This is a genomic window from Paraburkholderia sp. RL17-337-BIB-A (assembly GCF_046025895.1).
Taxonomy (GTDB): Bacteria; Pseudomonadota; Gammaproteobacteria; order Burkholderiales; family Burkholderiaceae; genus Paraburkholderia; species Paraburkholderia fungorum_C.
The window spans coordinates 1,612,748-1,669,965 of record NZ_JARESY010000002.1; the positions used below are offsets into that span (position 1 = coordinate 1,612,748).

At 61.5% G+C, this 57,218-nt stretch carries 50 protein-coding genes and 2 pseudogenes (1 of these 52 cut by a window edge); 31 read left to right on the forward strand and 21 right to left on the reverse strand.

The annotated features are described in order from the left end of the window. The first annotated feature begins 299 nt into the window (after positions 1-299). Together P0D84_RS28130 and P0D84_RS28135 are read left to right on the forward strand one after the other, a co-directional pair. Positions 300-2,579 (forward strand): amylo-alpha-1,6-glucosidase, encoded by a 2,280-nt coding sequence (locus P0D84_RS28130; protein WP_408341993.1) that lies wholly within the window; start codon positions 300-302, stop codon positions 2,577-2,579. Between the two features lie 19 nt (positions 2,580-2,598). Beyond that, a complete protein-coding gene (locus tag P0D84_RS28135; RefSeq protein ID WP_408341995.1) occupies positions 2,599-2,730 on the forward strand; it encodes a hypothetical protein in 132 nt (43 codons plus the stop codon). 63 nt (positions 2,731-2,793) lie between these two features. Here P0D84_RS28135 and P0D84_RS28140 read toward each other — a convergent pair whose 3' ends face one another. From P0D84_RS28140 to P0D84_RS28150, 3 genes are all read right to left on the reverse strand, one after another. Next, the gene (locus P0D84_RS28140; RefSeq protein ID WP_408341997.1) at positions 2,794-4,788 is read right to left on the reverse strand and encodes an acyl CoA:acetate/3-ketoacid CoA transferase; all 1,995 of its coding nucleotides are present in this window, start codon (positions 4,786-4,788) and stop codon (positions 2,794-2,796) included. A 1,307-nt stretch (positions 4,789-6,095) separates the two neighbouring features. Beyond that, on the reverse strand, positions 6,096-6,380 hold the full coding sequence (locus tag P0D84_RS28145; RefSeq protein WP_408341999.1) for a hypothetical protein: 285 nt from the start codon (positions 6,378-6,380) through the stop codon (positions 6,096-6,098). Positions 6,381-6,599: 219 nt separating this feature from the next. Further along, positions 6,600-7,157, reverse strand: a complete 558-nt coding sequence (locus P0D84_RS28150) for a fasciclin domain-containing protein (RefSeq protein WP_408342001.1) — start codon at positions 7,155-7,157, stop codon at positions 6,600-6,602. A gap of 609 nt (positions 7,158-7,766) precedes the next feature. Between P0D84_RS28150 and P0D84_RS28155 the strand changes: the two genes are divergently transcribed. Beyond that, the gene (locus P0D84_RS28155; RefSeq protein ID WP_408342003.1) at positions 7,767-7,928 is read left to right on the forward strand and encodes a hypothetical protein; all 162 of its coding nucleotides are present in this window, start codon (positions 7,767-7,769) and stop codon (positions 7,926-7,928) included. Positions 7,929-8,280: 352 nt separating this feature from the next. Here the strand turns inward: P0D84_RS28155 and P0D84_RS28160 are convergent, their stop codons facing one another. Together P0D84_RS28160 and P0D84_RS28165 are read right to left on the reverse strand one after the other, a co-directional pair. Continuing rightward, a complete protein-coding gene (locus P0D84_RS28160; protein ID WP_408342005.1) occupies positions 8,281-9,174 on the reverse strand; it encodes a DUF72 domain-containing protein in 894 nt (297 codons plus the stop codon). A gap of 221 nt (positions 9,175-9,395) precedes the next feature. Continuing rightward, positions 9,396-10,559: a S8 family serine peptidase gene (locus tag P0D84_RS28165; protein WP_408342007.1), complete on the reverse strand. Its 1,164-nt coding sequence runs from the start codon at positions 10,557-10,559 to the stop codon at positions 9,396-9,398. Between the two features lie 611 nt (positions 10,560-11,170). Between P0D84_RS28165 and P0D84_RS28170 the strand changes: the two genes are divergently transcribed. Next, a protein-coding gene (locus P0D84_RS28170) for an IS5 family transposase (RefSeq protein ID WP_408342009.1) occupies positions 11,171-11,922 on the forward strand; the annotation gives its coding sequence in 2 pieces (ribosomal slippage) (positions 11,171-11,492 and positions 11,492-11,922; 753 coding nt in all). 98 nt (positions 11,923-12,020) lie between these two features. On the opposite strand, the gene P0D84_RS28175 is transcribed toward P0D84_RS28170, so the two are convergent. Beyond that, on the reverse strand, positions 12,021-12,905 hold the full coding sequence (locus tag P0D84_RS28175) for an SDR family oxidoreductase (RefSeq protein ID WP_408342011.1): 885 nt from the start codon (positions 12,903-12,905) through the stop codon (positions 12,021-12,023). 260 nt (positions 12,906-13,165) lie between these two features. Between P0D84_RS28175 and P0D84_RS28180 the strand changes: the two genes are divergently transcribed. The 3 genes and pseudogenes from P0D84_RS28180 to P0D84_RS28190 form a co-directional block, all read left to right on the forward strand. Next, entirely contained in the window at positions 13,166-13,444 is a 279-nt protein-coding gene (locus tag P0D84_RS28180) for a hypothetical protein (protein WP_408346068.1), read from the forward strand. An 8-nt stretch (positions 13,445-13,452) separates the two neighbouring features. Continuing rightward, on the forward strand, positions 13,453-13,890 hold the full coding sequence (locus P0D84_RS28185) for a superinfection immunity protein (protein WP_408342013.1): 438 nt from the start codon (positions 13,453-13,455) through the stop codon (positions 13,888-13,890). 85 nt (positions 13,891-13,975) lie between these two features. Then, positions 13,976-14,080 (forward strand): annotated as a pseudogene (locus P0D84_RS28190) (DUF2934 domain-containing protein); the annotation flags it as partial. A 305-nt stretch (positions 14,081-14,385) separates the two neighbouring features. Here the strand turns inward: P0D84_RS28190 and P0D84_RS28195 are convergent. Together P0D84_RS28195 and P0D84_RS28200 are read right to left on the reverse strand one after the other, a co-directional pair. Beyond that, positions 14,386-15,348, reverse strand: coding sequence for a dienelactone hydrolase family protein (locus P0D84_RS28195; protein ID WP_408342015.1), 963 nt, complete (start codon positions 15,346-15,348; stop codon positions 14,386-14,388). Between the two features lie 1,408 nt (positions 15,349-16,756). Continuing rightward, the gene (locus P0D84_RS28200; protein WP_408342017.1) at positions 16,757-17,578 is read right to left on the reverse strand and encodes an aldo/keto reductase; all 822 of its coding nucleotides are present in this window, start codon (positions 17,576-17,578) and stop codon (positions 16,757-16,759) included. A 151-nt stretch (positions 17,579-17,729) separates the two neighbouring features. Between P0D84_RS28200 and P0D84_RS28205 the strand changes: the two genes are divergently transcribed. Further along, positions 17,730-18,692 (forward strand): LysR family transcriptional regulator, encoded by a 963-nt coding sequence (locus P0D84_RS28205; protein ID WP_408342019.1) that lies wholly within the window; start codon positions 17,730-17,732, stop codon positions 18,690-18,692. A 247-nt stretch (positions 18,693-18,939) separates the two neighbouring features. Here the strand turns inward: P0D84_RS28205 and P0D84_RS28210 are convergent, their stop codons facing one another. Beyond that, positions 18,940-19,995 carry a DnaJ C-terminal domain-containing protein gene (locus P0D84_RS28210; RefSeq protein WP_408342021.1) on the reverse strand — a complete coding sequence of 352 codons (1,056 nt, stop codon included), beginning with the start codon at positions 19,993-19,995 and terminating at the stop codon, positions 18,940-18,942. Between the two features lie 299 nt (positions 19,996-20,294). Between P0D84_RS28210 and P0D84_RS28215 the strand changes: the two genes are divergently transcribed. From P0D84_RS28215 to P0D84_RS28245, 7 genes and pseudogenes are all read left to right on the forward strand, one after another. Then, entirely contained in the window at positions 20,295-21,149 is an 855-nt protein-coding gene (locus P0D84_RS28215) for a MurR/RpiR family transcriptional regulator (protein ID WP_408342023.1), read from the forward strand. Positions 21,150-21,359: 210 nt separating this feature from the next. Then, positions 21,360-21,769 (forward strand): annotated as a pseudogene (locus P0D84_RS28220) (aminotransferase class III-fold pyridoxal phosphate-dependent enzyme); the annotation flags it as partial. A gap of 28 nt (positions 21,770-21,797) precedes the next feature. Then, positions 21,798-22,352 (forward strand): carboxymuconolactone decarboxylase family protein, encoded by a 555-nt coding sequence (locus P0D84_RS28225; RefSeq protein ID WP_408342025.1) that lies wholly within the window; start codon positions 21,798-21,800, stop codon positions 22,350-22,352. A gap of 270 nt (positions 22,353-22,622) precedes the next feature. After that, on the forward strand, positions 22,623-23,048 hold the full coding sequence (locus P0D84_RS28230) for an OsmC family protein (protein WP_323046594.1): 426 nt from the start codon (positions 22,623-22,625) through the stop codon (positions 23,046-23,048). Positions 23,049-23,319: 271 nt separating this feature from the next. Next, entirely contained in the window at positions 23,320-23,958 is a 639-nt protein-coding gene (locus P0D84_RS28235; protein WP_408342028.1) for a TetR/AcrR family transcriptional regulator, read from the forward strand. Between the two features lie 32 nt (positions 23,959-23,990). Next, positions 23,991-25,562 (forward strand): MFS transporter, encoded by a 1,572-nt coding sequence (locus P0D84_RS28240; protein ID WP_408342030.1) that lies wholly within the window; start codon positions 23,991-23,993, stop codon positions 25,560-25,562. Positions 25,563-26,061: 499 nt separating this feature from the next. Continuing rightward, on the forward strand, positions 26,062-26,334 hold the full coding sequence (locus tag P0D84_RS28245) for a YodC family protein (protein WP_408342032.1): 273 nt from the start codon (positions 26,062-26,064) through the stop codon (positions 26,332-26,334). 12 nt (positions 26,335-26,346) lie between these two features. On the opposite strand, the gene P0D84_RS28250 is transcribed toward P0D84_RS28245, so the two are convergent. Beyond that, complete coding sequence (locus P0D84_RS28250; RefSeq protein ID WP_408342034.1) at positions 26,347-26,658, reverse strand: superinfection immunity protein; 312 nt, start codon at positions 26,656-26,658, stop codon at positions 26,347-26,349. A 186-nt stretch (positions 26,659-26,844) separates the two neighbouring features. On the opposite strand from P0D84_RS28250, the gene P0D84_RS28255 reads away from it, so the two are divergent. The 3 genes from P0D84_RS28255 (at position 26,845) to P0D84_RS28265 (ending at position 30,782) form a co-directional block, all read left to right on the forward strand. Next, positions 26,845-28,308, forward strand: coding sequence for a M20 family metallopeptidase (locus tag P0D84_RS28255; protein ID WP_408342036.1), 1,464 nt, complete (start codon positions 26,845-26,847; stop codon positions 28,306-28,308). A gap of 59 nt (positions 28,309-28,367) precedes the next feature. After that, complete coding sequence (locus P0D84_RS28260; RefSeq protein ID WP_408342038.1) at positions 28,368-29,471, forward strand: malate/lactate/ureidoglycolate dehydrogenase; 1,104 nt, start codon at positions 28,368-28,370, stop codon at positions 29,469-29,471. Positions 29,472-29,894: 423 nt separating this feature from the next. Further along, positions 29,895-30,782 carry a crotonase/enoyl-CoA hydratase family protein gene (locus tag P0D84_RS28265; protein ID WP_408342040.1) on the forward strand — a complete coding sequence of 296 codons (888 nt, stop codon included), beginning with the start codon at positions 29,895-29,897 and terminating at the stop codon, positions 30,780-30,782. Positions 30,783-30,913: 131 nt separating this feature from the next. Here the strand turns inward: P0D84_RS28265 and pdeR are convergent, their stop codons facing one another. The 3 genes from pdeR to P0D84_RS28280 form a co-directional block, all read right to left on the reverse strand. Next, a complete protein-coding gene (pdeR, locus tag P0D84_RS28270) occupies positions 30,914-32,917 on the reverse strand; it encodes a cyclic di-GMP phosphodiesterase (RefSeq protein ID WP_408342042.1) in 2,004 nt (667 codons plus the stop codon). Positions 32,918-33,326: 409 nt separating this feature from the next. Continuing rightward, entirely contained in the window at positions 33,327-34,700 is a 1,374-nt protein-coding gene (locus tag P0D84_RS28275) for a hypothetical protein (RefSeq protein WP_408342044.1), read from the reverse strand. Between the two features lie 223 nt (positions 34,701-34,923). Beyond that, entirely contained in the window at positions 34,924-39,504 is a 4,581-nt protein-coding gene (locus tag P0D84_RS28280; protein WP_408342046.1) for a DEAD/DEAH box helicase, read from the reverse strand. Between the two features lie 499 nt (positions 39,505-40,003). Between P0D84_RS28280 and P0D84_RS28285 the strand changes: the two genes are divergently transcribed. Continuing rightward, complete coding sequence (locus P0D84_RS28285) at positions 40,004-41,059, forward strand: aldo/keto reductase (RefSeq protein WP_408342048.1); 1,056 nt, start codon at positions 40,004-40,006, stop codon at positions 41,057-41,059. Between the two features lie 69 nt (positions 41,060-41,128). Here P0D84_RS28285 and P0D84_RS28290 read toward each other — a convergent pair whose 3' ends face one another. Next, positions 41,129-41,485, reverse strand: a complete 357-nt coding sequence (locus P0D84_RS28290; protein WP_408342050.1) for a carboxymuconolactone decarboxylase family protein — start codon at positions 41,483-41,485, stop codon at positions 41,129-41,131. Positions 41,486-41,602: 117 nt separating this feature from the next. On the opposite strand from P0D84_RS28290, the gene P0D84_RS28295 reads away from it, so the two are divergent. Beyond that, positions 41,603-42,547: an AraC family transcriptional regulator gene (locus tag P0D84_RS28295; protein ID WP_408342052.1), complete on the forward strand. Its 945-nt coding sequence runs from the start codon at positions 41,603-41,605 to the stop codon at positions 42,545-42,547. Here P0D84_RS28295 and P0D84_RS28300 read toward each other — a convergent pair. From P0D84_RS28300 to P0D84_RS28315, 4 genes are all read right to left on the reverse strand, one after another. Then, the gene (locus P0D84_RS28300; RefSeq protein ID WP_408342054.1) at positions 42,544-43,113 is read right to left on the reverse strand and encodes an FUSC family protein; all 570 of its coding nucleotides are present in this window, start codon (positions 43,111-43,113) and stop codon (positions 42,544-42,546) included. The two genes, P0D84_RS28295 and P0D84_RS28300, sit on opposite strands and share 4 nt — an antisense overlap. A 102-nt stretch (positions 43,114-43,215) precedes the next feature. Further along, entirely contained in the window at positions 43,216-44,535 is a 1,320-nt protein-coding gene (locus P0D84_RS28305; RefSeq protein ID WP_408342056.1) for a cation:proton antiporter, read from the reverse strand. 107 nt (positions 44,536-44,642) lie between these two features. Next, positions 44,643-45,053, reverse strand: a complete 411-nt coding sequence (locus tag P0D84_RS28310; RefSeq protein WP_408342058.1) for a DUF3175 domain-containing protein — start codon at positions 45,051-45,053, stop codon at positions 44,643-44,645. Positions 45,054-45,266: 213 nt separating this feature from the next. Further along, positions 45,267-45,794, reverse strand: a complete 528-nt coding sequence (locus tag P0D84_RS28315) for a PRC-barrel domain-containing protein (RefSeq protein ID WP_408342060.1) — start codon at positions 45,792-45,794, stop codon at positions 45,267-45,269. A 406-nt stretch (positions 45,795-46,200) separates the two neighbouring features. On the opposite strand from P0D84_RS28315, the gene P0D84_RS28320 reads away from it, so the two are divergent. Both P0D84_RS28320 and P0D84_RS28325 read left to right on the forward strand, forming a co-directional pair. Continuing rightward, positions 46,201-46,494 carry a hypothetical protein gene (locus P0D84_RS28320; protein WP_408342062.1) on the forward strand — a complete coding sequence of 98 codons (294 nt, stop codon included), beginning with the start codon at positions 46,201-46,203 and terminating at the stop codon, positions 46,492-46,494. Positions 46,495-46,579: 85 nt separating this feature from the next. Then, the gene (locus P0D84_RS28325; RefSeq protein ID WP_408342064.1) at positions 46,580-46,834 is read left to right on the forward strand and encodes a hypothetical protein; all 255 of its coding nucleotides are present in this window, start codon (positions 46,580-46,582) and stop codon (positions 46,832-46,834) included. Between the two features lie 68 nt (positions 46,835-46,902). On the opposite strand, the gene P0D84_RS28330 is transcribed toward P0D84_RS28325, so the two are convergent. After that, positions 46,903-48,198, reverse strand: coding sequence for a DNA topoisomerase IB (locus tag P0D84_RS28330; protein WP_408346071.1), 1,296 nt, complete (start codon positions 48,196-48,198; stop codon positions 46,903-46,905). Positions 48,199-48,497: 299 nt separating this feature from the next. Here P0D84_RS28330 and P0D84_RS28335 point away from each other — a divergent pair, with 299 nt between their 5' ends. The 5 genes from P0D84_RS28335 (at position 48,498) to P0D84_RS28355 (ending at position 51,200) form a co-directional block, all read left to right on the forward strand. After that, positions 48,498-48,839 (forward strand): chemotaxis protein, encoded by a 342-nt coding sequence (locus P0D84_RS28335; RefSeq protein ID WP_408342066.1) that lies wholly within the window; start codon positions 48,498-48,500, stop codon positions 48,837-48,839. Positions 48,840-48,954: 115 nt separating this feature from the next. Next, positions 48,955-49,506: a type 1 glutamine amidotransferase domain-containing protein gene (locus P0D84_RS28340; RefSeq protein ID WP_408342068.1), complete on the forward strand. Its 552-nt coding sequence runs from the start codon at positions 48,955-48,957 to the stop codon at positions 49,504-49,506. 99 nt (positions 49,507-49,605) lie between these two features. Beyond that, complete coding sequence (locus tag P0D84_RS28345; protein ID WP_408342070.1) at positions 49,606-50,169, forward strand: DUF4142 domain-containing protein; 564 nt, start codon at positions 49,606-49,608, stop codon at positions 50,167-50,169. After that, positions 50,166-50,510, forward strand: coding sequence for a DUF1488 family protein (locus tag P0D84_RS28350; RefSeq protein WP_408342072.1), 345 nt, complete (start codon positions 50,166-50,168; stop codon positions 50,508-50,510). Before P0D84_RS28345 ends, P0D84_RS28350 begins: the two co-directional genes overlap by 4 nt. Positions 50,511-50,618: 108 nt before the next feature. Continuing rightward, the gene (locus tag P0D84_RS28355; RefSeq protein ID WP_408342074.1) at positions 50,619-51,200 is read left to right on the forward strand and encodes a hypothetical protein; all 582 of its coding nucleotides are present in this window, start codon (positions 50,619-50,621) and stop codon (positions 51,198-51,200) included. 162 nt (positions 51,201-51,362) lie between these two features. Here P0D84_RS28355 and P0D84_RS28360 read toward each other — a convergent pair whose 3' ends face one another. Next, positions 51,363-51,611: a hypothetical protein gene (locus P0D84_RS28360; protein WP_408342075.1), complete on the reverse strand. Its 249-nt coding sequence runs from the start codon at positions 51,609-51,611 to the stop codon at positions 51,363-51,365. Between the two features lie 358 nt (positions 51,612-51,969). Here P0D84_RS28360 and P0D84_RS28365 point away from each other — a divergent pair, with 358 nt between their 5' ends. Then, on the forward strand, positions 51,970-52,422 hold the full coding sequence (locus P0D84_RS28365) for a PA2169 family four-helix-bundle protein (protein ID WP_408342077.1): 453 nt from the start codon (positions 51,970-51,972) through the stop codon (positions 52,420-52,422). Between the two features lie 401 nt (positions 52,423-52,823). Here P0D84_RS28365 and P0D84_RS28370 read toward each other — a convergent pair whose 3' ends face one another. Next, complete coding sequence (locus tag P0D84_RS28370) at positions 52,824-53,156, reverse strand: BON domain-containing protein (RefSeq protein WP_408342079.1); 333 nt, start codon at positions 53,154-53,156, stop codon at positions 52,824-52,826. A gap of 531 nt (positions 53,157-53,687) precedes the next feature. Here P0D84_RS28370 and P0D84_RS28375 point away from each other — a divergent pair. The 3 genes from P0D84_RS28375 to P0D84_RS28385 all read left to right on the forward strand — a co-directional run. Further along, a complete protein-coding gene (locus P0D84_RS28375; protein WP_408342081.1) occupies positions 53,688-55,169 on the forward strand; it encodes an RNA polymerase factor sigma-54 in 1,482 nt (493 codons plus the stop codon). Between the two features lie 145 nt (positions 55,170-55,314). Further along, positions 55,315-56,490: a pyridoxal phosphate-dependent aminotransferase gene (locus tag P0D84_RS28380; RefSeq protein WP_408342083.1), complete on the forward strand. Its 1,176-nt coding sequence runs from the start codon at positions 55,315-55,317 to the stop codon at positions 56,488-56,490. 200 nt (positions 56,491-56,690) lie between these two features. Next, positions 56,691-57,218, forward strand: the start of a protein-coding gene (locus P0D84_RS28385; RefSeq protein ID WP_408342084.1) for a S10 family serine carboxypeptidase-like protein. The gene runs 1,317 nt beyond the window's last position; the window shows 528 of its 1,845 coding nt (coding positions 1-528); its start codon is at positions 56,691-56,693; its stop codon lies off the right edge, out of view.

Genomic DNA, 57,218 nt, shown 5'->3' on the forward strand with positions numbered 1-57,218 from the left:
GCACAGGCAACCAAATCAAGAAAAACCCCCGCCGCAGGCACCCAGCCAAACCCGCGCCGCGAGCAACAAAATCAAGAAAACCGCAACACCCCAGACACCCCCCCAAAAACCCCGCACAGAACAACAAACCCCCTCTGCACGTCCCGTGCCACCAAAAAACCCGAAACTCTCCGATGATAAGTTCGTCTGACGCGGACAGACCCTCTACAATCGGAAGCGACCAGGCATCACCATCAGCAACCGAAAGTGAACCGAAACTGAAAGCCAACGCGCAAGCGAACCCCATAGGAGCGACCCTGATGCAGCAGCCAGAAGCCCTCGGCGGCCTGTCCCACTCGGGCGGAATCGACCACCGCGAACCCGAGCCGGACGGCGCATTCATCCCGACGGAAAACCTCAACGTCGCGAGCGCTACCCAGCACGTGCTGAAGTCTGGCGACACCTTCATCGTCAACGATCCCCTCGGCGATATCACCGGCCACGACGACGGCCTGTTCGTCAACGACACCCGCGTCCTGTCGAGCCTGCGTCTCACCTTCGGCGGACGCGCGCCCTCGTTGCTGTCAGGCAGCGTCAGCAGCGACAACACCTCCTTCACCGCGCATCTGACCAATCGCCCTCTGCCGCCGCTCGGCGGCGACAGCACGCCGGAAGGCGTGATCCACGTCGAACGCGTGCGCGTGCTCTCGGGTACCGTCCTCAACGAAGCCATCGAACTCACCAACTACGGCACGAGCGACGCCGTCGTGCCGCTGTCCATCTCCTTCGCCAGCGACTTCCGCGACATGTTCGAAGTGCGCGGCCTCAAACGCAACAAACAGGGCCGCGTCGAACCGGCGCGCGTCGAGAATCGCGAGGTGCTGCTCGGCTATATCGGTCTCGACGACGTGGCGCGCAATGTGCAGATCGCCTTCTCGCCGGAACCCGACAAGCTCTTCGCCGATCGCGCCGACTACACCGTCAAACTGCCCGCGCAAGCCTGCGTGTCGATCTATCTGTCAGTCGCCGTGCAAGTAGTCGCGCAAGCCAACAAGCCAATTGCAGGCGTCGCGCAGCCCACTCACGCGGTGAGCGAAGCCCATCTGTCGCAAATCGATGCGGAGCGTCCCCGCGTGGGCCGCGCCGCCGTGCGCGCCGCACTGGTCGACGCCCACCTGGTGATGCGTGAACGGCGCCGTGTCACGGCCCGGGTGCGTTCGAGCAATCCGCTCTTCAACGCGTGGATCGATCGTTCGCTTGCCGACCTGGGTCTCCTGACTACCGATCTCGCCACCGGCCCTTATCCCTATGCCGGCATCCCGTGGTTCTCGACGCCGTTCGGGCGCGATGCGGTCATCACGTCGTTGCAGACACTGTGGTTGCAGCCGCAGTTGGCCGCAGGCGTGCTGTGCTTTCTAGCCGAACATCAGGCGCGCGAAAATTCGCCGTTTCGTGACGCCGCGCCTGGCAAGATCATGCACGAGATGCGCAAGGGCGAAATGGCCGCCACCGGCGAAGTGCCGTTCGCGCTGTACTACGGCGGCGTCGACACCACGCCGCTGTTTATCGTGCTGGCCGGCGCCTACGCGGCACGCACGGGCGACCTCGCGCTGATTGACGAATTGTGGCCCGCGTTGGAACGCGCGGCGCAGTGGGTTGCGGGTGTCTGCGACAAGAACCGTTACGGTCTGCTGGACTATCAGCGCGAGTCCGATGGCGGTCTTGCGAATCAAGGCTGGAAGGACAGCCACGATTCGGTCTTCCACGCCGACGGCCGTTTCCCTGACGGCCCGATCGCGCTCGTCGAAGTGCAGGCGTATGCGAGCGCCGCCTTCGACACAATGGCTCACTTCGCCAAGCTGCGCGGCCTGCATGATCAGACGAAGCAATACAGCGAGCGCGCGAAGAAAATCCGTCAGTGCGTCGAAGAAAAGTACTGGATGGACGAGTCCGGCTTCTACGGCATCGCGCTCGACGGCCACGGCGAATTGTGCCGCGTGATGGCGTCGAATGCAGGCCACCTGCTGGCCTTCGGTTTGCCTTCGCGCGAGCGTGGCGAAGCGGTGGTGCGCGCGCTCGACTCCACGTTGTTCCACACCGGCTGGGGCGTGCGCACGCTGGCCGCGAGCCAGGCGCGCTTCAACCCGATGGCGTATCACAACGGCTCCGTCTGGCCGCATGACAACGCGCTCTGCGCGCGCGGCCTGTCGCGTTACGGCGGCAAGGCGGCGGCCGTGCGGCTGTTGCAGGCGCTGTTCCAGGCGGCAGTCAATTTCGACATGCGTCTGCCGGAACTGTTCTGTGGGTTCCCGCGTCGGCGCGGCGAGCCGCCCACTGCCTATCCGGTCGCGTGTCTGCCGCAGGCCTGGGCAGCGGGTTCGCCGTTCATGATGCTCGAAGCGTGTCTGGGCATCACGATCGATGCGACCCGGCGCGAAGTGGTCATCGAGCAGCCCATGCTGCCGGAGGGCATCGACTGGCTCGAAGTCGGCGATCTGAAGGTGGGCGATTCGTCGGTGTCGATCATGTTTCGGCGGATCGGCGAGAAGGTGGTCGCGTCGGCCGAGCAGGGCGACGTGCGGGTGGTCGCGCTTCTCTAGCTACGCGCTTTCAGCAGGCATGAAAGCGCCGCAAGTGAAGGCGCAAGCGCAGGCTGCGGTCGAGCCTGCGCTCGATAACTCCGGTGAAATTACGCCGTCGCGAGGTGACGCCCCGGTGCAGATAGCGGTGTGGGCGGCAGACAAGAAGTAGGCAGCGGCGGCGCATCTTTCAGGCGCGTCTCATGGTTTCAACGTCGTAAGCGCATCCGTCGGGCTAACGTGCGTCGTGAGACGAGGCCTCCTCGGGGCTCTCATAAATGTACGTAGCGACACTGCGCCGCTGCAGCGCGTCCCCCAGTTTCATTCGAAGGAAGCTGCTTGTCGTGTAACGCGTCACGTCCGAGTAATATCGGGCGACCAGGCCAGTCACCATTTCGGAATAGGCATCGATGAGTTCGGGCGCTATCGAGAAATTGTCGTAGTTGACGATTGCGTGGGGCCGGACCTTGAGGCCGGACAGGGCGCGGTTAACCTCGGCTCTGACTGCTTCAATGTCGTCAACAGTCGTGACCTCGTGTCCTTCGAAGTTGATAAACAACATGTTTTTGTCGGCGTCGTAGCTAAACCGCTCACTGAGCGTCAGCCTCAACAGCACTGCTCGCAAACCCATCGGCTTATTGTCGAAAATGCGGGCGTCCATCAGACGCGGCGGCGATTTGATTATGGGAGCGAAACCCATCTGGGAAACGATGTCTCGCTGGAGGTCGACCCCCGGTGCAATCTCGACGAGTTCGAGTCCGTCAGGCGTCAGGGTAAAGACGCATCGCTCCGTAATGTAGAGCACGGGCTGCTGCCGCTCGTTGGCGTAACGACCGCCGAAGGTTCGATGTTCCACCGCGTCCACGAACTTTTGACAGACGCCATCCTGAAGAATTTGCAGGCGCCCATCCTTGATATTGACTTCCAGTTTGCCGGCGTTGAACGTTCCGACAAACACAACCTTCTTCGCCGCCTGCGAGATGTTGATAAAACCACCTGCGCCTGCAAGCTTTGGCCCGAACTTGCTCACGTTGAGGTTGCCTTCCCGGTCGACTTGCGCGAGCCCGAGAAATGCAATGTCCAGGCCACCGCCGTCGTAGAAGTCGAACTGGTAGGGCTGGTCGATGATGGCGTCGGTATTGGTCGCCGCACCAAAATTCAAGCCTCCGGCTGGGATACCCCCGATGACGCCCGGCTCGGTTGTCATCGTGAAGAGGTCGCACACCTTCTCTTCGTTCGCGACGCTAGCAATCCCTTCCGGCATCCCAATCCCAAGATTGACGACGCTATTGACCATCAGCTCAAACGAAGCACGCCGCGCGATGACTTTTCGCTCAGTCAGTGCCATGGTTGGAATTGAACTTGTCGCAATGCGAAGCTCGCTCGAAAAACCGGGGCTGTACGACTCGGCGAAGGTTTGCCAGTGGTTTTCCTGTTTTGCGACCACAACGCAATCGACCAGAATCCCTGGTATTTTGACCTGTCGCGGATTCAAGGTGCCTGACTCGGCAATGCGCTCGACCTGAACGATCACGATGCCACCCGAGTTGCGTGCGGCCATTGCAATGGCAAGGGACTCAAGCGTCAGCGCTTCCTTTTCCATCGTCACATTACCGTTTGCATCGGCAGTGGTACCGCGCACGATGGCGACGTCGATCGGAAATGTCTTGTACAGGAGGCAGTCAGCACCGTTGACTGATATCAGGCTAACCAGGTCCTCTGTTGTGCGGGCGTTGAGCTTGCCGCCACCGTTGCGCGGGTCGACGAACGTATCGAGCCCGACCGTGGACAAATGACCAGGCCGATGAGCCGCGATATCGCGAAACAGCTGGGAGATGACGCCTTGGGGGAGGTTATACGCCTCGATGTGGCCTTCTACGGCCAGGCGTTGAAGCCCCGGAACGAGTCCCCAGTGACCGCCGATGACCCGTCGAACCAGACCTTGGTGGGCAAAGTGATTCAGGCCTTTGCGGGCGCCGTCGCCCTGACCGCCCGCGTAGACTAGCGTCAGATTTCGAGGTGCTTCGCTATCGCCCGCGGCTGAGTCGAGGAACAGCTGTTCCAGTGCGACTGCGATTTCTTCTGCAAAGCCAATGCCGACGAAGCCGCCCGTTGCCACCGTGTTGCCCGGACGAATCAGTCTGACGGCCTGCTGGGCACTGACGATTTTGCCTTTCCCGACGACGCTGTTTGCAGTGGCGAGAAACGGGTGTTGAAAGCCTGCGCTCATGATGTCTCCAAACCGCACCGTGGAGCCGGGCCCCGGCGCTATGTAGTTGTTCGGACCTGCTGCAACTCGACCACGGTTTCTATGCGTTTGGCTAGTGTGTAGGCCGTTCATTGCCGGCGGAGCCGGCTTCAGGAACGAATTTGCCGACCCAATCGTAAGAGTACACGCCTCGCGCCGCCTGTTTCGAACATTGACGGCGTGGCTGCGGGAGGACGCAGAGCGCAATTGACGAGAGCGCTTCCGGTTCAGCCGAAGATTCGGTTGAATGAGAAGACGATTGCAATTCAGCGGTATCGGCTGTTATTGCGCGGCTTCGATAACGCTCCAAACACGTTCATCGGAGTCGCCCATGAATCGTCGGGAGATAACAGCCCGGCATTTGTCGCAACGATAGTGCTCGAGCGCAAGCAATCCGTTGCACTGCGCAACGCCAATCAATGTAAGTCCTTCCCGCCTTAGGACATCCACGGGCAGGCCGTCAATGTCAGAGCATCCGTTGCAGACTTCCATGGCGCCTCCTGAATCACATAACAGGCACAGGCGCGTTCGTGCGCATCCTTCAAAAGAAGCCCGCGCGCAGCGGGCGAAGAGTGATGCACCCGCAGAGGAGACAACGCCGGCCAATTCAGTATCCGACTCCGTGGAGCGCTGGCGCAAGCGTAAAAAAATAAACTAATGAGGGTTGATTGGTGGCCGACGCAGCACGGAACGGGTGCCTTGTTCCTCAACCCGGGGCGTCGCCGAGGGTAACTGCTCCAGCAATGGGCCTACATTCGACGCAGAAAATGGTCAAAAGACCGGTTGGCGGTCGTTTGTTCGATCCGGCATGTAACTTGCGTCCTTGAACTTAGGGACTATCCCTCGGCTTCCTGTTCATCCGCGATGTGAGGGCGTATTGCAAACACCGGGGTCCGTGGTCGTTTCTTTTGGGAGAGCTATCAGACGAGCGTCCGCTTTTAGCCGCAGAAACCGCAGGAGGACACTATGTTTCGGTCCACGCCAGTCATTGCCAGCAAGATCGTAGGTGGCGAAAACATTCGGGCTGAATTTCTGAGTGACACGGGACGACTGCGAATTCTCGGTGGCGTAACAGTGCGAGCAGAATGGTTTCCACCGCACTCCTGGTTTGCTATTGCATCGGTTGCGGGATACAGCCGATGGGGCACCCGCCCGGACGAGGCAGACTTGCTGCGGCTCATCGAGGACTTTCTACAGTTACCGGGAGAGTCGAGCCTATGAGCAGAACCATGAGATGTTGCCGGACGCGCAGAGCATGAGCCTTCTGGCGCCGGCAAACTTTAAAGCATTTACTGCCAGGTTTTCTTAGGCATCGTGCTGTCGTCGGGCGTCATGCCGGGCATATCCCTATGCGCGGTGTCCGTGCTCTTGCTCATGTCGCCAGGAACCCGGTTCCAGGGGCTCGAGACGGGCTCGCTGTGGTACGTCATCCCTGCGGTTGCGGCACCGTGAGCGCCGCCGCTGCCATTTCCACCATTGCCATTCCCGCCAGCCTGCGCAAGCGTCGCGGCGCACGCGCAAAGTGACGCGACAGCGACACGCGCGAACAGAACTTTCATCGTCAACTTTTCCATGATATTTCCCATTTGATGCAGGCTCGTGCGTTGTCCGCGCCGAAGTCTCGTGTACCGCTACAGGCTGACTGGTTGCGCTGCGGCGACTCGCAAGCAGCTGCCTCTGAGCAGAACGGACATTTGCTGTGTCCAGATGCGAGGCATGTGGGTTGGTGGTGGGGCAGCATCGAAAATGACGGCATTACGCTGAATTCGAGCGCCTGATGCTGAGTGCCTGTTCTATTGCTTCGGCATCAGAACCTTGTCTACGACCATGATGACGCCGTTGCTCTGGGTGACGTCATAGGTGGAAATATCGGCGGTGCGGCCACTGGCATCCCTTACTACGATGTTGTGCGGACCGTTCTCGGTAAACGTCAGTTCCTCTCCATTAACTGTTTTCAATTCTGCCTTGCCGCCACCTTCCTTGATGGCCCGGTCGAGCTTGCGAAAGTCATAGCGTCCCGGAATGACGTGGTATGTCAGGATGCTGGTCAGCATTGCCTTGTTCTCTGGCTTGACCAGCGTATCGACCGTGCCAGCCGGTAACGCAGCAAACGCCTCGTTCGTCGGCGCAAACACCGTGAACGGACCGGGGCTCTTTAACGTATCGACGAGACCTGCGGCTTTGACCGCAGCAACGAGCGTGGTGTGGTCGGCCGAGTTGATGGCGTTATCCACGATGTCCTTGCTCGGGTACATGGCCTGACCGCCGACCGTAACCGTGTCACTGGCAGCAAAGGCACCTGAAAAAGCTGCCGACAATGCGGCAGCAACGAACACAGTCCTGTATTTCATTGCGTACTCCTCCTGAGTGGCCATGCGTAATTGCGTGGCTCTGACCGCATATACGGGGAATACTCGCGGCTGGATTCGGCAGGAGATGCACTTTAAGCAGACCGACTGTGCCACCGCTGTCGACCAACACGCTGATGTCGGCTACCAGCCGTGAGCAAGCCAGCGAGCACCTTCTGCGTTCTATAGGCCCACGACGGCTACAGCGTGTGAACCATCGTCAAAATCCCCGGCAGCGGCTCGGCTGGCCGACGCCTGGGGACAACGCGAAGAGTCGAAGTGGAGATGCCAACTTCCGGCATCGGCGCCAGCTCGCCGGTCAGCCAATCGCCCACCGTTCCGGGTTCTTGGTCTGACCGCTTTGCCGGCCTCGAGAGGCTGCAACCAACGACGCTTCCCCTGGCCGACATGCGGCACGGGAATTGCGCATGCAGAATGAGAATGCGGGTCACACCTTCCGGTGCCAACGACCCCTTCACACTTGAGGAGGCTGCCATGCGAAATGCGACGAGAGAAATTTTGATTTCAGCATTATTTGTCGGTATATCAGGGACTGTCTACGCACAAGGCGCGGGTGGCGGTGGGGCGGGCGGGGGGCAAGGCGGCACGGGCATGAGTAAGCCGAACGCAGGTGGCTCGACGGACACGGTGTCGGGCGCGTCGGGGGCGAATAGCATGGCACCCGCCGGCACTAGCTCACACAAGAAGATGCACAAGAAATCCGGCGCCGCCACGCCAGCTTCGGCCACCAATCCAGGCTCGGGTGGCAGTTGAAGGTTACGGATTGGCTTCCGGCGTTGGAGAGCTTCCCGGCGACGGGAACAGTTTGAGGCGGCCGGCCCCGCAACGGACCCCGGCGCCTCTATGCAGGCTTCTCCGATGATTTGCCTTGGCGTGTTGCCGAGGAATACGAGACTGCCTCGGGCAGTTGGGCGATCCTGGGAGGCGCGGCCGAGCAGAGCCAGCACGTAATGACGAGCTGAAGAGACGCACCGAAGATGACAAGCGTTTTTGTCAGCGGAAAGAGGCGCTTCTTCCGAGAAGATTGTTCATAGATTTCAACGGCACTCAAAGCAATTTGCGGTGAGCGCAGGCCGGTGATTTTTAGCTTTAACAGAAGCTGACATCAGCTGCCAAGTATCTCCATAAGGGTGCGTGCGTTGCGCTGCCCCTGGTCTTCAAAGCAGTTATTGAAAATGACGTGCGTCTTTGCTGCCCGGCTGGAGATGTCGCGGATTGGCCCGGACAGTTGCCCGAGTTCGTCGTTGCTGTAATCGTAGTCGAAGCGGCCCGAAGCAGTTGCGGCACCGGTCGCATTCCACGTATCTGCATTGCGACCATGCAGCCGTACAAACGCGAGGTCAGGATTGGTCACCTCCCACACGGTGTGCGCACGGTTGGTCACCGCCTCTGGAGCATCCATGATGACGTGTACGAGTTTGTATCGCCTGAGCAAGTCCAATGTGCCGGGCGCGTGTTTGTCATTCAGCCACGAATTGTTGCGAAACTCCACCGCGACGGTGTATCCATGCATTCGCTCTGCACACTCTTCGACATGGGCGCTTCCTTCGGGGCCGCAGTTCAGCCAGGGAGCAAACTGAAAAAGAACAGCGCCGAGTTTGCCGGCGTGCCGTAGTGGTTCCAGAGCCTCGCGATAGCGCCGCCAGAGTTCGTCAAGGACCTCTGCCGTAATGTCGAGATAGTAAAGGTTCTTTTTGCCCGTCTCCGGAATCGCCATCGCGATGTCCTTCGGCAGAGCCTCCCGCGCGGTCTGATGCCCCGTCAATAGTCGGAACGCCTTGATATCGAAAGTAAAGTCGGTGGATGTGCGCTCCGCCCACAACGCTGAGTTCGACGCCGAAGGCATTCCGTAGTAACTGGAATCGACCTCAACCAATGGGAACTGCGACGCGTAGAACCGTAAGCGTGCCTCGGCGCTTCTACAGTCGGGCGGATAGAACCGCTTGCATGCGATAAGCGTTTTGTCAGTCCAGCCAGCTGACCCACAGAGTATTTTCACGAAGCCTCCCGATTCGAGCACGGACTAGCGGCTTATTCGTGACTATGTAGCCGCGCTAGTCCGACCTGTTGCGCTTCTTTCCATATGTCGAAATAGCTGAGCATGTCGGATGCCGCAACCGGTCGGCGGTTTGGGTGTGGCGCTCGCCGTATAGTCCACCGGTTGCAAAATATATTCCGCTTCGCCGCCTGCGCATGTGCGGCGAGTAGCTGTGCCGGCCCTTACGTGTGGGCCCCCAGGAAGGTCCTCAGGGACCTGGACATATTCTGTTCCTGAAGAAATAGCGCCTTCAGATTTGTGCGTTGTTCCTTGCTGGGCCTTCGCCCATTTGCATAGGCCTCCATTGCCTGAAACAGGAATTTGTTACGGCTGCCGTACACTATTTGCATTGCCTCCACTTCATACATCTCCTTGATACCGTCGCCCGGCGGCGGTAGTCCAAAGAGAAGGCGAAAGAATGGAAAAGAGACATCATCAGGCGGGATATGCTGTAACTTGCCCTGTTCAGCCAGAGTCTTAACTTTTATCGCGAGTTTTTTATCCAGCATTGCTGCGATATCCAGGCGTCCGAGCCCAATTTCACTAAAGTTCTTTTCCTTATCAGCCGCTGATAGCGCGAGAGCCTTCCTGCAGGCGGCAACGCGGCGCCAATTGCGAGCGTAATCCTTCCCATACGCTGCAAGCCAGAGGGCGCACGCCGCAGCGATTTGCGGCGCGCTTGCCGACGTACCACCCCCGTTCATGTCCCAACCGTGTTCCGTTCTGTAAACCATCCACGGGACGTTCGGCGTGTAGGCTCCTGTGGCTTTCTTCATGACCGCGTCCGGCCCCCAGCAACCCTGCATAACGCCCAGCTCGTTGCGCTTGTAGGCGCCCCCATCATAGGTCACGCCAGTCGCCGTTACGACGCGATAGAAAGCAGAAGGATAGACAGTAAAGTGGGTAGCGATGTCCGTAACCTCCGCCCAAAAACTGTCACCAGCCGCTGCAACGACAACAATCCCGGCTTCGAACAGCGAGTTGACAGCGCGAGCCCAGGACTTCATCGGCAAACCGCCGTGGCTTAAACTTACTACGTCGCAAGGCTTACCGTCGCCCGGATTGAGAGCATGGGTCAGCCCGCGCGCCATTGTTTCGCCGTATAGGTAGATGACCGAGCCGGCAACGCCCGCGATTCGGACTGGGACGATTTCTGCCTCTGGTGCTCCTCCAATGAATCCCTCGTACACCTTGCCTCGATTCTCAGCTGAGGTTCCACACAGAGTGACTTTATTCCCGGCGAGAAGGGCGAGAGTGGCTGTTCCGTGTCCTGCATTGATGCCTTCTCCCGGGTCGACGGTATCTTTTCCCCCTTCGACAAAGTTCCACCCCAGGTCGCGTCGCATATGGAGAGGAGCCGAATAGTGGCCGGGCCACCACCCTATGTCCAAATGCGCTATGCGTATATCGTCTCCCATCGTCACCTTCCACGCTTGAGGAAGCCGTCCGTGGTCCCGGCCCAGATGCCACGCGGGACAGAACGGCGTCCCGCTGCTGGGAGGGTAGTAGCTATTGAGACCCACTTGGGGAAGGTAAGGAGGTTTCTGCCGTTTTGTTTCGGTTGAAGCCTGGTCGGACAGTTGTGCGGCCCGGTCCGGCGTTGCGTTGACAAATTTGCGTTGGTGAACAATGTTAGGCTCGACATACACCGCGGTTTTGTCCCGGCCACTCAATGTATTCGCGAAGGACGTTGCATACTTGTGAGCACGGTCCCACGGAAGACTGTCGTCTGTAACCGGAGGTTCGAATACCGCCCAGTCGGTTTTGAGACCTGAGAGCCGCATGGTCGAGACTGGAAAAAGCGCTGTGAACCTTCCTGCGCCGAGCATGGGAATGCTACCGGGGGGCTGGGCTTTCGCCGTACGTAAAGCAGCCACATGTCGCTTTGGTAAGCGCACTAGGGTCTGTTAACAATCAATGAATTGTGTTTACATCCTGATTTTTATGGGAGATCAGGATGGTTCGCTGGCTGATGAGTGACGCGCAATGGACGAAGATCGAGCATCTGTTATCAGGCAAGGCAAGCGATCCGGGACGCACAGCGGCAGACAATCGGCTGTTTGTCGAAGCGGTGCTATGGATCGCTCGTACTGGCGCACCGTGGCGCGACCTGCCCAGCGAATTTGGTCGGTGGGAGCGCACGTACATGCGCTTTTCCCGATGGAGCAGAAAGGGCGTATGGGAACGTGTGGCCCATGCCTTGGCAGGCGAAGCGGACTTGCAGCAATTGCTCATCGATTCGACCATCGTGCGGGCGCACCAGCATTCAGCCGGCGCCCAAAAAAAGCGGGGCCGCAGGCACTTGGGCGGTCGCGGGGAGGATTGAGCACGAAACTGCATGTCGCGGTCGACGCGCGGGGCAATCCGCTGCGGATCATATTGAGCGCCGGCCAAGTCGCCGACATCGACTGCGCCCCGGAACTGATTGCCGATCTCGCGTCTCAAGCCGTCATCGCTGACAAGGGCTACGACAGCAACGCGTTCGTCCAGCAGATCGAAGCTTCTGGTGCCCAGGCCGTGATCCCGCCGCGCGCCAATCGACGCGATCCGCGCGCTTTCGAGCCCGAGCCGTATCGTTGTCGCAACCTTATCGAACGCTTCTTCAGTCGCATCAAACATTTTCGACGCCTCGCTACTCGCTATGACAAACTCGCCCGTAACTTCATGGCCTTTGCGCAACTCGCGTGCGCATTTGCACCAAAGCTTTGATTGTTAACACGACCTAGTAGTTTTTCGGCGTTTTTGTCCGGCATTCCGACCTCATCGAACGCAGTCAGTTACGCTGCACTGGCGCGCACCCTGACTTTTTAACGTAGTGAGTTGCGGGATGGTCGCTTTGTCATGTTGTCCGCCGGTAGCATGCCCGGTAATGCATCTACAAAGAAATCTGACTGTAATGCAGCCCCAGCCTGCACGTCATACTGTGCGAAGTCACGCACACCGGCCGCCAGCAGAATTTCGTCGTCGAGGAAGAAGTTTCCCGAACACTCGTTGGCTGGGCGCGTCAGAATATAGTGGGCCGCGTCGGCGACTATCTCAGGCTTGCGACATGCTGCAATCATTTCCTTACCGCCAATCTCGTTTCGCACAGCAGCGGTCGCGATAGCTGTTCGAGGCCATAACGAATTGACTGCGACACCTCGGTCTTTGAACTCTTCCGCAAGAGCCAGCGTGAATAGGCTCATCGTGTATTTAGCGATGGCGTATGCCGGAAAATCCTTAAACCACTTCGCGTCGCTGACTAGTGGCGGCGACAGCGTGAGGATGTGCGGGTTCGACGAATTGAGGAGGTGAGGTAGACACGCTTGCGCGCACACGAACGTTCCTCTGCCATTGACCCCATGCATCAGGTCGTACCGTTTGACGGGTGTGTCAAGCGTGCCGGTTAATCGAATGGCGCTGGCATTGTTGACGAGGATATCGATGCCGCCGAACAACACAACGGTCTCGGCAACCGCGGCTTTCACGCGTTCTTCGTCGCGAATATCCACAACCAGCGGGAGCGCCTTGCCGCCAGCAGCTTCAATAGCTGCAGCCGCCGTATGAATCGTCCCCTCGAGACGCGGGTCTGGGTCGGCAGTCTTTGCGCAAATCACGACATTCGCGCCGTCGCGTGCGGCTCTGAGTGCAATCGCGAGTCCGATGCCGCGACTGCCACCAGACATGAATAATGTCTTGCCTGCAAGGGTCATTGTCGTCTCCTGATGTTTTACAGGAGTATGCGCTTCTGCGGTCGTTGGCGCGCAGGGGACAGTGCGCAGACCTCCAGCACCATAGAAATACTCCCGAACCCGCAATGGGGGTAGGGGGCGCCATTGGTTTGCCTTTTTGCAATTGTGATTTCACGCTATCGGCATAGAAAAAAGATAGGTCGTGTCTAAAATGAATCTTGTTAGCGGCGCGCGTCCCACTGGACTCGCGGCGTTCCTGGAATCCTGCTGGAGATTGCATGATGAACACCAAACTTGTTGCGGCGTTGCTCATTGCCGCTACCACTGTCGTCGCTGCACCTGCATTTGCCAGCGGTTATGGCCCGACACCTTCTTACCGGCCTTCGGTGGGAGCTCCCGCGTCACAGCGAGGGCAAAGTGCTCAAACCGTTGCGGCTGAACGCAATGATGCGGTTGGCTCTGTCAATGACTCGTATGGTGGCGTGGTGGCTTCAACCTATGAGGCTGGCAGTCGTCGTCAGCCGGTCGAGATTGTTGGTCATGTGTACAACGGTCACTAATCGAAGGGGTGTTTGCTGACCGTGGCTGCAAAGAGGTAATCAAAATGTTGAAGATTTTCGAAGGTGCTGTGGAAGTGGGAGCGCTGATGCTGTATCTGGCTCCTGCAATGATTGCGGACGCGAGAGAGCGCTCAGACGCCTTCGCTGTGACCATGGTGAATATCCTGCTCGGCTGGACGGTTATCGGTTGGTTCGCAGCGTTGTTGTGGGCTCGGCATCCGGTGAGCAACCGCAGTCTGAAGCACCTCGCGATGCGGGCGAAACGCAAGGTCGCAAAGGTGACCATTGATGCGCTTGTTGCCCGAGTGGAAGGTCGCGCTGGCGCAGTCCCCGTGTTGAACCGTCGCCTGGTGCCAATCGTCGCACGCATTGATGTAAGCACCCGTCTCGGAGCAAAGGCTAATTGTCTTCGCGGACGTGAGTCGAATGTGAGTCGTGACTTCTGATGAGCCTTTCTGCGAAGCCTTGATTCGAACAGTTGATGACGCAGAGATGTTCAGACCATCCGATGCGTTTTTCTGGAGATTGAAAATGGATGTGCCAGTTACCGAAGAGCAAATTCAAACGCTCGCGTTCTATCTTTGGGAGAAAGATGGAAGTCCCGACGGGCGCTCCCAGGAATATTGGGGAAAAGCACGGCAGCAGCTAGGCGCAGGTGGCTCGCTGGCAGAGTTGGATTCAGATACCGAAGGCAACGCTTTCGTATGCGGCTTTGCCAACTAGATAGTGGATGAACGAGACCCGTTGACATACGGTTTCCTCGTTCGATAGGGGGTAAGCGTATTTTCCGCAGAACGTTTCACCTATGCGCTGCAATTGAAGCGACACGTATTGATATACGCCGTTAGGCGCGTAGCACGCTCCTGCTTCTCCTTCGCATTGAGTCCGGTCGGCGGCTCATGAAACGTTGACTGCGACGCGAGCGCACGCTCGACAACGATCTACGGCGATTGCGTTGGTTTAAGGATGGCTTTCACCAGGTCCGCGACCGCTTGCCTCGCCTGCGTCGCCGCATTTTCGTCATATCCGATGGTCGTGCCGCGCTCCACGCAAGGGTCGCTGTAGGAGAATGGCTGCTTCGTTTTCGCATCTAGAATTTGTCCGTTTCCCGCTTCCTCCAGCTCGCAGTGACGTACAGTCTGGGCTTGCGGGAGCGTCGTGCCCGGTTTGAACGCACGCCCATCGAAAATATGCGTTGCTCCGGGATACTCGGTGAGGCTGACGTCTCTGCCCTTGGCCTTCAACCGTTCGACGTATGCCGTGCATGGCGCCACCGGGTCGTAGTTGTCGGCGCTTCCGTGAAAGATGCGCACGGGCTTCGCTGCGAGGTCTTCGTCCTCACGATAGCGCGTGCTGCAATCGGGGTAAAACGCGACGTAAGCCGCGAAGCCGGGCGCAGACGCGGATGCGTGCATCTTCTGGAACCGGGTCATGCTCGCATAGAGCGCATTCTGACCGCCCCGGGAGAAGCCGATTAGCATCACCCGGCTCGCATCGATCCTGGGATGCTTTGCCAGCAGTGCGAGTGCGCGGTAGGCATCTTCTGTTTGGGCCAGCCGACCCAGCTGACTCTGGTCATTGATGGTGCTGACAATACCCCGACTGGTGAAACTGTCGATAACAAACGTGGCTACACCCATCGACAGAAAATACTGTTCCCAGTCCGTCACCGCGCCGCCGATTCCCCCGGATGCGTGAAGCAGAATAACGAGCGGGAATCGCTCGGTGCCCGCGCGTGGCAACCGGAGTTCTCCGGCCACCGTGACAGGTTTGCCGTCTTCGCGGCCGCTCAGGAATTCCTGGTCCGTCAAGGTCAGGGATTCGAAGGGGATGACCTCCATCCGCGCAATTTGCGCGTAGCTCGTATCCGGCGGTGCTAGAAGCAGCACGAAAACCGCCAGCAATAGCAGAAGACGGCGAGATGCCCGATGGTCCTGGAAAGCGCCCATAGCCGGTCCTTTTTTAGCAGCGAGTCCTTACCAAATGATTTATAGGTGGCGTGGCCAGATTTACCAATGCATTTTGCCCGCCTCAACTGCTAAACGGCGTTGGATACGAGGCCTGCCGTGCCTCGTATCCCGCAAGGTCTAATGCTTGAATTTGCCCTCAGGTTTGAACTGCCAGCGAATTGACGCAACCTTTGGGGGAAGTCAAGGCAATTGATACCATCTTGCACATCGATATGTGCGTCTGCGGGAAACGGGCGTCGAACTGGAAGGTCGAGCAAGGTGGTGGCGCGGGAAGAAGCGCCTCCCGCTGCCGCAGCCAAAGAGCAAAGCTCCAGTCCCTCAAGTGCTTGCGACGAATGCGAGCGGGTTGTCCACAACCTTGCGAACAAAATCTGTGGATAAGTTGACTGCCGAGGGCGAGAGAGCTTCCGGGCAATCAAGGTCCTGCTCAACGCTGTCACCTTTTGGGTTGCACTACGGGCTGCCCCCCGACTCAGGTCGCCGGGACCGGCCGTACTATGAGCACAGACTTGCGGCATAGCGATTGGCGAGGCGAACATCGGTGGTGGTGGGGACGGTGCGCGCATCGGTGGTCGTGGCATTGGCGGAAGCGGCGTCGAGATTGTCGCGTACTGACTTGCTGACTTACTGACGCACCCCGACGGACCAAGGCGCCTGCTCTCTCTCAGGCACTTTGCATTTCATCGCCAGGTCGCGGAACGCCTCACTTGCGCTAGACTGGCTTGAGCACTCGCTTTGAAACCTATGCTTTCTACGAGCACCGACTGGCCGCATGACGCTCGAAATTGCCGACAACTGACGAATGGACCTTTGGATTCAACCCTGCGCGCGGTGCGCTGACCTGTACGGCAAGTTGGCGGCTGAACCTCCGCATCAGGACCTCACGCTCAACGGCACCGGCGCGTTGAAAGATGCGCGAGCAGAAGAGCACTACACCTGCGTTCGGTGCCGCGCTGTGTTTGCGCGAATTCTCGCCGGGCCGCCGACGCGACAGATCTGGATGCTACTGAACGCCGGCCAGCATTGACGCAATATCGGCGCACGCTCGGATGGTCTGGCTGGCGGATGCCCTGCGTGAGCGGGAGAAAGGACGACTGGATGTCGGGTTCGGACAAACGTTTCGGCTTATATGTTGCCTGCGGAGCCGACACTAGCAACTCGCGCGTTGTGAAAAACCGCAGGTTATGGAAAATCGGGACGATTCTCACGTTGCCGTAATCGACGGCCGCTCACGAGAGGGTCTGAAGTTCTGTTGAGCGGATGTCGATGAATCATCGTCGATTGCGCGCTGGCGCTGCGACGATGACTAACAGATGGACTGCCTGCTACGCAAAGACAATGGTTACGCGTCCCATTCCGGCGCGAACGGCGGAGTGACGAAGCGGTGGTTCTTCGGCAAGACCGCAATAGCGTGCCGGTCATCATCGTCGAGTTTCACCGCCAGTGCGTCGAGATTGGACTTCTGACTTTCGTGGCGTTGAGCCTTGGGAATGACGGCCACCCCGTCCTGTTCCAGCAGCCACGCAAGCGCAACCTGGGCAGCGGTCACGCCATGCTTGACACCGATTCCATGAAGTACGGGGTCGCTTGCTGCACGGCCTTGTGCAAGCGGCGCATAGGCGACGAGCGGAATGCCTTTCTCGCGCAAGTAGCTCAGCATTTTCGACTGGTCCAGAAACGCGTGGTATTCAATCTGATGGCAGGCGATGGGTGCGCCGATTTCCTCGATGGCTGTTCGCAGCATCGTCACGTTGAAATTGCACACACCGATTGAGCGAACCGTGCCGTTCTGCAGAAAGCCTTGCATTGTCTCCATGACGGCGCCGAGGTCCATGTCACGCGACGGCCAATGCACCATGTACAGGTCGACATAGTCGACACCGAGCTTCCCAAGGCTGGCGTCCAGTGCGCGACGGAGGGACTCCGGCTTGAGGTTCTCGTGCCATACCTTGGTCGTCAGATGCAGTTGCTTCCGCGCAAGACCCGAGGCAGCAATTGCAGCGCCTACAGCTTCCTCGTTCTGATACATCTCGGCAGTGTCGATGTGCCGATATCCGAGTTCCAGTGCGCTCTCGACTACCGGTTGGCAATCTCCACCGGGCATACGGTACGTACCGAATCCGAGGCGCGGCAGTTCAATGCCCTGTGTCTTCAAAGCTTCCATTGATGCTCTCCCAAGCTGGTTCAGGTCTGCAGCGCAAGCCGCCGCAGCGTTCAGGAGGACAATTTCTCATTTTTTGATTGTTGAATAAAGTACGTGCTGTTCAAATCACTCGTGACTAAACTATCTGAATGACACGCGCCTCGGAGAGGGAATGACATTTGATGGTCGGCTGTTTTCTGGCATCACCGTACTCGCCGCAGTCGCGGAGAGTGGCAGTTTCGTGCGCGCAGCAGACGCCCTCGGATTGTCGCCATCGGGCGTTAGCCGCGCTGTTTCACGCCTCGAGAAGCGGGTAGGCGTGCGGCTGCTTGACCGTACGACACGCTCGCAGACGCTGACCGACGAAGGGAGGCGTCTATATGACGCAGTTGGCCCGCATCTGACAGGCATTGAAGAGGCGGCTTCAGCAGCGTCGGGTTCAGCGAACGTCGTGCAGGGAAAGCTTCGTGTTAACGTCGACCCATTCTTTTCAAGGACGGTGCTGGCGTCGGGATTGCCAGCGTTTTTGGCACACCATCCTGACCTTTCGCTCGAACTCATCATGCGCGACGACGTTGGCGACCTCGTGGCAGATGGATTTGACCTCGCCGTGCGCTTTGGACCTCCGCCAATGGGAACACTGATTGCACGCAAGCTCCTCGAGACGCGCATCATTACGGTCGCGTCTCCGCGGTATGTGGCTGAGCACGGGAAGCCAGCAAATCCGGAGGAGGTGAGCAAACATCAGCGAATCATGTTTTATAACCCGGTGACGGCCAAGCCCTTTGAGTGGGAATTCCATCGGGGTAAGAAGGTCGCGGAGATACCCGCAGAGGGGCGACTCCTCGTGTCGGACGTGGAAACCATGCTCGGTGCGTGTATCGCCGGCGCCGGCATCGCCCAGGTGATGGAGATTGGCGTCGAGCAGGTGATGCGCGATGGCTTGCTCGTGGACCTCTTCCCGGACTGGTCGGACGAAAGATTTCCGCTGTACGCACTCTTTCCGTCACGGCGCCATCGAGCTGCGAAAGTTGAGGCATTCATCAATTTTTGCATCGAGTCATTATCGGCAGCGGCACCCGTTAGGCACCGTCAGATAGGCCCCCGGGGGGACCACCGGCAGCGCAGGAGCTAAGGCGAGCACCTCGTGGCGACCATGACAATTGATATCAGCGTAGCGCACGGAGACTGTCTGGCGCGACACTGACCCCTTCGACCAGACGCAGTTGCACGTGTGCCGCGTGTCTCTGCGTGGCCTGTTCATCGGCGTGTTTTCCGCTATGCGCCTGCCGACGGAACCGACGACGGGGTGATGTCGCCGCGTGCGATTCGCAATGTGGTGTTGAGCCCATTCTCAACTGCAGCCTGACGGTCGCCCGATATCAAGTATCCGATGCAGTACGGCGCGCTGCATCCGCAAACATTTCTTGAAAAAGTTGACGTTGCTCGTTTGTTAAACGCATTGCCGCCGGATGCATTGCAAGGACTATGTGAAGCTTGAGGTCGCCCTGTTTTCCCGCCCCGTCGGATAGTCCGAGAGCCGGTAGACGAACGTTACTGCCGTGTTGAGAGTTCGGTGGAATCGTCATGCGCAGTTCACGCCCGAGTATCCTTGCTTCGAAAGTGCCCCCGAGAGTTGCCGTGACAAAGTCGACGTGGATCTCTCCGGTCAGGTTTAGCCCTTCGCGATGGAAATCAGAGCCGCACACCACGACTACAGAGAATATCGCGTCTCCGGCAGGTCCCCCGTTCGGACCCGGATGTCCTCCGCCTGCGACTACCAGTCGCTGACCATCCCAGGCGCCTGGTGACACCTTTACGGTATCCGACTTCCAGAAGTTTTCAATACCTTTGCTTTGACACGTTGGGCACCACTCGCTACTGCCTGTACGGCCCGTACCGGCGCAGCCACCGCAACGTTTGCCGTCGGCAAGTTGACCGACCCCGCCGCAGTCTGAACATTGCTTGACGATGTATTTAGCACTTGCGCCATGACATTGACTGCAGATTTCGGTCGACTCGTACCTGGTCGGGACATCTCCGCCATTCAAAGCCACTTCAAGCGGTACATGCAGTTGGTGGTGTCGGTTCGCTCCGCGCATTGGCGGCCTATCTTTTGAACCATATGCGTCCCATCGCCTGGACGCAGACCACGCCGAATGGTCAGCTTGCCGGGACGAGGATTCTTGTTGCGGGGGCTTTGCATTGCGACCGCTATCATTCGCGGGGGCTCGCGTATCGAGCGGAGATTCGCGTTCGCCAGTTAGAATTTCAAATGCCTCCTGGACTCGCTTGAATACAGGCTCAACCTTTGATTCGCGGCCCTTGTTACGGTCAGGGTGGTACGTTGCTCTTAGGCGTCGATACGCACGTTTTACTTCTGCTGACGAGGCAGTGCTCGGCAAGCCAAGTCGTTTGTAATATTCATCGAGGCGCACGCGCTTTCCCCGCGGTCTATGCAAAACCTCCAGTTTATCAAGTCATCTTTTATAGAGAATGACGACGCGTCTGTAGCCGTCGTTGTTGTCGGATAGCGCAATATGTGTGAGCCACCATGCCTGGGAAGTCGCGCGGATGGCTCGAACATGTCGGCACCGATGGGTCACAAGGGTGCCGTCCGCGAGGGTCGTCACCACAGGCTTCAGAAGCCGACACAGACTTGTCTTCGACAAGCTCAGTCGGGACCGGGTGGTAACATTTGTTGTCATCCTTATCGACCGTTCGCCCGGTATATCGCATGCCAGACAGTTTCGATCAGCTCGCCGCCCTGATCCGGGTGCGCTTCTCAGAACTGAGTCCGCAGTTCCAGATGGGAGCAGGGTTCCTGCTCGATCATCCGGACGAAGTCGCGGTCTCGTCCATGCGCAAAGTGGCCGAGCGGGCGCAGGTGCAACCGGCCTCGCTGGTGCGTCTGTCGCAGCAATTGGGCTTCCCCGGCTGGAACGAATTGCGCAATCTGTTCGTTGCGCGCGTGCGTACGCGGCCCGAGCCGCTCACCAGCCGCGCCCGTTCGCTCGTCAAATCAAAAGATGCGCTGGCCAACGACCTGCTGGTCGCGCAACAACACAATCTCGAAGTCACCGCCTCACATAACGGTCGCGTGATCGTGGAAGCGGCGCGCCTGTTGCGGCGCTCGCCGCATGTACATGTCGCAGGCTTTCGCTCCTGTTATGCGGTGGCGTTCGGTCTTGTCTACGGCTACCGGCTGTTCCGCTCGTCGGTGTCGTTGCTCAACGGCGAGGCTGGCACGCTGGAGATGCAACTGCGCACGGTCGAGCGTGACAGCGCGACCATCGTCATCAGTTTCGCGCCGTATTCGGTCGAAGCGGCGCGCGTGGCCGAAGCCGCTCTGGAAAAGGGCAGCAAGCTGATCGCGATCACGGACAGCGCGGTCTCGCCGATCGCGCTGAATGCCGACAAGGTGCTGATCTTTTCGCACGAAAGCCCGTCGTTTTTTCCTTCGCTGGTGGCGGCCACGGCGATTTCCGAAGCGCTGGTTGCGCATCTGCTCGCGCTGGAAGGGGCGGGTGCCGTCGAACAACTCGGCATCGCCGAACAATCGCTGCATGACAAGGGCGCGTACGTGCCTTGATGTTTGTCGTCTGAGCCGGTTTTTGCTGCGGCGTACGGATGCGCCGTTTGCTTCGTCGTCCATCGTTTTACAACAAATGTTGTTTTTCCATATAAATGCGTACCGATTGTTGATTCGGTGAGCGGCTGTCATCGCCTGCATGCCGGCTGTGCAGACCGGCGCCTGAGCGGCTGTCGCCACCAGAAAGGAACGTAAAGCCAGGTCCAGCGCCACGCCACCGCCGGCGCCGCGGCGCTCGAAGTGCAACGCGTGATTGCCGACGAGCACCGGCTGCCGAACGTGCAGGCGCGCGGCGAGCAACTCCGTGGCCGGCTGCGCGAGCACTATGCGCACATCCGCATATCGGCGACGTCCGCGGGCGAGGCCTCTTTGTCGGCGTTGAACTGGGGCGGGACCGCGCCACCAAGGCGCCATTCGACGCGAAGCTGAAACTGCACGCGGCGATCCGGCGCGAAGCGTTCGCGCGCGGCTTGATGGGGTATCCGATGGGCGGCACGGTCGACGGCAAGATCGGCGATCATGTGCTGCTGGCGCCGCCGTTCATCTGCACCGCGCGCGACATCGACGAGATCGTCAGTCGCCTTGCCGATGCGATCGAAGGCGCGTTGGCCGCCGTCTGAGACCCTTTCCATTCCTGCGAGATTTGCGATGTCCCAGCGTTTGCCTCACTTCGAACTGTCCGATGCCACGCCCGAACAGAAGACCGTGCTCGACGAGATCCTGGCCGGCCCGCGCGGCAATCTGAACGGGCCGTTTCTCGGCTGGATTCATAGCCCGGAGTTGGCGCAGCAGGCGCAGCGCCTCGGCGCGTTTTGCCGCTATCGCACGGGCTTGCCGCTGCGCCTGTCGGAACTCGCGATTCTGCTAACCGCAGCGCGTTGGCGGGCACAGGCCGAGTGGCACATCCATTACCCGATCGCGTTGCAAGCCGGGGTGGCCGAAGCTGACGCCGAGGCGATCCGCCAGGGTTGTCGCCCAGTCTTCGCGGACGCCGATGATGCGTTGATCCATGACTTCGCGAGCGAACTGTATGACACGAAGCGCGTGTCGGATGTGACCTATACAAAGGCGGTTGAGCGCTTCGGTCATCAGGTGGTGATCAATCTGGTGGGCCTGCTCGGCTACTACGCGCTGGTCGCGATGACGCTGAACGCGTTTGACATGCGGGCGGTGGGACAGGAGAGCCTGCCGTTCGCCGAGTAGCAGGCCGCGCTGGTGGTCTCCGGTCGTGCCGGGGGTCTTTGCAAAGACGCCCGGCATCGTCACGACACTGGCACACGGAAGCGCCTATGATGAGGTTCGGTCCAACCCGCGCCTGCAGCGCCGCGCGATACGTCCTGAAGGAAGTCCCCTGAGGGGATTCACAACCGATGCCGATACCGCGAATACCCGGGCTGGACCATTGCGGGCGGCGTCACCAGGTTGTGCGGCGGTTGTGCAGCGGCGCGAAGCAGGGCAAACAAGGAGAGAGCGATGAAGCGCAAGGGATCAGCAGTCTGGCAAGGCGGCCTGCAAGACGGCAAGGGCTCGATTTCCACCGACAGCGGCGTCCTCAAGGACACGCAGTATTCGTTTGCGACACGCTTCGCGGACGGCATCGGCACGAATCCGGAAGAGCTGATTGCCGCAGCGCACGCGGGTTGTTTCTCGATGGCGCTGTCGGCCGAACTGGGTAAGGCGGGCATCACGCCGGAACGCATCGCGACCACGGCAGCTGTCACGCTCGATAAGGACGGCGGCGGTTTCGCGATCACCGCGGTGCATCTCGATGTGGCCGTAAAAATCCCCGGTGGCGACAAGGCCGCGTTCGAAAAGGCCACCGCGGACGCCAAGGCGAACTGTCCGGTTTCCAAGGTGCTGAATGCCACCATCACGATGGACGCGAAGCTCGAAAGCTGAGCGAGCCGTTCATCCACTGCAGACTCATGCAGGGCCGGCTGGCCGGGGTAGCCAGGCCGCCGGCTGTCAGGTCCCATTCAGGCCGCCGATTTGCCGCCTATTTCCCATTTATTGACTACGACGACGAAAAGAAATCGCCAGCGGCAATGGATCAACGCGCGCTTCAAGTGCGCCGCGCCCACGCGACAGAAGCCGCGCCGAGACGGCTCCGGCGCGTAGCCGACGAAATCTCGCCTTGCTTTGTTGAACGGTTAGTCATAATATCCGTCAAATGAAGCAATCAGCCAATTCGAAGCAATCCGCAAAAAAAGCGGGCGAGGTGTGCCCTCGGGGCCGACCGCGCGAGTTCGATACGGACACGGTACTGGCGAGCGCGAGCCAGGTTTTCTGGAATCACGGCTACCACGCCACCTCGATCGACGACCTCTGCAAGGCCACTGGCCTGTTGCGCGGCAGTCTGTACGGCGTATTCGGCGACAAGCACGGCATCATGCTCGCCGCGCTCGATCACTACGCCGAAGGCTCCGTCGCGCGGCTCGCCGAGCGGCTGAACGCGCCGGTGCCGGCGGAAGAGGCGCTGCGCAACGCTTTGCTGCATTACGCACGGGTTGCCTGCGCGCTGACCGGCGAGCGCAGTTGCTTCATCACCAACACCACGCTGGAGATGCAACCCGACGACGAGGAACTGCGCACCCGCGTCGCGGCCATTCAACGTCGCATGGCAACCTTGCTGGCAGCGTCGGTGATTCGCGGGCAGGCGAGCGGCGCCTTCAATTCCGCGCTGGACGAAAAAGCCGTTGGCGATTTCCTGCTGTGCGTGATGCAAGGGCTGCGAGTATTAGGGCGGGTGGCGCATCAGGAAGACGCGCTGATCGGCATCGTGGACGTCGCTATGCGCGCGCTCGTCTAAATTTTTTTTGCCTAATTTTTGAACGGTCAGTCATGAATAGTAAAGCGATCAAGCCCGCTGCAGCGGCATTCGTTGAACCGGCGGCGCGGCCCGCAGCCGGTGGTGCGGGCGCCGCCGTCTGCCCCGGCGTGGGGGCGGTGGCCGCCACTGCGGTTGCCGCCGCCGCTGCCGCCGGCAAGGCTGCGTCCGGCTTCGAGCGCCAGGGCTTGGCGCTCGCCGTGCTGTTCGTGGGCGCCTTCCTTGCGCCGCTCGACTATTTCATCGTCAACCTCGCGTTGCCGTCGATTCACACCGGCCTGAACGCCACCGACGCGCAATTGCAACTGGTGGTGTCCGCCTACGCATCCGCTTACGCCGTGTTGCTGATCACGGGCGGACGCCTTGGCGACCTGTTCGGCCGGCGTCGCATGTTCATGACGGGGATGGCGGCGTTCGTGGTCGCGTCCGCGCTGTGCGGCTTCGCCACCAGCGGCCACATGCTGGTGATCTCGCGGATCGTGCAGGGCATCGCCGCCGCGGTCATGGCGCCGCAAGTGCTCGCGACCATCCGCGCGGTCGTGCCGCTGCATCGGCAGACCAAGGTCATGAGTCTCTATGGTTTCGTGTTCGGGCTTTCGTCGATCGTCGGCCAGCTCGGCGGCGGCGCGCTGATCACCTACCATCCGTTCGGGCTCGACTGGCGCATCATCTTTCTGATCAATATTCCGATCGGCATCGTGGCCTTTATCGGCACCTGGAAGTTCGTGCCGGAAAATCAGCTGGCCACGAGCACCGGCATCGACCTGAAGGGCGTCGCGTTGCTCTCGATGGTGTTGCTGCTCGTCATCTATCCGATGACACATGGCCGCGAAGCCGGCTGGCCAGCATGGACCTTCGTGATGTTCGCGCTTGCCGTGCCCGCGTTCGCGCTATTCGTGGCGGCCGAACGGCGCGTCGAGCGCAGTGGCGGCCATCCGCTGGTGGACCTGCAATTGTTCCGCAATCCGGCTTTTGCGCTGGGCCTTGTGCTCGCGTTCCTGTTCTATTGCAACAGCGCGTTTTTCCTGACCTACGGGATCTTCCTGCAAACCGGTTTGCACTGGACGCCGCTCGCCTCGGGCATGGCCATCATGCCGTTCGCGATCGGCTTCGTGGTCGGGCCGCTGACGTCGCCCGCGGTGGTCAAGCGCATCGGCGGCCATGTGCTGGCGTTGGGCTTCTCGATGATGACGATCGGCTTCACGGTCACCGGCTGGTCGGCGACCCATGCCGCGACGCCCGACCTGCTGTTCTATTGCGGACTGGTGTGCGCGGGCGTCGGTCACGGCCTGCTGCTGCCGTCGATCATGCGCATCGTGCTGCTGGAAGTCGCGCCGGAGAAGGCGGGGCTAGCTTCGGGCGTCGTGTCGTCGACCTTGCAGATCGGTTCGGCGTTCGGCACGGCGGCCATCAGCGGCGCGTTCTTCGGTGTGATTGGCGGCCGCGTGACGCCGGATGCCTATGCGCACGCCTTCCAGTTCAGCCTCGCGATCAACGCGTGTCTGATGTTCGTGTGTATCGGTTTGAGCGTGCTGTTGGTGCGGCATCAACAACTGGCGTTGCGCCGCGCTGCTCAGCCGGTTTGAAAAATAGCGGCCCGAAATCGTTTTCAATGGCTCCTTTTTCAACGGCGGCTCCCGAAAATTATTATGCACTTTAAACAAAACCGGTTTTGGAGATCTGCATTTACCGATGAGTTTTGCGTTCACAGGTAATTCCCCGTTTGCCACTGATTAGAATAAACCCTGATCTGGCTTTGTCAGCGGCAGCGTTAGATATGACAAATACATTGCGCATTTTCTACTTGCGGTTGAGCGTGCTACCGTAATTTTTGCTTGCACGCAGGGGCTGCTGGGCCGGGGATTGGCGCCGTTCTGAGCGGTTTATCTGGATCCACGAGTCGATCGCCCGGCAAGGAAACTTATTCCACCAGCGATGAAAAAGGTATCAATAAAAAGCGCTTGCCGAGGTTAATTTCAATTGTTAATCTTGGCAAACTTTTTAAAGTTTTCCTTCGGCAGTTCAATGTTGCAAAGCACGATGCGAGACTTAATTCCACACAACGGGTTCCGTAGGGGATTGAATATGCTGAGCGCGACCATCGAAGAATTCGACACACCGCCAGCCGCACGTTTCAATGTCGGCGACGTCGTCACATTGAAAGAAGGTGGCTCGCGCATGACCGTGACTTACGCAGGTCCGGTAGCGCTCAATCCTGGCGACTGGCTGATTTGCGAGTGGTTCGACGAACACGGCGAATTGCGCCGCGAGATGTTCGCGCACGATAGCGTGCGGGCCGAGCCACGCTCGATTCCCGCCGGCTCGGTGCTGTGGGGCAGGATGAGCCGCGCGGCGTGATTCTCGGCTCGATTATTTCTCCCCGCGCTCACGCGCCGTTGTACGCCGTTGCACACGCACCAGAAGCGCCGACGAAAACGCCCGCATCCGCATGATTTTCCGCGTCTCTACCACTTCGCCGGCTACGTTCTTCGGCGGGTTCGGTTGCAACGACCAGTAGAGCGCAAGCAGCCAGCCAAAACCCGTCCAGCCGAGGCACGCATTGAAGAGCGCCAGCGTCAGCACGTCATGGCGCTTGCGCCGGTCCGCGAGAATGCTCGGCAGGAAATACAGTGCCAGCGCGAACACCGCGGCGATGGCCTGAAGTACGACAATGCCACTCATAGTCCGGCTCCTCAGGACGCGATCCATACCGCGATTGTCGCGCGATTGTTTTGCTGGCGCAGGTCCGGTGTGAGCGTCGGTTGTGAATAGTCGCTGTGATGGAATGCACGGCAAGGGGTTCAGCCGGTCGCGCATCGGGACTATCATGGACGTTTCGACTGAACAGAACCGCCACGGACCGCCACCATGATCTCCGACGATACGACCCAGCAGACGCAGCGCATCAACCAGGACACGCTACGCGACTTCGTAGACCGCAAATGGAACGACGAGATCGTGCCCGCGCTCACGGACTACATCGCGGTGCCGGCCAAGAGCCCGGCGTTCGATCCGGAGTGGGTCAAGCACGGCTACCTCGAACGCGTGATCACCGACGCGGCGCAATGGGCCGAACAGCAACCCGTGCGCGGCCTGAAACTCGAAGTGATCCGCCTGCCAGGCCGCACGCCGGTGATTTTCTTCGAAACGGCCGCGACCCGCTCGGGCAGCGAAGAAACCATCGTGCTGTACGGCCACCTCGACAAGCAGCCTGAGTTCGACGGCTGGCGCAACGACCTCGGCCCCTGGACGCCGAAGCTCGAAAACGACAAGCTGTACGGCCGCGGCGGGGCCGACGACGGCTACGCGATCTACGCGAGCCTCACGGCGCTGGCCGCGCTGGACGCGCAAGGCGTCGAGCGTCCGCGCTGTGTCGGCCTGATCGAAACCTGCGAGGAATCGGGCAGCTACGATCTGCTGCCGTACGTCGACGCGTTGCGCGAGCGGCTGGGCAAAGTCGGTCTCGTCGTATGTCTGGACTCGGGCGCGGGCAATTACGATCAACTCTGGCTCACCACCTCGCTGCGCGGTCTGGTTGCCGGCGACCTCGAAGTCCAGGTACTCGACGAAGGCATTCACTCGGGCGGTTACGGCGGTATTGCGCCGTCGAGTTTCCGCATCATGCGGCAACTGTTCGACCGTCTCGAAGATTCCGCCAACGGCACGCTGCTGCCAAAGGGGTTCCACGTCCAGATCCCGGCGGAGCGTCTGCGCGAAGCGGAAGCAACCGCCCAGATTCTCGGCGACGACGTCTGGAAGAAGCTGCCGTGGGCCTGCGGCCAGGACGGCCGTCAGGTGCTGCCCACCACCACCGATCCGCAGGAAGCCTTGCTCAACTCGACGTGGCGTCCGTCGCTGTCGGTGACCGGCGCGGCCGGCTTGCCCGCGCTCGCCGACGCCGGCAACGTGCTGCGTCCGCGCACGGGGTTCAAGCTGTCGCTGCGCCTGCCGCCGCTGATCGAAGCGGAAAAGGCCGTCGCCGAGCTGAAAGCGCTGCTCGAATTCGACCCGCCGTACAACGCCAAGGTGACTTTCAAGCCGGACGCCGGCGCGGCGAGCGGCTGGAGCGCGCCCGATCTCGCACCGTGGCTTGCCACGGCGCTCAATGACGCGTCGCGCGCGCATTACGGCGCCGACGTTGCCTACATGGGGCAGGGCGGCACGATCCCGTTGATGAACGTACTGAAGTCGGGCTTCCCGAAGTCGCAGTTCATGGTGTGCGGCGTGCTCGGGCCGAAGTCGAATGCGCACGGGCCCAACGAGTTCCTGCACGTGCCGTACGGCAAGAAGCTGACGGCAGCCGTTGCCCAGGTGATCGCCGCCGCGCCTTGATCCTGTTTGGGTGCCGGGTTGATCGCGCCGTGACCTTTCCAACCACGCCGACACTGTGAATGACCGATAACCCGACTGCTGAACCCACCTCGCTCCGGATTCCGGCCGATCAACTGCACGCCTACGTGCGGGCAATCTGGGAGCAGGCGGGCAGCACGCCGCGCGAAGCCGGGCTGGTTGCGGATCATCTGGTAGCGGCGAATCTGACCGGTCATGATTCGCATGGCGTGGGGATGATCCCGCGCTATGTGGCGTCGTTGGCCGACGCGCAACTGCAACTGAACCTGCACGCGCAGGTTGTGAAGGACGCGGGCGCGGTCCTGACCGTCGAAGGCGCGAGGGGCTTCGGTCAGGTTGTCGCGTTCGAGGCGATGGAGCAGGGCATCGAGCGCGCGCAACGCTTCGGCATCTGCGCCGTCGGTTTGCGCAGCGCGCACCATATCGGGCGCATCGGCCACTGGGCCGAACAATGCGCACGCGCCGGCCTCGTCTCCTTCCATTTCGTCAATGTGGCGGGCGACCCGCTCGTCGCGCCATTTGGCGGCGCGGACCGCCGCATCGGCACGAATCCGTTTTGCGCGGCGTATCCGCGGCCCGGCAAGCCGCCGCTCGTGCTCGACTTCGCGACCAGCACGGTGGCTTACGGCAAAGCGCGCGTCGCCTATAACCAGGGCAAGCATTTGCCGCCCGGCGCGCTGATCGATCACGAGGGCGCTCCGACTCTCGACCCCAAAGTCATGCTCGAAGCGCCGTTCGGCTCGTTGACGCCGTTCGGTGGTCACAAGGGTTTTGGGCTCGCGGCAATGTGCGAGATTTTCGCCGGTGCGCTCTCAGGTGGCTTCACCACGCACAAGGACACGCTCGGCACGACCAACGCGATCATCAACTGCATGCTCTCGGTGATCGTCGACCCGGCCGCGTTCGATGCCCCCGACGCGCAAGCCGAGGCCGATGCGTTCATCGACTGGGTGAAGGCTTCACCGCTCGCGGCCGGCGCAGACCGCATCTATGAGCCAGGCGAACCAGAGCGGGTGATGCGCGCGCAACGCGAGGCTGAGGGCGTTCCCGTCGATCCGGCTACGTGGGCGCAGATCCGCGCGGCGGCATTAGTTGTCGGCATGAGCGCGGAGCAGGCTGAGCGATGGTCCGCGAAGCTGCAATAGCATTCATTGCTTGCAAATAGCGGGTGCTTTGCCGCGCCTGCATTTAATTATTCAAATTGAATATTCCGTCTGTTGTCCCACAAATAAAAAAACAATCATCTACAAGCTATATTTCGATTGCATTTCCTGGTCGAAGACCATTCTTCTCTTTCAAATCCGGCAAGAAATTCCAGCTTTGTTCGCGCGCCAACTTATTGCGGCAACGTATTCCTTTTGCGGGTTAATTTCGCCCATCTCCGGTGTGCAACCGTTTGCGCTGCCGGCATCTTTCGGTGCCCGATTCTCCTCCTCGCAGAACACCGTCTGACGGGGCTTCACGCGTGTGTTGCATTCATCTGTTGGTTACCCCGCTCCCAACCTATTCCGGTCTGCTTTAGGCTCGCATTGCAATGCCAGTGATTAACCCTAAAAGGACCGATCAAAATGAACTTGCATAATCACCACGCCTGCCGCCCGTTTCTCGAAGCCGGCAATTTGTCGCAAGTCTCCGCTTACTATGAAGAAGGCCGAAACATCATGTGGATGATGCTGCGGGCGCAGCCGCGTCCCTGTTTCAATCTCGATCTGGTGCACGACATTCTGAGCCTCGCGCAGGCAGCACGAGACTCGGGCTTGCCGATCGACTTCTGGGTGACCGGCTCGTTGATCCCGACCATGTTCAACGTCGGGGGCGACCTCGATTTCTTCGCCGAGACGATCCGCGCCGGGAAGCGCCAGGCGCTGATGGCGTACGCGCGCGCCTGCGTCGATTGTGTGCATGGCGCGGCCCGCGGCTTCGATACGGGGGCAATTTCGATCGCGATGGTGGAGGGCACGGCGCTGGGCGGCGGCTTCGAGGCGGCGCTCGCGCATCATTTCCTGCTGGCGCAGAACGACGCGCGCATGGGGTTTCCGGAGATCGCGTTCAACCTGTTCCCGGGCATGGGCGGTTATTCACTGGTCGCGCGCAAGGCGGGCATGCGTCTGGCCGAGGAATTGATCGGCGTGGGGGAGTCGCATACGGCTGAATGGCACTTCGGCAAGGGACTGGTTGACCAGCTGTTCGAACCGGGCGACGCCTATATGGCGACGCGCACCTTTATCGACACGCTCCGGCCGAAGATGAACGGCATCCGCGCGATGCTGCGCGCGCGTCAGCGCGTGCTCCAGCTTTCGCGTGCCGAATTGATGGAAATTACCGAGGATTGGGTGGACGCGGCCTTCACGATCGAGGAAAAGGACCTCGCCTTCATGGAGCGGCTGGTGATGCTGCAAAACCGCCGGACTTCGAACCTGCGCCAGGCGGGGGCCAGCGCGGCCAATTTCGCCTGAATCGAGCTGGCTCGCGACGATCTCTCGGGCGCGAGCGGCGCTTCCCCCTGGAAGACTTCCTTCGGGGCGCCCCCCAAGGGGACTTCCTTCGGAGCGCCCCCAGTGCGACTTCCTTCGGGACGCGCGGAAGCTCAGGCAATCAGTCTGAGCTTCTGTCTATCCTGCAACCAGCGTTCGAATTCCGCGGCCGGCATGGCCTGACCGTACAGGAAGCCCTGCACGTACTCGACGCCCAGTCCCTTCATGAACAGCTCTTCCGATTCGGTTTCGATACCTTCGGCGACCACCTTGAAATCCAGTTCCTGCGCGACCGCCACCATCGAGCGCACCAAGGCTTGCGCTTTGGTGTCGGCATTGATCGAACGGACGAAACTGCGGTCGAGCTTGATGACGTCGAGCGGAATCCGGCCCAATTGGGAGAGCGACGAGTAGCCGGTGCCGAAGTCGTCCAGATGAACCTGAGCGCCGAGCTGGCGGAATTGCTTGATCAGATCGATCGCAGCCGCTTCGTCCTCGATCAGGCAACTCTCGGTGAGTTCCAGGTCGATCAGACACGGATCGAGATTCGCGCGCTGCAGCGCTTCGCTGAAATGCCGCACCACGGCGGTATCGACCAGTTGCCGAGCCGATACGTTGATCGCGATGCGCAGGTTGTAACCGTCCGCCTTCCATTTGGCCGCTTGCCTCGCAGCCGTTTCCATGACCCAGCGGCCGAGCACGCCGATCAGCCCGGATTCTTCGGCATAAGGGATGAATTCGGCCGGCATGATCTGGCCGCGCTCCGGCGAATTCCAGCGGACCAGCGCCTCCGCGCCCTGCACGGCACCGGTGGCGAGCACGAGCTTGGGTTGATAGTGCAGGGTCAGTTGACCCTCTTCGAGGCCGCGCCGCAGGTTGGTATCGAGCCACATGTACTCGGCGACCTTGCGGTTCATGCCGGGCGAGAACACGCGATAGGTGCACTTGCCTTCATCTTTGGCAACGTACATTGCCGTGTCCGCGGAACGGATCACCGATTCGAGGCTGTCGCCGTGTTCCGGATAGAGCGCAATGCCAATCGAGCAGCCGGTGTAGACCTCGACGAGCCCCAGGCTGAACGGTGTGCGCAGACGTTCGAGAATGCGCTGCGCGGTGGCTTCGAGATCGTGAGCGGTGCCCTTGGCGGCGAGCACGATGAATTCGTCGCCGCCAAGGCGCGCGAGCGCGTCGTCTTCGTTCAGACAGGTACGGATGGCCGCCGACACATCGCGGATCAGCCGGTCGCCGAACACATGGCCGTAGTGGTCGTTGACCTTCTTGAAGTTGTCGAGATCGAGGAACAGCACGCCGACCGATTCGCCCGGGCCGGCTTCTTCGATCGCAGTACGGATCTTGTCCTGGATCGCGTTGCGATTGGCAAGGCCGGTGAGCGAATCGGTGTTCGCCAGTTCGGTAAGCCTTTCCTGCGCGAGCCGCTCTTCGGTAATGTCAGTGCCCGAGCAGATCAGAAATTGCTCTTCGACGCCGCTGCCGCTGTGAACGAACTTGTTGCGAAACAGGAAGAGCCGCTCGCCATGGATGGTTTTGACGCGCCGCTCGACTTCGTACGAGACGCCGCGATTGAAAAACCCCGTGATGTTCTGGCTCGACGCCGCACCGGATTCGGTGGTCATGAACAGCGCCCACACATTGCGGCCGACGATGTCTTCTTCCTTGACGCCGGTGAGTTCTTCGGCGAGACGGTTGAAGCGCTGTATACGGCCGTGCCTGTCGACGATGACCACGACCGAATTGACTTCGGAGACAACCTGTTCGGCAAACGAAAGACCGTGGACCAGATCGCGCGCGACGGATTCGGTGTCGTCATAAGCCGAGGCGGTGCCGGCCCACGTATTGCTGGCGAGTTTTTTACCGACGAGGTGCAGGCGCAGGGGGTCGCCGAACAGCCGCACGTCGAGGATGAGGTGCGAGGTGACGCCGGTCAGGCAACGGATTTGCGAAGCCTGTTGGGGATTCAGAGGAATGGCGACATTGGCGGGCACGTCGCCGGTGACAGGCGTGAGTTCCAGTGCGTTGCTGTCGTTCGACAGACGCCAGCAAGGGCTGCTTGTGCCGAACTGCGCAAAAAGCACCTGATCGTGTTGGTCGTCGTTCATGAGATCCCCGGGGCGTGTGTGCCGATGAGTCCGTCGTGAAGGCGGGATGGCGGCAAACAGTCTTCATCATACTTAAAAGACTGGCCCCATTGTAGCTAAGCGGCTGGCGTTCGGGCCTATTAACATTAACGGAAATGTAAGCCTTCTTCTTTAAGGCTTTTTTGTTGGGGAATCCGTGCAGACGCGTTGCATGCCAGTTTGTTTCGCCCTGCCGAGAGCCGGCCGGCGGCTTCCTTCAATACACGCACAGGCGTGCTTTTTTTGCGCTTGCTGGGGAGCGGCACGCTTTGTCGCTGTGCTGAGGTCGAGGGACGGCACAGTGGTCTTGTAGAGTTGGAAGCGCTTTCAGTCTGCAATGTCGGCGCTTCCGTCTTGCAGCGTGTTGTTAAGTCGGATGTTTCGTTTGATGTTATGTCGCCACGCCAAGCGTGCCGTCGAGGTTAATGTTCTGCGCGCGTACCGTGTAGTCGTTGCTGGTCCATGCAAACGCGCCATAGCCTGTCGTGCCGACTGCTCCAACAGCGTTGTCTGTAGTGTGAGTGGCGGAAGACTTGAGATCCACAACCGGGTTCTGCCAGACCGGCGCGCCGCCCGGATCCAGCATGGACACACGAAGCGGTTGCGGTAAAAAGGCCGCTTGCGGCGGTTGTTGTATCCACGCGGCCATTACGCCGCCCGCCACGGGCAACATGGCTACCGGCGACATGAGGGCAAGGGGCTCATACGCTGCGAGTGCAATGCCGGCCTCGCCCCACAGCAGCGCGCCGGTACTATCGACGCATTGCGCGCGCACGCCGGACATGCCGGCGGAATTGGCATTCCACGCGATATAAAGCCTCCCGCTGAGTGGATCTAAACCGAAGCTCGCAGCCGAAGCGTCGGCCCCATTCCCCGAGACCAGCACGCCGTTCGGCGCGTACGATGTCTGGCCAGTTGGATTCACGCGTTGTGCGAAGATTCGTTGAGTCGTATTGTTGGCGAGCGGATAACCAAACACGGCCCCGCCGGCTCCGTCAGAGATCAGCGTTGGCACTTCGCCCATCGGTAATGTCACGGCGGTGGCCGCGCTGCTGTCGACCACCGTGACTGGCGTGCCGCCCCAAAGATTGGCGCCGTCGCCGGCCGCAAGCTTCTGTGCGAACACGCTGTCGTAAGTACCGCTCATCTTGTTGATAACCTGAATAAAGGCGTAGATGACGGAGCCGTCATCGGATGCCACGATGTTCGTGGGTGTGAGCCCCGCATCTGGCGTATCGCGTGCCACATTCGTGGACCACAACTGATTGCCTGCCGAATCGAGCTTCGTTATGCGGATCAGGTCTTCCTGTTCGAGTTTCCCCCAGATAAACGCCGCCCCTCCATCGCTTGTCCCGCAACAGAGCACGACAGAGATGTCCTCGTCCGGCTGCGACAGCGTGATACCGGTTGAGCCCCACAACAATTCACCCGCGGGCGAAATCTTGAATGCAAGTACCCGACCACCCGGTGCATGAAGCGCGGCAATGCTCGAGTCGATGCCGACAATCGCGTTGCCATCGGAATCGATGCTCAAGCCATAGCCGATGGTGCTGTGGATGTCGCGCTGATAGATCAGCTTGCCGTTGGCCTCCCACAGTGCGTTGCCACTTACGTCGAGGCGCTGGAGGTATAACGAGTACCCGTTGGCGCTGTCGAGCCAACTGACATAGAAGCCGCCGTCGGGAATAGGACAGATCGATGTCGCGGCGACATCTCCGGTTGATTGCGACAGAATGAGATTGTTCGATGCATCACTGGACCACATTTTCTGCTCCCTTTGAGTGCGCTGGCGCGTCGCGTCCTCGCCAGCCGCGCGGACTGCGATAAAAGATGGGTTACCGGTTTGGCGAGCAGCTCATCGAAACGGCCAGCAACGTTATTTCTGACGTCGCATTGATTTGCTACCCGGAGAGGAGTCTCTCAGAAAGGGGAATTATTTGGCATCCTTAATATGTGTTACGCGGCGTGACAAATCGGCGCACGACTCGTCAATAGCGCCGCGCGAGTCGCATTCTGGCCTGTGTCTTTGCCTCTGCGCCTGTGTCGGTGTCGGCACCAAGCGCAGGCAGAAAATCAAATTTTCCTGCCACCAGTGTGGCGACGAGGATACCGTCGCGAAACAGCAGGCGGTTGCCGGCCACCGCCGGTACCTTGTCACCGGTCAGCAAGGTGCCGGCGAGATTGAGCGGATCGGTTGCCGCTACGCACACCCAGACACCGTCGTTCACATGCCGGCGCACTTCCCGCAGCAAGGGGATCGCCTCGGGCAACGCAAATTGTTCCCCTGCGAGCCCATTGACGAAGCGCCCGCCACGAACCTGGCCCCGCGCCTCGAGTCGCTGAAAGACCCGCAGCAGATCGCGCCATGGCGGCAGCCATTCGGCTTCGCGTTCGAGTAGACGCCAGAACACGACACCGTAGCGGCGTAGCAGCGTCATCGCAATGTGTTCGAGTATCTCCGGGGCGAGCGGCGCACGCCGTCCATTGACGGCTAACGCGGGCCGGCCGCCGTTTTCGCTGCCATTGTCTTCGCCGTTGCCGCGTTCGGGTCCTGCTTTCGCCGGCCGTTTGATGAGCGCCCAGCGCCCTGCGTCGTCCATGCCTCCGATCAATGCACTCGACCTGACGCGCCGGCTACTCGAATACGCACTGCGTTTGGCGACCGGCTTCAACAACGCCCGCAAGCCGGCGAAGCTGTCGGAATTCACGAGGCCCGCCGCAACCAGTTCGCCCAGCGCACTCTCCAGTTCCATCCGCAAGCCGCCGACCTCAGTCAGCAATTCGTCGAAGAACATCGCGCCATGTTGCGCTAACGTGTCATGGACGCTTTGTGCGCGAGCCGATAGCTCCGGTTGTTTCGACAAGTCGAGCAGCGCGCGCCATACGCGCACCTGAGCACGCGGCAAAAGCACGATCGGCGTGCTGCGCACCGGTCCGGCGGCACCGCGTGCCCGCTCGGTCAGACGGGTCCAGACGATCTTGCCGGCGCGGCATAGTTCGTCTAGCGAAACGTTCGCGTACGCCTTCACGCGCGCCGGCAGAATATCTTCTTCCCATGCGCCCGCCGCAGCCTGAAAACCCTCCATTTGCTCGAGTACGGCGGCCAACGCGTCGCGTCCCTCGCTGCGGGTGTCCAGTGTCAAATGTTGCCACTCGAACAGAAAACGCATGAAGTCGTGCCGTTCCACCGGCTCGATCTCGCGTCGCAAGCGTTTCACTGTGTAACGATGAATCCGCGCCAGCAAATGACGCTCGCACCATTCTTCCTCGGTTGCGCCCGGCGAGAAGCGGCCGCGCATCACGTAGCCTTCCGCTTCGAGACACGCCAGCGCGTGTTCGACCGATGCCGCGGGCAAATTCAGCGCCTCTGCGATCACGCGCACCGGCAGCGGGCCGAAGCCGGTCAGCCGGGCGCGCAGCACGTCGAGCAGGGCGTCGTCGGCGCTCCAGCTGTCGGTATAGCCTTTCGGCGCGCTCAGCGGCGGTTCGAACGGGGCGTCGGGGTAGAGCGCCTGGAAACAGGTCAGGCGCTCGGCGGGCAGCCACAGCGCGTCGTCGGCGGCGATCCGCAGAAGCGTTGCGCGGCCGGATTCGGCGAGCGACCCGAGCCATGCCGGCCAGCCTTCGTTATGACGCGCTTCGGCCTCGGTGATGCAGGCAAGGCCCGTGAGCGCTTCGTGCATCTCATCGGCGGTGCGTGCCTGCGGCCATGCTTCGTCGCGCACGCTGTCGATCGCGTCGGCATCGAGCGCGCCCAGGTCGTCGGCGCTGGACGGATCGGTCCAGCGGCGATTCAGCACGGCTTGTGTGCGGCGCTCTTCGATCGGCGCGTCGTCGAGGTAGGCGTAGGGCTTGGCGTTGAGGATTTCGGCGGCAAGCGGCGAGGGCGCCGGCAGGTCGCGGGCGATCAGTTGCACGTCGCCCTGTTCGATACGACGCAGCAACGCAATCCAGCTGTCGCTGTCCATCGCTTCGTGCAGGCAGTCGTCGACGGTTTGGTCCACTAACGGATGATGCGGCAGTTCGCGCTCGCCGACGACGTTCTCCAGACACGCGGCCTGCTCGGGAAACACGCTCGTCAGCAGGTCTTCGCTGCGCATGCGCTGCAATTGCGGCGGAGTCTTGCGGCCGCCGGTGTAACGCGGCAGGCCGAGCGCGGTGGTCGCGTTCCAGCGCCAGCGCACGCCGAATAGCGGCGCGTCGAGCAGCGCCTGGATCAGCAGATGTTCGGCGCTGTTCGAATGCAGGTAACGCCATACTTCGTCGAGCACGAACGAATGGCTGCCGGTCAGCGACAACACGATCGCGTCTTCCGTCGCGGCGGCTTGCAGTTCGAAGTTGAAGGTCCGGCAAAAACGCTTGCGCAACGCGAGGCCCCATGCGCGGTTCACGCGGCTGCCGAACGGCGCATGGATCACGAGCTGCGTGCCGCCGGATTCGTCGAAGAAACGCTCCATCACGAGCGTGTTTTGCGACGGCAGTACGCTCAGTGCGGCGCGTGCGCGGGCGAGATAGTCGACGATCTGGCGGGCGGCGGCTTCGTCCAGACGCAGGGTGTCGATGAGCCAGTCGATTGCGCGTTCGAGGCGCGCGGGCATGAGATCGGTGTCGGTGTCGATGTCGGAGCCGGAGTCGGTATCGGCCAGCTTCCCATCGAGCAGGCGCCCAATCTGCTCACGCAAACGCGCCACGCCGAACGATAGTTCATCGCTGCGCCCCGGTGCCTCGCCGAGCCAGAACGGGATATTCGGCGGCTGCCCCTGCGCGTCCTCGACCCGCACGCGGCCGCTCTCGATGCGTAGAATCCGGTACGACGCATTGCCGAGTTGAAATACATCGCCGGCCAGACTCTCGACGGCGAAATCCTCGTTGACGGTGCCGATATTGATCGCCTGCGGTTCGAGCACCACCGCGTAGTCGGCGTTCTCGGGAATCGTGCCGCCTGAAGTGACGGCAACGAGTTTGCCGCCGCGCCGACCGCGCAAGGTGCCGCTCACCACGTCGCGATGAATATAGGCGCCACGCGGACCGTTGCGGCTCGTATAGCCTTCGGCGAGCATGCGCAGCACACTGTCGTATTGCTCGCGTTTCAGATCGGCGTAGGGTGCCGCGCGCCGCATCATCTCGAACAGCGCTTCTTCGTTCCACTCGGCGCTCGATACTTCAGCGACGATCTGTTGGGCGAGCACATCGAGCGGCGCGCGCGGAATCCGTAACGCGTCGAGTTCGCCCCGCCGCACGCAATCGAGCAGCGCCGCGCATTCGATCAGATCGTCGCGCGAAGCCGGAAACAGCCGGCCCTTCGGCATGCCGCCGACGTGGTGGCCCGAGCGCCCCACCCGTTGCAGGAACGGCGCGATCGCGCGCGGCGAACCCATCTGGCAGACCAGATCGACGTCGCCGATATCGATGCCCAGTTCCAGCGAGGCAGTGGCGATCAGCACGCGCAACTCGCCGCGTTTCAGGCGCTGTTCGGCGTCGAAACGGTGTTCCTTGGCGAGACTGCCGTGATGCGCGGCGACCGCTTCCTTGCCGAGTCGTTCGGTCAGATGGCGCGCGGCGCGCTCCGCCATGCGGCGCGTGTTGACGAAAATCAGCGTGGTGCGATGCATCGCGACCAACTCGGCGAGGCGGTCATAGACGCGCTCCCACACCTCGTTGGGCATGACCGCTTCGAGCGGCACCGGCGGAATCTCCAGCGCGAGATCGCGCTCGCGGATGTGACCCACGTCGATGATCGCGCAGTCCGCGGGAACGCCGCTATCGATGCTCACGCCGCCGACCAGAAAGCGTGCGACCGCGCCGACGGGCTTTTGCGTGGCGGAGAGGCCGATACGTGGCAGGCGTCGCTGACACAGCGCGTCGAGCCGTTCGAGGCTGAGCGCCAGATGACTGCCGCGCTTGCTCCCGGCGAGCGCATGAATTTCATCGACGATCACCGTGCGCACCGTCGACAGCATGCGGCGGCCGGAGTCCGAACCGAGCAGCACGTACAGCGATTCCGGCGTGGTGACGAGAATATGCGGCGCGCGCTTTTTTAGCGCGTTGCGCTCCTGCTGCGAGGTGTCGCCGGTGCGCACGGCGGTGCGGATGTCGAGCGGCGGCAGGCCGCGCGCATCGAGTTCGGCGGCGATGCCTTGCAAGGGCATCTGCAGGTTGAGGCGGATGTCGTTGGAGAGCGCTTTCAGCGGCGAGACGTAGACCACGAGGGTTTCGTCGGGCAACGCGCCGCCGTTGGCGAGGCCTTGCTGGACCAGATCGTCGAGTGCGGAAAGAAACGCCGTGAGGGTTTTGCCCGAACCGGTGGGCGCGGCGACGAGGGTTGAGCGCCCGCTGCGAATCTGCGGCCAGGCGGCAGCCTGGGCGTCGGTGGGAGCGGGGAAGGTCTTCAGGAACCAGCCGGACACCGCGGGATGAAAGTCGCGCAGCGCGTTGGCCGTGAGGGAGCCCGAAGCGGGGCTCAAAGTGGGGCTCAAAGCGGCATTGGGAGGCGCCGGCAATGCCGGATCGAAAGCCGGGGAATCAGGATGCGCCCCCAAGGCGGTGGCGGATGTCGAGGCCGAAGTCATGCTTGCATAGGTGGGGACGCGTCGAGCGATATCCAGACTACCAGACCCAACGCACCCCCGCATCGCCCGTCACCGTTCTCTGGTGCGCACCGCCGAGGTTCGTCACCCAGCCGAGCGTCGCGAACACGCTGCCCGACCTGCTGAATTTACCGACCACGCCCGCACCGAGTTGCGCCGCGGTTTGTTCGACTACACCATACGAGCGGAATGGTCCGACTTATACGCGTCTTACGCAAACGTTCCAAATGGGCACGGTGCATCTTACGAATATGTTATGGATCGCCGACGCTTTGCGGAGAGCCGCATGGCGCCTTGCTCTTAGGCGGGAATGGTAATTTTCACGGGCCGGTAAATTGCTACGCGCGCGATCGGAATCGAAAGGAGTTTGAAGCATTCGTTAGGTCGCTCACGCAGACTTGAGTGGTGCCCTGCTGGATCTCGCCAGGTGCAGTACTCTGTACGGCTCATTCCCCCACCAATCGATGACGGAGTCTCGACGATGCGATACAACCAGCTAGGCCGTACCGGTGTGTTTGTTTCAGAACTATGTATGGGCACGATGACCTTCGGCGGTGGCGAGGGCATGTGGAAGCAGATCGGCGATCTGCAGCAGGGAGACGCGGAGCGGCTGGTCGGCCGTGCGCTCGACGCAGGCATCAATTTCATCGACACGGCCGACGTCTATGCCGAGGGCATCTCGGAACAGATCACGGGACAGGCGCTGAAGAACCTCAAAGTGCCGCGCGACAAGGTTGTGGTCGCAACCAAGGTATTCGGACCGACGGCAGCGTTCCCGAACGCGCGCGGCGCCTCGCGCTATCACATCATCGACGGTGTCAAGGCGAGCCTGAAGCGCCTGCAACTCGATCACGTCGATCTGTATCAGATCCACGGTTTCGACCCGGCCACGCCGATCGAAGAAACCGTGCGCGCGCTCGATACGCTGGTGCAGCATGGCCACGTGCGCTATGTCGGTGTGTCGAACTGGGCCGCGTGGCAGATCGTGAAAGCGCTGGGCATTGCGGAGCGCCTCGGGCTCGCGCGCTTTGAAACCCTACAGGCGTATTACACGCTGGCGGGCCGCGATCTCGAACGCGAACTCGTGCCGATGCTGCAGAGCGAAGGTCTTGGACTGATGGTGTGGAGTCCGCTCGCCGGCGGCTTGCTGAGCGGCAAATATGGGCGCGAGCAGCAGGGCGAGGCAGGCAGCCGTCGCACGACGTTCGACTTTCCGCCGGTCAATCGCGAGCGCGCTTATGACTGTATCGACGTGATGCGCGACATCGCCGAGGCGAAGAGGGTGTCGGTGGCGCAGATCGCGCTCGCGTGGCTGTTGCATCAACGCGTGGTGACCTCGGTGATCGTCGGCGCGAAGAAAGTCGAGCAACTCGACGACAACATCGCCGCCACCGGCGTCGCGTTGACCGCCGACGAGCTGGCGAAGCTCGACCAGGTCAGCACACTGCCGGCGGAGTACCCAGGCTGGATGCTGGAGCGCCAGGGTGAGGCGCGCCGCAAACAGCTTGCAGAGGCGCGTCATCCGGCACAACGCTAGGCGGCCGTCGCCGCCTTCGCCATATGCCTTGTAGCTGATGGCAATGGGTTGCGGGCGGTGCTGCTTCCTTCACGCCGTCGGCTTGCTGTCCGCCTGATAAGCGGCTACGGCGTCCATCGTGCGTGCCGAGTAGACCATGGTGGCGCCCGCGTTCATCGCGACCGCCACGCCCAGCGCCTCGGCGATCTCTTCGCGTGTCGCGCCGTGTTTCAGAGCTTCGGCGGTGTGCACGGTGATACAGCCGTCGCATCGCAGCGTCACGGCTACCGCAAGCGAAATCAGCTCGCGCGTTTTCGCGCCGAGCAGGTCGGCCTTCTGGCCCGCGCTCGACAGCGCCTGATAGCCCCTCGCGGTATCCGGCGACAGTTTGGCGATCTCACCAATGCGGCCGAACAGTTCCTTGCGGTAATCGATCCAGTTCAACATGACAGTGCTCCGTTGTTTGCAGCGGCCCGGCGGGTGCCGGTTCCGTTAGACAAAGTATTGCGCTGTGCCGCGATATGCTGAATACTCGATTCGCTCAATTTTTAGCGCGATCGTCTCATGGATACGCTTAGCCGACTGATCGAGGTTGCCAGGCCGCAAGCCAGCCTTGATCTGCGCTGCCTGCTCACGGGCGGCTTCGATATCGATCAAGCTTCGCTGGAGGCGGGTATTGCGCCTTTTCATCTGGTGCTCGGCGGTGCGTGTGTCGTGGAAACCGCCGGCGGCGCGTGTGTTGCGCTCAACGCCGGAGATTTCATGCTGTTTCCGCGCGGCGCCGCGCATCGGGTGCGCGACGTGGGCCGCGGAGCTGTTACCGCACCGCTGACATCGAGTCATGACGGCATGCTGCCTTTGCGCCGCAACGACGCTCGCGCTGCTGACGCCCCCGAGCTCGATCTCCTATGCGGCCGCTTTGTCTACGCGCCCGGTCCCTCCGCTTTGCTGCTCAATGCGCTGCCTGATCCGTTCCATGTGTCGCTCGGTGGCGTGCAATCGACCGGTGCATTGCAGACGCTGATTGCATTGATGCGCGCCGAAGCGCAACGCCGTCAGCCCGGCGCGCTCGCAATCGTCACGGCATTGAGTCAGGCGCTCTTCGCGATGGCCTTGCGCGTGCATGGCGAACAGCATGCATCCGGCTCGGGCGTGCTGGCGCTGCTGGCCGACGCGCGTTTGGGTGCTTCCGTACAAGGCATGCTGAGCGCCCCCGAACGGGCCTGGACCATCGCCGAACTCGGTGAACTCGCGGCGATGTCCCGCGCGACGTACGCGCGCCACTTCAACGAGCGGGCGGGCATGACGGTGATGGATTTCCTCACGCAGATCCGCATGACGATCGCGTGCGATCTGCTGCTGCGTACGCAACGTAGCGCCGCTGAGATCGGGGAAGCCGTGGGGTACCAATCGGAAGCCGCTTTCGGCAAGGCGTTTCAGCAGAGCGTCGGGTTGACGCCGGGACGTTACCGGCGTCAATCGCAAGCGAACGGTCAGCCGGCTCGTTAAGCCGCGTCGGGTCTGCCGAACCAGCGCTTCTCGATCCACGCCATGATCCAGGTCACCAGCAACGCGCAGACGGTGCCCAGCGTCACTTCACCGAGGCGCAGGAGCGCCTTGTCCCACGGCGAGCCGACGCCCGGCGCCAGCAGCATGATGGTCGCGGTGACGCCGCCCAGACGCGCCGCGCTGCCCACGTTCACGACCCAGCAAATCAGGATTGCCGCGGCAACCGTGGCCGCGTAGGCAGCCAGATTGCCGCCGCCCAACGTCGCGCCGATGAGGCCGCAAACGGCCCCGACCATCGCGCCGATAAACTGGTCGCGCGAGAGGTTGCGCGTGTCGATGTAGCTATGCTGGCTGACCGCGATCGCCGTAATCGCGGCCCAGAAGGCTTGTTCGGTGTGCAGCCAGCGGCCGATCACGAACGCAAGGCTTGCGCCGGCCACGGCCTGCGCGGCCATCACGCTGCCTTCGAGCAGGCGGTCGCTCAACGGCAGCGTCTTGAGAAAACCAAATAGCGAGTTGGCGGCGCTGGTCCGTGCGGCACGTCGTGAATCGTTGGGAGCGGTCATCGAATGAGGAAGGGGCCTGTTGCGGCATGAAGGTCTCGTATTCTAGCGGCTCCAATTTACGATCGAGCGGATAGGCCGGGTGGCACGATCGGGCGTCAGGCGCTAGTGTTCGCCGCTACGCAACCGGTGATACCAGTTCATCAGCGGCGTCGCCGAGACACCGTGAATCACGACTGAAGCCGCGACGACCGCCAGCGCGAGTGGCACCAATGGCGTGATATCGGACGCCTCCCCATGTTCGAGCGCATACGCCAGATAGTAAAACGAGCCGATGCCGCGAATGCCGAACCAGCTCATCAAATGCCGCTGCGTGGGCGTCGCGCTCGACCCCAGCAGTGACAACTCCACCGACACCGGCCGCACGACCACGAACAGCGCAAAGGTAAGCGCGACCGTTTGCCACGTGAAAAGCGGTACTTGCAGCGCGGCGAGCACATTGCCGACCATCGCCATGACCGCGACCTCGGCGATGCGTTCGAGTTCGATCGTGAAGCCCATCACCGATTCCGCCATGTACGCGTGCGCTTTGCTCGGGTTCGCCGCGGTCGCGTCGACGTCTTCGGAATCGACCGTGCCGATCGCCTGGCGAGCCGACACGCCGCCACTCGCGCGATGTTCGACGCGGCGCATCGCGACGCCCGCGGCGAATACCGCGAGAAAGCCATAGGTATGCGCGAGCTGCGCGGCGCCGAACGAAAGTTCGATCAGCCCCAATGCGAAGAAGCCTTCGAGTCCGAGCGCCTGCGCATGGCGCGTGCGCAACCAGGTGACCGCATGCGTCGTGGCCCAGCCGAGCAGGCCGCCGATCGCGATCGCGCCCGCCACGCCCCAGACGATGCTGCCGGCGAGTCCGACGGTCAGCACGTCGCCGATCGGGGCGGCGGGCGCCGCGCAGATCGCGAGGCCGAGCATGGCGAACGGAAGGGCGATGCCGTCGTTCAGGCCGCCTTCGCCGGAAAGCGCGAAGCGCAGCAGGTCGTGATCGCCGGGATTGTGGACCTGGACGTCGTGGGCCAGCACGGGATCGGTCGGCGCGAGGATTGCCGCGAGCACCAGGGATGGTCCCCAGCCGAGATGCAGTACGTACACGCCGAACAGCGTGAGCAGGGGAATGGTTGTCAGCATCGCGAGGAAGCCGAGACGCAATGGCACGGTCCAGAGCTTTTCGAATACGCCGAGCCGCAGACGCAGGCCGATGGCGAACAGCGAGACCAGCAGCGCGACTTCGGTGATGATTCGTAGCAGATGTGCTTCGGCGGCGATGTCGAGGCGCAACAGGTCGAGGCCGGGAGGGCCGAGCGCGTAGCCGATGGCGAGGTAGAACATCGCGGCGCTTACGGGCAGCCGCCGGAGTGTGGTCGCCGCCACGCCCATCGAAACGAGCACGGCGCCGACGATGAGAAACCACAGTGTTTCGTGCATGGACGTCCGGTGAAGGCCGGCATGCGGACGACGCATGCGCGGCCGGGTAAGGGGCCTCGCCCGAATGCATCAATGAACGCGCTACTTCGAGGCGCGAGCCTGAACGCTCAAGGCGCGCGCCCGAACGCTTCGCGCAACTTCCGTTTGGCCTGTTGCAAGGTGTCGCGGCGCGTCTTCGGCAGATTCCTGCCGGCGCGATTGATGTAGAAGTTCAGCATCGACATCGCCGACTGGAACGGCGTGCCCTTGCGGCGGCGGCTATGCGTTGAAGACTGCTTTAGCGATTTCGCAATCGACTCCGCGCTTCCGGTTTTGAAAATATCGTGCTCGATATCCATCGCATCGCTGGTTTCCATCACGTGATGCGACCACTTCTTCGGACTCTTTGCGCTGCCTTGGCTCGCGGCCTTCGCGCGATGCGCGGCATGCGCCTGGGCATGCCGCTGACGCGGTGGGCGTCCCGACTTGCCGCGCGTGACCGGGCGTTTCGATTTGCCGGCGGCTTTTCTGGTGGCCATGCTTTCGCCTCCCTGTTACGTCGTGCTCGCGATGACTTTGCCCCGCTTGCATACTCGCTTCCAGGCGTGGCCTGGTCAATCGCTCATTCAATCGTCTGCTCAAAGCAAAACGCGCCGGCTGCCGCTTTAGCGGCTGCCGGCGCGTTACCGCAGCAGCGGCTCAACGATGCAAGCAACCCAGCGGATTTGCCCGCAACGCCTGTGCGGATCGGATTACAGCTTCAGTCCGCCGGCTTCAGGCGCATCCGACGACCCCGCCGGAATGTCGCCTACGCCGAGGTCTTCGCGGCGCTCATACCGATCGCGTCCCCAGTAGGGCTCGCTGCCGTAGTACTGGTGGACTGACGTGGCCCATGTCTGGTCCGCCATGGCCGGCCAGTGGTCCTTGTCGAAGCCCGGTGCGTTTTTCACGCGCTCGGCTGTCATATCGAGGACGAAGCACTTCTGCTGCGTATCGAGCGTCAAGGCGCTCCACGGAATCGCCAGCAGCTTGTCGCCGATGCCAAGAAAACCGCCGCTCGACAGCACGACATACGCGATGCGGCCCGAGCCGACGTCGAGCATGATGTCCTTGACCTTGCCGATGTCCTCGCCATCGCTGCTGACCACTTTGTCGCCGTCGAGGGTGGCTGCCGCCATCACGTCCGGACCGGGACCGTCGGCGCTCGCGCTGCCCTTGCCGACGATACGGGCGCCCTGGCTCTGGCGCATGCCGCCTTGGGTTTGTGTCTGGTTGAGCATGATGTTCCTCCTTTACCGGTTCGATGTACGGAGAATCCAGCAACCGCCGTTCCTCCGGGTTGCAGTACCGCTGCATAAGCGGTACCGGCGAACTGCGGGCGTCCGTTCAAACAACGTATCCGACGAAGCGTCCGAACTGCGCGTAAGGATGCTGAGGTATTTGAAATTATTTCGTCTGTCTCGTCGAGGAGAACTGATAAATGGGTAGAGGAGGGCAGGAAGCGATAAACATGCGAAGGAGGCGAGTGGAGAGCTCCGGTCGGTCATCAGCCGCGTGCTTGCCGGAACGCCGGAACGCACTATCACGCATTCAGCCATCCTTACCGACTTCGGGAGGCACAACCCTTGCTAAGACGTCTTGCTGTGTTCTTGCTATTCATCCAACCATTCACTCAGGGAGATTTCGATGAAATATTCGAAGGCATTACTCGTGTCGGCACTCGTCGCGATGTCGGGCGTCGCTTTCGCGCAAGCGGGCGGCGGTAACGGCAACGGCAGCAACGGTGGCACCGGCGGTTCGGGTAACGCGCACGGCGCGGCAACGGCAGGGCCGACGGCGGGTGGCGAACCGGCGTCGGGCGCGATGAGTTCCGGCACGTCGAAAATGCATCACACCTCGAAATCGAAAGCAAAGAAGCCGATGAGCGATTCGACCAACATGCCAGGCGCCGACGCGAGCAGCGACACCAAGGGCCAATGAGTAGCGCCAAAAGTGAGTGAGGGCAGGCGAGATGGTGCTCGTTTAGCACGGGAGCGGTTTCGCCCGATCGATCAGGGAGGCAGTGATGAAACAACGATTCAGCGGCAGCGTGGGCAAACAGGCATTGATGGTGGTGGCTATCGTAGTGCTGACAGCCGCGTCCGGCTGCAAACGCTCCGATAGCGATAGCACAGGGGCGAGTTCCGCGATGAGCAGCAGTGGCGTGATGAACGGTAACGCGGCGACAGGCAGCACAGCGGACACGAGCAGCGGTGCGGCGGCGGCCGCCGCCGGGGCAAGCACGCCGGGCGCGGCCGCGGCATCAGGCGCGAGTCAATGAGCTAGATAAGAGGCCTGAAGGAACAGCAGTCTTCTGGATTGCCGCAAGGAATCGCCGCCTCGGCGACTTCACTGCATTTTTGTCGGCCGCACAGCGGCGGCGTCCGGCCGCCTCGCGGTCTGCGCACCCGCCTTGGCGTCGGTCTTCGCCACCGCTTCTTTGCGCACCACGCGCGATTTTTTCAGCAGGCTGGTCAGCGAGCCATTGACGCTGTCCGTCACCGCCGCCTCGCGCATCGTTCGGCCCTTGGCGCCGGCCTTGCGCGCCTGCTGCGCCGCGCGTTTCTCCGCATGCGCGAGCAAGGCGGCAAAGGCCACTTCGTCCACTCTCAGTCCACGGCGTGCCTGGCCGGGCGGCAAGCTCTGTAACTCGTCCGCCTCGAACGCACTGATTATCACGGGATGAATGTAGCAACGGCGGCAAACTGCCGGGGTATTGCGCAATAGCACCGCCACGTCCTTGACGGTCGCAACGATATGGCGGCGCGCTTCCGCCGCGCTGCCGCACATCAGGCGCCGCAGCGCGGCCAATGCATAGACGCTGCCGGCCCACGTCCGATAGTCCTTCGCGGTAAAGTCGGCATCGCTCGCGCGGCGCAGATATTCGTTGATGTCGGCAGAACCGATCGTGCGGCGCGTGCCGTCTTCGTCGAGATACTGAAACAACTCGTGACCCGGCAGCTCGGCGCAGCGGCGCACGATGCGTTTGATGCGTGGATTGTCCACGGTCACGTCGTGCTCGATGCCGCTCTTGCCGCGAAACCTGAAACGCAACTGGCCGGCTTCGATCTTCACATGCTTCTTGCGCAGCGTCGTCAAGCCGTACGACTGGTTGTCACGCGCGTATTCCACACTGCCAATGCGAATCAACGTGGTGTCGAGCAATTGCACGATCGCGGCGATGACCTTGTCGCATGGCATGCCCGCCAGTTTCAGATCGCGTGCCACGCGTGCGCGGATCTTCGGTAAGGCGCGGCCAAACTCCGCCATGCGTTCGTATTTGTCAGCGTCGCGTGTCTCGCGCCAGCGTGGGTGATAGCGGTATTGCTTGCGCCCGCGTGCGTCACGGCCCGTCGCCTGAATATGGCCACGCGCGTCGGGACAGATCCAGACGTCTTCGTAAGCCGGCGGAATGGCGAGCGCATTGATGCGTTTGATTTCGTCTTCGTCGTCGATGCGCTCGCCCGCCAGATCGAAATAGACGAAGCCGTCTTTTTCACGCTTGCGCGTATAGCCGGGCCTGGTGTCGTCGGCGTGCCGCAAGCCCGGCGGCATGACTGCGGGCGCGGCTTGTCGCGCGTTGTCGTCCGGGTGTTCGGCACGGCGTTCGGGTTGGCGTCGAATCTGTGTGGTCGTGGCAGCCATCGTCGCAGGTAGAAGTTTCAAGCAGGAGACGCGGTTTGCGCCATGTATGGCTGTAAGCAAAGGCGATGCCCGGCGCCGGGAGTGACGACTGAACAGGGCGGCGTATTGACGACTGCGCGGACGACTGCGCGGACGAATGCGCGACGCGCGATCAGGGAGCCGCGAACGGAACGGTCTTTTCTCTTGAGGGGTGGCGATGCGCGAGCGGATCGCGTCCTATCTGTTGAAGCACTCGACGCGCGAGCGGAACGGTCCTTGCGAACGCTCAGTGGGTTACTGAATCAGCTAAGGAGGGCGCCATGAGCAGCACATTGAATCCCGATGAAGAGCCGCAACACGTAGTCAAGGAAATCTCAGGCACAACCGGCGCGCTCGGTCCGAGCGATTCGTCCGATAGCGGCAGCGATGTCGCCGGTGCGAAGCGTCATGCATTCGATGTCGATTCCGAACTGGACAACCACGCGCTGGAAACCGGCGACACCGAACTCGGCAGTGACACCGATCGCGCCGGCACCGGCGAGCGGGCCGCCGCCGACGGCGATTCGACACTGGTGGAGAACGGCGATATCGAACCCGACCGCATTGTCGAGCCACTGGCCGCCGATGACGACGGTCTCGACGACGATCCGCAAGGTCTCTAGGCAGGCATCCGATATAGGCACGTCTTTTGCTGCTTGGTGATGTAACGAAAGATATAACGAAGGGGCCGGCCGCTTGACGCGCTCAGCCCCCTGCAATCATGTGATGGAGCGACGCATGGCTAACACGTTGAATGGTTACAAGGTAGCGATACTCGCGGTGGATGGCTTCGAGCAAGCCGAACTGTTCGAACCGCGACGCGCGCTTACTGAGGCGGGCGCAACGGTACACGTCATCTCCGCGAAGCCCGGCAAGATCCAGGGCTTCAAACATGTCGACAAGGGTGACACGGTGGACGTCGATTCGACTTTCGACAAAACCACCGCGGACGACTATGACGCCGTCGTACTGCCCGGCGGTGTGGTGAATGGCGACGCCATCCGCTTGCTGCCGCAGGCGCAAGCCTTCGTCAAATCCGCCGACAACGCCAGCAAGCCAATCGCGGTGATCTGCCACGGCACGTGGCTGCCGGTCTCGGCAGGGATCATCAAGGGGCGCACCGTCACGAGCTGGCCGAGTCTGCAAGATGACATTCGCAATGCGGGCGGCACGTGGGTGGACCGGGAAGTGGTCGAGGACGGCAATCTGATCACGAGCCGCAAGCCCGACGATCTTCCGGCTTTCAACAAGACTCTGATTGCGCAATTGTCGAAGCGCAAGGCTGCATAAGTGAAGCGTGACGGACGAGGCGCGTAGAAGCGGTTTTTGCACGTCGCGCCTCGTCGCTTTGCCCGCTTTCGATGGGCAGGTCGACCAGGGAGAAAATGCATGAAATTCCGGTATCCCCTACAAGTGATGACGGTTGCGCTGGGACTTGGCGCGGCGTCGATCGGCGCGGTGTATGCGCAAGCCAGTGACGCGCCCGCGAGCGACGCACCGACGAGCGCCACGAAGCTCTCGCCCGCCGATCAGCAGTTCGTGCAGGACGCCTCGAAGTCCGATGCCACCGAAATCGCGGCAAGCAAAATCGCGCTCAAGAATTCGAGCGATCCGAACGTCAAAAAATTCGCGCAGCAAATGATCACGGACCATACGAGACTCTCGCACGGCATGGCCGCACTGGCTGCGAGGAAGGGGCTCGCCACGGCGCCGTCCGCCGATTCGGCACTGGTCGGCAAACTGCAAACCCTCAAGGGCCGCGAATTCGATCAGGCCTACGTCGAGCAGATCGGGGTGGAAGCGCATCAGCGCGCGGTCGACCTGTTCCAGCAGGAGAGCCAGAGCGGCACCGACTCGCAATTGAAGGCGGCGGCCGCCCATGCGTTGCCGACGATCAAGCATCACCTTGCCATGGCGCAGCAACTCGCCGGCTCAATGAAGGGTGCGTCATGAACGCGACCCTGCCGCGGCCGGCCTATGAGGATTCCCTTATGCACATCACTTTCTCCGACGACAAGCCGCTCTTCGACGGAACGAATCTGACCGTGCGCTTCATGGCGCGCGTCGACGGCGAAGCGGTGGTATGTGCGATTACCGCTGAGGCGCTGGAAGATCATTTCGGCGCTGATTCCGCGCTCGAAGCCACCCTGATGGCCGCTTTCGACAAAGGTCGCCATCGTATCCGTTCGGTTTGCGCGGAAGCGCTCGACCAGAACGGTGGCGATAGCGTAGTGTTGCATAGCGGACTGTTCAGAGTGGAAGGCATGGAACCCGATCGCGGCACCACCGCATAGGGCGGGTACGCCGGCCGCCTGCGCACATTTTTCGGCGCGGTGTTGTGCGGCGTGAAGGGTCCTCAAAACGGGTCCGCAAAACGCGATTCAACGATGCAAGGAGGCCTCATGTCACTCATCGTCGCAGCACGGTTTACGACTTTCCCGGCCGCCGAAGATGCGGCGCAAAAGCTCTTCAACGCAGGTTTCGTCGAAGAAGACGTCACGCTGTTCTTTGTCAATCCACGTGGCCAGCACGCGCGTTATCCGATCGGCGGCGATACCAGCACCGACGCGGGCGCGAAGGACGCGCCAAAAGGCGCCGGGATGGGCGTGACGCTCGGCGCGGTGGCGGGGGCGGTGGTCGGCGTCGGGATATTCGCGGCGTTTTCGGCGCCCCTTATTGTGTCGCTGATCGCGGCCGGCGTCGGCGCATATGTCGGCTCGCTTGTTGGAGCGATGTTAGGCACTCGCGAAGGCGGCAAAGGCGTCCACCGTTCGGCTTTTCACGAGGAATCGCGCGATTCCGGCGTGCTGGTCGCCGTGCACGTGAGCCCCGACAATCAGTTCGACGCTGCCCGGGTATTGCGCGAAGCAGGGGGCGTGGCAATCGAACGTGCGAGCGGACGCTGGCAACAAGGGCGCTGGGCCGACTTCGATCCGCTCAAAACGCCCGTGCCGCTCAACGAGTTCAGCGAGAAGCGCGCTTGAGGGGTGAGCGCTGTCGATTGAGTGAGCGCAGCGCGGTAAACAGCAAAACGGCCCGACGTATGTCGGGCCGTTTGCATCTGCATTCATTCGAATCTGCGCCGGCAGCGGGCTTTAAACAAGCGCCGCTGACGTGTCGTCTCGTCTCGACTTCTAAACCGTCCCTCATACCCAGATACGCGCTGCGTTATGTTGCGGTTGCGGTTGCGGCGCACGCTCAACCTGCTGGCGCTCACCGCGGGTCGGCTCGCAAGCCGCGGGCACCAACCCATCACGCGTGACTCCACACGTCGATGCAGGTTGGGCGCTCGCAGGCGGCGTTTCTAGAGGTTGCATATGCTCGCGGATTTGCAGCACGCCGGCTGACGTGACGATCGCAATCGCGACCAGATATTCCGCGCTCCTGATTTTCATGGTGATTCTCCCTATCGTTTTGCCTGCCCATTGTTTTCAATTCCTTGGCACGTCTTGCAGTGTGTTCATGCACTGAACGGTGTGGCGCGGGCAGGGAGATAAAGCAACCAGCATGCCATCCGGCAGAAGTCCGCTGGGGCGGCGCACCTGACGCCGTCAGGCAGCAGCCGCAGCGCGCAATATTTACGTGCGGCGGCAAGATTGCAATGCGTATCGCTGCGCGCCGCCTGCGTTATCCGACGCAGCGATGGCCGATTGCGCCGGGCACGACTCATGCGCATAGACCTATGAACCCCGTCGCTCGATGGAAGTGCTTAGTGGCGGGTTCCACGATTAACGAAACCCCTGGAGGTATTGAATGGCTACGAACGTTGTTTCCGTGTTGAACGATCTGGTCGAAACGTCGAAGGATGGCGAGAAGGGCTTTCGCAAAGCAGCAGAAGACGCGCATGAGGCACAACTGAAGACGCTGTTCCTCTCCCGTGCCGAAGACTGCACGCGCGGCGCGCGTGAATTGCAGGACGCGGTGCAGGCTTTGGGCGGCAAGCCCGAAACGGGCGGCAGCGTCAGCGGCGCATTGCATCGCGGGTGGGTCGATGTGAAGTCGGCGGTGGCGAATCGCAGCGATCACGACATTCTCGCCGAATGCGAAAAGGGCGAAGACGTCGCGAAGAAGCGTTATCACGACGCGCTCGAAAAGGAATTGCCTGCGGACGTGCGCGCCATCGTCGAGCGCCAATATCAAGGCGTGCTGCAAAATCACGACCGGGTGCGCGATCTGCGCGATCAGTACGCCGCAGCGAAGCGTTGATTGTCAGCGGCGGTAACGGTGGAGTGAGCCGCAGGCCGGCGCTTTAACGAGCGCCGGTTTGTTTCTGACAATGGCAACAGAGGGGCAGTTGGAAATGCCATGCAATGAGGCGTCGACCCTCCTCGGGCCAGTACAAAGATAACGCCGCGACATAGGCCGCCGTGCAACGAAAAAAGCCGTCCACATTTGAATTGCGGACGGCTTTTCTATTGTTGCCACGACGCTATCCTGACGACTGTCCCGCCAAAAACGTCGACTGTCTGTCCCGCCAAAAACGATGGGTGATAGTCCCGCCGAAAAGTCTGTCTCACCGGAAAACGGTGGCTCTCTGTCTCACCAGAAGCGCCCAGCCAAAAAAGAGCCGGCCGAAGCCGACTCCTTTCTATCGGATCCGCCCGATCTTATTCCGCAGTGACCTTCAGATGGTTCTTCACGCTCGAGACACCGTCCAGGCTCTTGACGACGTCTCCAGCGGCAGCCTTGTCGTCGGCCGACGGCACTGAACCGGTGAGCCACACCACGCCGTTGCGGGTCTTCACGTGGATATGGGTCGACTTGACGTTCTTCGCGCTCAGCAGCGAAGCCTTGGCCTTGGTGGTGATGGTGCCGTCGTCGACGTGCTGGCCGATGGTTTCAGAGGCTGCCGACGGGGCGCTGGTTTGCGCCGTAGCGTTCAGTGCGAATGCGACGCAAACGATGCTACCTGCGGTCTTCAAAAGTTGGATGGTCTTCATGGTTTCTCCTTCGGGTGTTGATGAAAAATGCGGTCTTGTTGCCTGCGGTCGATCGCGGTTCAAACCGTTGATGACTCGCGTGGGGTCGTTGCCGCTACGGTTCCGTCAGGGCCCGTTATCGACACCGGACGACGGTCTATGCATGCGCTCCCTTTGTTTCGCCACCGCGCTACCGGAGCGATCGACTCGCGTGCAAAGACCAACGTCCGTCCACATAGTGCTGAGGCGCAAGGTGCGTGCCCGGCACCCGGCAGGCTTACCCCATGATGGGAAAAGCCGTTACGGCACATGCATTTAGGCTGAGGAATAGAGCAACGGGCAGGTGCGGCGCGCGATACGGCGGCCCGCAAGGCCCGGGGCCGGAAATTGCCGGGGTCTTGTAAAAATGGCGCCCCACTTGCTGCGCAATCCGCGCGCCTGAAAAGGCAAAACTCAGAAAAAACAGTGCGTTGGGCGCGCTGGTATGACAGTTGCTCTGTAGAGGCCAAACACTCGCACACCATTTCTCAGCTATTAAGGGACCTCACTACAATGCCTTCAATTGAACTACGCACAAGGCAGTCTCTCGCACTCACGCCGCGTCTGCAGCAATCGGTGCGTCTGTTGCAGTTGTCGTCTCTGGAGTTCCAGCAGGAATTGCGCACTGCACTCGACACCAATCCGTTCCTCGAGTACGACTCGACGGACACTGAAGATGTCGCCCTCGCCACCGCGGCGCCCGGCGAAGACATGGGCGCGATGCCCGCCACCGACACGGTCGCCGCGGCCGAACCTGAATCCATGCCGTCTGAAGCCGGCGGCAACGACACGATGGAAGGCGCGGGGCAGGATGACATGCCCGGAGATTTTTCGGGCGACTACAGCAGCCGCAGTTCAACGCGCCAGAACGGCGACTCCGAAAGTAGCGATCCCGCCGAATGGGCGCGTTCCCAGCCCACCTTGCGCGAGCAGTTGCACGACTCGCTGCGGCTGTACCGGCTCGATGACCGCGACCGCGCGGTGGCCCGTTTCATCATCGAGGCACTCGACGACGACGGCTATCTGCGTCAGGAGCTCTCCGATCTCGCGGACAGCGTCGACCTCGAACCTGAACTGACCGAAGAAGAATTGCTGGTTGCGCTGCGCCTCGTGCAGTCGCTCGATCGCCCGGGTCTCGGTGCCCGCTCGCTGTCCGAGTGTCTATCGCTGCAAGTCAACGCGTTGCCCGCCGACACGCCGGGCCGCGAGGTGGCGCGGCAGATCGTCGAACATCATCTTGAACGTCTCGCGCGCCGCGAACAGGCTGAGCTGCAAAAGCAGATCGGCTGCAGCGCCGAAGAACTGCGGGTGGCCTGCGCGCTGGTGCGCAAGCTCGACCCGAAGCCGGGCAACAGCTACGGCCGTACCGAAGACAACTACGTGGTGCCGGACGTCATCGTGCGTCAGGTGCGCAACAAGTGGGTGGTGACGATCAATCCGGCCGTGCAGCCGCGCGCTCGCATCCATCGCATGTATGCCGAACTGTTCGCGCAGTCGGCCGGTGCAAGCCGCTCGCCGCTCGCGCAGCAATTGCAGGAAGCGCGCTGGCTGATCCGCAATGCGCAGCAGCGCTTCGATACGATTCAACGCGTGGCCGAGTGCATCGTCGCGCATCAGAAGGCGTTTTTCCAGTACGGCGAAATCGCGCTCAAGCCGATGGTGCTGCGCGATGTGGCCGAAGAACTCGGCCTGCATGAGTCCACCATCTCGCGTGCGACCGGCAACAAATATATGGCTACGCCGCGCGGCATTTTCGAGTTCAAACACTTTTTCCCGCGCGAACTCGGCACGGAAAGCGGCGGCACGTGCTCGGCTGCGGCCGTGCGCGCGCTGCTCAAGGAAATGATCGCAGCGGAGAATACACGCGACCCGCTGTCGGATGTGACGCTCGCGAGGATGCTCGCCGATCAGGGTGTGCTGGTGGCGCGGCGCACGGTGGCGAAATACCGTCACCTGATGAAGGTGCCGCCGGCGGAACTGCGCCGCCAGATTTAAAGGCAGCCTTATTGCGGGCTCTCACACGAGGGCCATCGCTCATGCGCCACGCGAGACTCAGTGCTCGCGTGGCGCTTTTTCGTATCTGGACGTTTCGCGCACGCCCCATTACATTGGCGGCTCAAGTCGAAACGGGGTGTGTTCCATGAAGTATTCGAATCTGGTCGAGCGTTTGCAAGGCAGGCGTACGTCTGCGTGGGAAATTCATCGCGTCGCTCAACAGGCCCTCGCCAAGGGCGAAGATGTGATCGTGTTAAGCGTGGGCGATCCCGACTTCGCGACGCCCGCGCCGATTGTCGAGCGAGCCGTCGAGGCCTTGCGCGGTGGCGATACGCACTACAGCGCGGTGTCCGGACGTGAACCGCTGCGTGCGGCGATTGCCGCCGAACACACGCGCGCCACCGGTTGTGCCGTGAGCGCCGCCAACGTGATCCTGACGGCGGGTGCGCAGAACGGCGTATTCGCAACCTCGCTGTGCCTGCTGCAAGCGGGCGACGAAGTGATCGTTCCGGAGCCGATGTATCTCACCTACGAGGCCTGCGTACGTGCTGCGGGCGCCACGCTCGTGCCGGTGCCGGTGGATCCCGCGCGCGCTTTTCACCTCGACTGCGACGCGCTCGAAGCGGCCGTCACACCGCGCACCCAGGCCATCTTCTTCGCGACACCCTGTAATCCGACCGGCGTGGTGATGCCGCGCGCCGATCTCGAACGCATCGCGCGGATCGCTTGCGAGCACGACTTGTGGGTACTCTCCGACGAGGTCTATGCAGACCTCACCTTCGAGCGCGAACACGTCAGCATTGCCGCGCTGCCTGGCATGGCGGAACGTACCGTGACGCTCGGCAGTCTGTCGAAGTCGCATGCCATGGCGGGGTGGCGGGTGGGCTGGGCGATCGGACCTGCCACGCTGATCGAGCATATGGGGCGGCTCGCGCTGGCCATGCACTATGGTTTGCCGGGCTTTATCCAGCAGGCAGCGTTGACAGCCTTGCAGAACAAGGCGCAGGTCGTCGCCGAGATGCGCGAAATATACCGGCGCCGCCGCGACGTGGTGTTCGAGCGCTTGCATCGTGTACCGGGCTTGCGTTGCCTGCTGCCCGAAGCGGGCATGTTCATGATGGTCGACGTCAGCGGCACGGGCCTCGACACGGTCGATTTCACCTGGCAACTGTTTCGCGCCCAAGGCGTGTCGCTGCTCGACGCCAGCGCCTTCGGCGAGACCGCGAATGGTTTCGTGCGGCTGGGGTTCGTGGTCGAGGAAGCCAGCCTGATCGACGCTTGCGAACGGATTGCCGCGTTCGTCGGCGGATTGCGGGCGTGAACGAGGGTGTAGGCGGGCGAAAGCCAGGCGAAAGCAAGGCGCCTGAATCGCGGCCAGTTTTCGATTGACGGCTTCGATGCTTGCGTCAAGAATCGTTCGCCGAGTTCGTCTTAGTATGGGCAACCGCCATATCGACGCAACAGCGCGACGCAACACCGCGACGCAACATCGACGCATATCGACTCGCAGCCGGAAACGACATGGCCCTTCGCTTCTATCTTTCGTTGCGTCAATCACTGGCAGCAGGATCCATAGCGGCCGCGCTGGTGGCGATGGCTCTCGTCTTCGCCGTTCTCGCCGCGTTCAGTCAGATGTGCGCGGCAGCCGAAGTGGACGATTCATCCGCCGCAACTGGCCGCACGGAAACAGCCGCGTCGCCGGCCAGCCCGGTAAGTGTGCCCGCCATGCCCGACATGCCCGCAGTGGCCGACATGCCCGCCATGCCCGGCGTGTCCGACCCTCAGGCAGAGACTTCCGGCCAAGCCGTCGATACAAACCGTCAACCAGTCAAGCAGCCCCGTGCGAATCCATCGCGTACCGGCCGTGCGTCACAGGTTTCCGCGGCCGGCCAGAACGATGCGCAAGACAACCCACAGCACAACACCAAACCCGAGGCGGCGGCGATCCCCGTGCCGCCGGAAAGCGCCGCGGTGACCCAGCATTCGATCCGGCTCGACGGCCGCAAGATCGATTACACGGCGACTGCCGGCAACCTGCTGCTGCATGAT

Bases quoted from the DNA above. Each gene is read 5' to 3' on its own strand.
- P0D84_RS28130 (WP_408341993.1), top strand. From the start codon at position 300: ATGCAGCAGCCAGAAGCCCTCGGCGGCCTGTCCCACTCGGGCGGAATC.
- P0D84_RS28135 (WP_408341995.1), top strand. From the start codon at position 2,599: ATGAAAGCGCCGCAAGTGAAGGCGCAAGCGCAGGCTGCGGTCGAGCCT.
- P0D84_RS28140 (WP_408341997.1), bottom strand. From the start codon at position 4,788: ATGAGCGCAGGCTTTCAACACCCGTTTCTCGCCACTGCAAACAGCGTC.
- P0D84_RS28145 (WP_408341999.1), bottom strand. From the start codon at position 6,380: ATGGAAAAGTTGACGATGAAAGTTCTGTTCGCGCGTGTCGCTGTCGCG.
- P0D84_RS28150 (WP_408342001.1), bottom strand. From the start codon at position 7,157: ATGAAATACAGGACTGTGTTCGTTGCTGCCGCATTGTCGGCAGCTTTT.
- P0D84_RS28155 (WP_408342003.1), top strand. From the start codon at position 7,767: ATGAGTAAGCCGAACGCAGGTGGCTCGACGGACACGGTGTCGGGCGCG.
- P0D84_RS28165 (WP_408342007.1), bottom strand. From the start codon at position 10,559: ATGCGACGCGACCTGGGGTGGAACTTTGTCGAAGGGGGAAAAGATACC.
- P0D84_RS28175 (WP_408342011.1), bottom strand. From the start codon at position 12,905: ATGACCCTTGCAGGCAAGACATTATTCATGTCTGGTGGCAGTCGCGGC.
- P0D84_RS28180 (WP_408346068.1), top strand. From the start codon at position 13,166: ATGAACACCAAACTTGTTGCGGCGTTGCTCATTGCCGCTACCACTGTC.
- P0D84_RS28200 (WP_408342017.1), bottom strand. From the start codon at position 17,578: ATGGAAGCTTTGAAGACACAGGGCATTGAACTGCCGCGCCTCGGATTC.
- P0D84_RS28205 (WP_408342019.1), top strand. From the start codon at position 17,730: ATGACATTTGATGGTCGGCTGTTTTCTGGCATCACCGTACTCGCCGCA.
- P0D84_RS28215 (WP_408342023.1), top strand. From the start codon at position 20,295: ATGCCAGACAGTTTCGATCAGCTCGCCGCCCTGATCCGGGTGCGCTTC.
- P0D84_RS28225 (WP_408342025.1), top strand. From the start codon at position 21,798: ATGTCCCAGCGTTTGCCTCACTTCGAACTGTCCGATGCCACGCCCGAA.
- P0D84_RS28230 (WP_323046594.1), top strand. From the start codon at position 22,623: ATGAAGCGCAAGGGATCAGCAGTCTGGCAAGGCGGCCTGCAAGACGGC.
- P0D84_RS28235 (WP_408342028.1), top strand. From the start codon at position 23,320: ATGAAGCAATCAGCCAATTCGAAGCAATCCGCAAAAAAAGCGGGCGAG.
- P0D84_RS28240 (WP_408342030.1), top strand. From the start codon at position 23,991: ATGAATAGTAAAGCGATCAAGCCCGCTGCAGCGGCATTCGTTGAACCG.
- P0D84_RS28245 (WP_408342032.1), top strand. From the start codon at position 26,062: ATGCTGAGCGCGACCATCGAAGAATTCGACACACCGCCAGCCGCACGT.
- P0D84_RS28250 (WP_408342034.1), bottom strand. From the start codon at position 26,658: ATGAGTGGCATTGTCGTACTTCAGGCCATCGCCGCGGTGTTCGCGCTG.
- P0D84_RS28255 (WP_408342036.1), top strand. From the start codon at position 26,845: ATGATCTCCGACGATACGACCCAGCAGACGCAGCGCATCAACCAGGAC.
- P0D84_RS28260 (WP_408342038.1), top strand. From the start codon at position 28,368: ATGACCGATAACCCGACTGCTGAACCCACCTCGCTCCGGATTCCGGCC.
- P0D84_RS28265 (WP_408342040.1), top strand. From the start codon at position 29,895: ATGAACTTGCATAATCACCACGCCTGCCGCCCGTTTCTCGAAGCCGGC.
- pdeR (WP_408342042.1), bottom strand. From the start codon at position 32,917: ATGAACGACGACCAACACGATCAGGTGCTTTTTGCGCAGTTCGGCACA.
- P0D84_RS28275 (WP_408342044.1), bottom strand. From the start codon at position 34,700: ATGTGGTCCAGTGATGCATCGAACAATCTCATTCTGTCGCAATCAACC.
- P0D84_RS28280 (WP_408342046.1), bottom strand. From the start codon at position 39,504: ATGACTTCGGCCTCGACATCCGCCACCGCCTTGGGGGCGCATCCTGAT.
- P0D84_RS28285 (WP_408342048.1), top strand. From the start codon at position 40,004: ATGCGATACAACCAGCTAGGCCGTACCGGTGTGTTTGTTTCAGAACTA.
- P0D84_RS28290 (WP_408342050.1), bottom strand. From the start codon at position 41,485: ATGTTGAACTGGATCGATTACCGCAAGGAACTGTTCGGCCGCATTGGT.
- P0D84_RS28295 (WP_408342052.1), top strand. From the start codon at position 41,603: ATGGATACGCTTAGCCGACTGATCGAGGTTGCCAGGCCGCAAGCCAGC.
- P0D84_RS28300 (WP_408342054.1), bottom strand. From the start codon at position 43,113: ATGACCGCTCCCAACGATTCACGACGTGCCGCACGGACCAGCGCCGCC.
- P0D84_RS28305 (WP_408342056.1), bottom strand. From the start codon at position 44,535: ATGCACGAAACACTGTGGTTTCTCATCGTCGGCGCCGTGCTCGTTTCG.
- P0D84_RS28310 (WP_408342058.1), bottom strand. From the start codon at position 45,053: ATGGCCACCAGAAAAGCCGCCGGCAAATCGAAACGCCCGGTCACGCGC.
- P0D84_RS28315 (WP_408342060.1), bottom strand. From the start codon at position 45,794: ATGCTCAACCAGACACAAACCCAAGGCGGCATGCGCCAGAGCCAGGGC.
- P0D84_RS28320 (WP_408342062.1), top strand. From the start codon at position 46,201: ATGAAATATTCGAAGGCATTACTCGTGTCGGCACTCGTCGCGATGTCG.
- P0D84_RS28325 (WP_408342064.1), top strand. From the start codon at position 46,580: ATGAAACAACGATTCAGCGGCAGCGTGGGCAAACAGGCATTGATGGTG.
- P0D84_RS28330 (WP_408346071.1), bottom strand. From the start codon at position 48,198: ATGGCTGCCACGACCACACAGATTCGACGCCAACCCGAACGCCGTGCC.
- P0D84_RS28335 (WP_408342066.1), top strand. From the start codon at position 48,498: ATGAGCAGCACATTGAATCCCGATGAAGAGCCGCAACACGTAGTCAAG.
- P0D84_RS28340 (WP_408342068.1), top strand. From the start codon at position 48,955: ATGGCTAACACGTTGAATGGTTACAAGGTAGCGATACTCGCGGTGGAT.
- P0D84_RS28345 (WP_408342070.1), top strand. From the start codon at position 49,606: ATGAAATTCCGGTATCCCCTACAAGTGATGACGGTTGCGCTGGGACTT.
- P0D84_RS28350 (WP_408342072.1), top strand. From the start codon at position 50,166: ATGAACGCGACCCTGCCGCGGCCGGCCTATGAGGATTCCCTTATGCAC.
- P0D84_RS28355 (WP_408342074.1), top strand. From the start codon at position 50,619: ATGTCACTCATCGTCGCAGCACGGTTTACGACTTTCCCGGCCGCCGAA.
- P0D84_RS28360 (WP_408342075.1), bottom strand. From the start codon at position 51,611: ATGAAAATCAGGAGCGCGGAATATCTGGTCGCGATTGCGATCGTCACG.
- P0D84_RS28365 (WP_408342077.1), top strand. From the start codon at position 51,970: ATGGCTACGAACGTTGTTTCCGTGTTGAACGATCTGGTCGAAACGTCG.
- P0D84_RS28370 (WP_408342079.1), bottom strand. From the start codon at position 53,156: ATGAAGACCATCCAACTTTTGAAGACCGCAGGTAGCATCGTTTGCGTC.
- P0D84_RS28375 (WP_408342081.1), top strand. From the start codon at position 53,688: ATGCCTTCAATTGAACTACGCACAAGGCAGTCTCTCGCACTCACGCCG.
- P0D84_RS28380 (WP_408342083.1), top strand. From the start codon at position 55,315: ATGAAGTATTCGAATCTGGTCGAGCGTTTGCAAGGCAGGCGTACGTCT.